40 protein-coding genes and 2 pseudogenes are annotated in these 57,671 nt (G+C 72.1%); 18 read left to right on the top strand and 24 right to left on the bottom strand.

Features of this window, described 5'->3' with window-relative positions; all coding sequences use genetic code 11:
* Positions 1–6 precede the first annotated feature (6 nt).
* Complete coding sequence (locus ABZS97_RS16870; RefSeq protein ID WP_356138366.1) at positions 7–1,161, top strand: betaine/proline/choline family ABC transporter ATP-binding protein; 1,155 nt, start codon at positions 7–9, stop codon at positions 1,159–1,161.
* 38 nt (positions 1,162–1,199) lie between these two features.
* Here the strand turns inward: ABZS97_RS16870 and ABZS97_RS16865 are convergent, their stop codons facing one another.
* Positions 1,200–1,823 (bottom strand): alpha/beta hydrolase, encoded by a 624-nt coding sequence (locus ABZS97_RS16865; protein ID WP_356138364.1) that lies wholly within the window; start codon positions 1,821–1,823, stop codon positions 1,200–1,202.
* A 51-nt stretch (positions 1,824–1,874) separates the two neighbouring features.
* Here ABZS97_RS16865 and ABZS97_RS16860 point away from each other — a divergent pair, with 51 nt between their 5' ends.
* Complete coding sequence (locus ABZS97_RS16860) at positions 1,875–2,825, top strand: LysR family transcriptional regulator (protein WP_356138362.1); 951 nt, start codon at positions 1,875–1,877, stop codon at positions 2,823–2,825.
* Here the strand turns inward: ABZS97_RS16860 and ABZS97_RS16855 are convergent.
* From ABZS97_RS16855 to ABZS97_RS16840, 4 genes and pseudogenes are all read right to left on the bottom strand, one after another.
* Positions 2,822–3,742, bottom strand: a complete 921-nt coding sequence (locus ABZS97_RS16855) for a hypothetical protein (RefSeq protein ID WP_356138360.1) — start codon at positions 3,740–3,742, stop codon at positions 2,822–2,824. The two genes, ABZS97_RS16860 and ABZS97_RS16855, sit on opposite strands and share 4 nt — an antisense overlap.
* A gap of 77 nt (positions 3,743–3,819) precedes the next feature.
* Positions 3,820–4,785 (bottom strand): annotated as a pseudogene (locus ABZS97_RS16850) (ABC transporter substrate-binding protein).
* On the bottom strand, positions 4,782–5,453 hold the full coding sequence (locus ABZS97_RS16845; protein ID WP_356138358.1) for an ABC transporter permease: 672 nt from the start codon (positions 5,451–5,453) through the stop codon (positions 4,782–4,784). Before ABZS97_RS16845 ends, ABZS97_RS16850 begins: the two are co-directional and overlap by 4 nt.
* A 28-nt stretch (positions 5,454–5,481) precedes the next feature.
* Positions 5,482–6,162, bottom strand: a complete 681-nt coding sequence (locus ABZS97_RS16840; protein ID WP_356138356.1) for an ABC transporter permease — start codon at positions 6,160–6,162, stop codon at positions 5,482–5,484.
* Between the two features lie 167 nt (positions 6,163–6,329).
* Here ABZS97_RS16840 and ABZS97_RS16835 point away from each other — a divergent pair, with 167 nt between their 5' ends.
* The 3 genes from ABZS97_RS16835 to ABZS97_RS16825 all read left to right on the top strand — a co-directional run bounded on the left by ABZS97_RS16835 (position 6,330) and on the right by ABZS97_RS16825 (position 9,092).
* Positions 6,330–7,115 carry an ABC transporter ATP-binding protein gene (locus ABZS97_RS16835; RefSeq protein ID WP_356138370.1) on the top strand — a complete coding sequence of 262 codons (786 nt, stop codon included), beginning with the start codon at positions 6,330–6,332 and terminating at the stop codon, positions 7,113–7,115.
* A 3-nt stretch (positions 7,116–7,118) separates the two neighbouring features.
* Positions 7,119–8,429 (top strand): FtsX-like permease family protein, encoded by a 1,311-nt coding sequence (locus tag ABZS97_RS16830; RefSeq protein WP_356138354.1) that lies wholly within the window; start codon positions 7,119–7,121, stop codon positions 8,427–8,429.
* 174 nt (positions 8,430–8,603) lie between these two features.
* Positions 8,604–9,092: a flavin reductase family protein gene (locus ABZS97_RS16825; RefSeq protein ID WP_356138352.1), complete on the top strand. Its 489-nt coding sequence runs from the start codon at positions 8,604–8,606 to the stop codon at positions 9,090–9,092.
* 39 nt (positions 9,093–9,131) lie between these two features.
* Here the strand turns inward: ABZS97_RS16825 and ABZS97_RS16820 are convergent, their stop codons facing one another.
* Complete coding sequence (locus ABZS97_RS16820; RefSeq protein WP_356138350.1) at positions 9,132–9,647, bottom strand: YceI family protein; 516 nt, start codon at positions 9,645–9,647, stop codon at positions 9,132–9,134.
* Positions 9,648–9,842: 195 nt separating this feature from the next.
* Here ABZS97_RS16820 and ABZS97_RS16815 point away from each other — a divergent pair, with 195 nt between their 5' ends.
* A complete protein-coding gene (locus ABZS97_RS16815; RefSeq protein ID WP_356138348.1) occupies positions 9,843–10,352 on the top strand; it encodes a MarR family transcriptional regulator in 510 nt (169 codons plus the stop codon).
* A gap of 126 nt (positions 10,353–10,478) precedes the next feature.
* Here the strand turns inward: ABZS97_RS16815 and ABZS97_RS16810 are convergent, their stop codons facing one another.
* The 3 genes from ABZS97_RS16810 to ABZS97_RS16800 form a co-directional block, all read right to left on the bottom strand.
* A complete protein-coding gene (locus ABZS97_RS16810; RefSeq protein ID WP_356138346.1) occupies positions 10,479–11,276 on the bottom strand; it encodes a maleylpyruvate isomerase family mycothiol-dependent enzyme in 798 nt (265 codons plus the stop codon).
* A gap of 98 nt (positions 11,277–11,374) precedes the next feature.
* Entirely contained in the window at positions 11,375–13,951 is a 2,577-nt protein-coding gene (locus ABZS97_RS16805) for a LuxR C-terminal-related transcriptional regulator (protein ID WP_356138344.1), read from the bottom strand.
* Positions 13,952–14,005: 54 nt separating this feature from the next.
* Positions 14,006–14,821, bottom strand: coding sequence for an intradiol ring-cleavage dioxygenase (locus ABZS97_RS16800; protein WP_356138342.1), 816 nt, complete (start codon positions 14,819–14,821; stop codon positions 14,006–14,008).
* Positions 14,822–15,198: 377 nt separating this feature from the next.
* Here ABZS97_RS16800 and ABZS97_RS16795 point away from each other — a divergent pair, with 377 nt between their 5' ends.
* Entirely contained in the window at positions 15,199–16,809 is a 1,611-nt protein-coding gene (locus tag ABZS97_RS16795; RefSeq protein ID WP_356138340.1) for an amidase, read from the top strand.
* Positions 16,810–16,862: 53 nt separating this feature from the next.
* Here the strand turns inward: ABZS97_RS16795 and ABZS97_RS16790 are convergent, their stop codons facing one another.
* Positions 16,863–17,210, bottom strand: a complete 348-nt coding sequence (locus ABZS97_RS16790; RefSeq protein WP_356138338.1) for a DUF1330 domain-containing protein — start codon at positions 17,208–17,210, stop codon at positions 16,863–16,865.
* 190 nt (positions 17,211–17,400) lie between these two features.
* Positions 17,401–18,366, bottom strand: coding sequence for a pirin family protein (locus ABZS97_RS16785; protein WP_356138336.1), 966 nt, complete (start codon positions 18,364–18,366; stop codon positions 17,401–17,403).
* Positions 18,367–18,543: 177 nt separating this feature from the next.
* On the opposite strand from ABZS97_RS16785, the gene ABZS97_RS16780 reads away from it, so the two are divergent.
* The 3 genes from ABZS97_RS16780 (at position 18,544) to ABZS97_RS16770 (ending at position 20,000) form a co-directional block, all read left to right on the top strand.
* The gene (locus ABZS97_RS16780; RefSeq protein ID WP_356138334.1) at positions 18,544–19,017 is read left to right on the top strand and encodes a MarR family transcriptional regulator; all 474 of its coding nucleotides are present in this window, start codon (positions 18,544–18,546) and stop codon (positions 19,015–19,017) included.
* An 80-nt stretch (positions 19,018–19,097) separates the two neighbouring features.
* Positions 19,098–19,556 carry a MarR family transcriptional regulator gene (locus ABZS97_RS16775; RefSeq protein ID WP_356138332.1) on the top strand — a complete coding sequence of 153 codons (459 nt, stop codon included), beginning with the start codon at positions 19,098–19,100 and terminating at the stop codon, positions 19,554–19,556.
* Positions 19,557–19,652: 96 nt separating this feature from the next.
* Positions 19,653–20,000: a tetratricopeptide repeat protein gene (locus ABZS97_RS16770; protein ID WP_356138330.1), complete on the top strand. Its 348-nt coding sequence runs from the start codon at positions 19,653–19,655 to the stop codon at positions 19,998–20,000.
* Between the two features lie 61 nt (positions 20,001–20,061).
* Here the strand turns inward: ABZS97_RS16770 and ABZS97_RS16765 are convergent, their stop codons facing one another.
* Positions 20,062–21,474 carry a PepSY-associated TM helix domain-containing protein gene (locus ABZS97_RS16765; RefSeq protein WP_356138328.1) on the bottom strand — a complete coding sequence of 471 codons (1,413 nt, stop codon included), beginning with the start codon at positions 21,472–21,474 and terminating at the stop codon, positions 20,062–20,064.
* A 187-nt stretch (positions 21,475–21,661) separates the two neighbouring features.
* Here ABZS97_RS16765 and ABZS97_RS16760 point away from each other — a divergent pair, with 187 nt between their 5' ends.
* Together ABZS97_RS16760 and ABZS97_RS16755 are read left to right on the top strand one after the other, a co-directional pair.
* A complete protein-coding gene (locus ABZS97_RS16760; RefSeq protein WP_356138326.1) occupies positions 21,662–22,318 on the top strand; it encodes a peptide deformylase in 657 nt (218 codons plus the stop codon).
* 219 nt (positions 22,319–22,537) lie between these two features.
* Positions 22,538–24,139: an ABC-F family ATP-binding cassette domain-containing protein gene (locus ABZS97_RS16755; RefSeq protein WP_356138324.1), complete on the top strand. Its 1,602-nt coding sequence runs from the start codon at positions 22,538–22,540 to the stop codon at positions 24,137–24,139.
* Between the two features lie 9 nt (positions 24,140–24,148).
* Here ABZS97_RS16755 and ABZS97_RS16750 read toward each other — a convergent pair whose 3' ends face one another.
* Entirely contained in the window at positions 24,149–25,582 is a 1,434-nt protein-coding gene (locus tag ABZS97_RS16750; protein ID WP_356138322.1) for an NAD(P)/FAD-dependent oxidoreductase, read from the bottom strand.
* 130 nt (positions 25,583–25,712) lie between these two features.
* Here ABZS97_RS16750 and trxA point away from each other — a divergent pair, with 130 nt between their 5' ends.
* Positions 25,713–26,090, top strand: a complete 378-nt coding sequence (gene trxA / locus ABZS97_RS16745; protein ID WP_356138320.1) for a thioredoxin — start codon at positions 25,713–25,715, stop codon at positions 26,088–26,090.
* Positions 26,091–26,130: 40 nt separating this feature from the next.
* On the opposite strand, the gene ABZS97_RS16740 is transcribed toward trxA, so the two are convergent.
* The 4 genes from ABZS97_RS16740 to ABZS97_RS16725 form a co-directional block, all read right to left on the bottom strand.
* Positions 26,131–27,567: an aldehyde dehydrogenase family protein gene (locus tag ABZS97_RS16740; RefSeq protein WP_356138318.1), complete on the bottom strand. Its 1,437-nt coding sequence runs from the start codon at positions 27,565–27,567 to the stop codon at positions 26,131–26,133.
* A 35-nt stretch (positions 27,568–27,602) separates the two neighbouring features.
* Complete coding sequence (locus ABZS97_RS16735; protein ID WP_356138316.1) at positions 27,603–28,781, bottom strand: 4-hydroxybenzoate 3-monooxygenase; 1,179 nt, start codon at positions 28,779–28,781, stop codon at positions 27,603–27,605.
* Between the two features lie 33 nt (positions 28,782–28,814).
* Entirely contained in the window at positions 28,815–29,849 is a 1,035-nt protein-coding gene (locus tag ABZS97_RS16730) for a LacI family DNA-binding transcriptional regulator (protein WP_356138314.1), read from the bottom strand.
* A gap of 127 nt (positions 29,850–29,976) precedes the next feature.
* A complete protein-coding gene (locus ABZS97_RS16725) occupies positions 29,977–30,639 on the bottom strand; it encodes a helix-turn-helix domain-containing protein (protein WP_356138311.1) in 663 nt (220 codons plus the stop codon).
* A gap of 116 nt (positions 30,640–30,755) precedes the next feature.
* Here ABZS97_RS16725 and ABZS97_RS16720 point away from each other — a divergent pair, with 116 nt between their 5' ends.
* Positions 30,756–31,322, top strand: a complete 567-nt coding sequence (locus ABZS97_RS16720) for an NAD(P)H-dependent oxidoreductase (RefSeq protein WP_356138309.1) — start codon at positions 30,756–30,758, stop codon at positions 31,320–31,322.
* 66 nt (positions 31,323–31,388) lie between these two features.
* Here the strand turns inward: ABZS97_RS16720 and ABZS97_RS16715 are convergent, their stop codons facing one another.
* A complete protein-coding gene (locus ABZS97_RS16715; protein ID WP_356138307.1) occupies positions 31,389–32,270 on the bottom strand; it encodes an LLM class F420-dependent oxidoreductase in 882 nt (293 codons plus the stop codon).
* Positions 32,271–32,668: 398 nt separating this feature from the next.
* Here ABZS97_RS16715 and ABZS97_RS16710 point away from each other — a divergent pair, with 398 nt between their 5' ends.
* Positions 32,669–33,643: an alpha/beta hydrolase gene (locus tag ABZS97_RS16710; RefSeq protein ID WP_356138305.1), complete on the top strand. Its 975-nt coding sequence runs from the start codon at positions 32,669–32,671 to the stop codon at positions 33,641–33,643.
* A 22-nt stretch (positions 33,644–33,665) separates the two neighbouring features.
* A pseudogene (locus ABZS97_RS16705) lies at positions 33,666–33,929 on the top strand (hypothetical protein); the annotation flags it as partial.
* A gap of 61 nt (positions 33,930–33,990) precedes the next feature.
* On the opposite strand, the gene ABZS97_RS16700 reads toward ABZS97_RS16705, so the two are convergent.
* From ABZS97_RS16700 to ABZS97_RS16675, 6 genes are all read right to left on the bottom strand, one after another.
* Positions 33,991–41,088 (bottom strand): amino acid adenylation domain-containing protein, encoded by a 7,098-nt coding sequence (locus tag ABZS97_RS16700; RefSeq protein WP_356138302.1) that lies wholly within the window; start codon positions 41,086–41,088, stop codon positions 33,991–33,993.
* Positions 41,085–52,466 (bottom strand): amino acid adenylation domain-containing protein, encoded by an 11,382-nt coding sequence (locus ABZS97_RS16695; RefSeq protein ID WP_356138300.1) that lies wholly within the window; start codon positions 52,464–52,466, stop codon positions 41,085–41,087. Before ABZS97_RS16695 ends, ABZS97_RS16700 begins: the two co-directional genes overlap by 4 nt.
* Positions 52,467–52,597: 131 nt before the next feature.
* Complete coding sequence (locus tag ABZS97_RS16690; RefSeq protein WP_356138297.1) at positions 52,598–53,866, bottom strand: glutamate synthase-related protein; 1,269 nt, start codon at positions 53,864–53,866, stop codon at positions 52,598–52,600.
* Positions 53,863–54,879 (bottom strand): asparagine synthetase A, encoded by a 1,017-nt coding sequence (locus ABZS97_RS16685; protein WP_356138295.1) that lies wholly within the window; start codon positions 54,877–54,879, stop codon positions 53,863–53,865. Before ABZS97_RS16685 ends, ABZS97_RS16690 begins: the two co-directional genes overlap by 4 nt.
* Positions 54,876–56,303 carry a methylaspartate mutase gene (locus ABZS97_RS16680; protein ID WP_356138293.1) on the bottom strand — a complete coding sequence of 476 codons (1,428 nt, stop codon included), beginning with the start codon at positions 56,301–56,303 and terminating at the stop codon, positions 54,876–54,878. The genes ABZS97_RS16685 and ABZS97_RS16680 overlap by 4 nt, the downstream gene beginning before the upstream one ends.
* Positions 56,300–56,803, bottom strand: a complete 504-nt coding sequence (locus ABZS97_RS16675; RefSeq protein ID WP_356138291.1) for a cobalamin B12-binding domain-containing protein — start codon at positions 56,801–56,803, stop codon at positions 56,300–56,302. The genes ABZS97_RS16680 and ABZS97_RS16675 overlap by 4 nt, the downstream gene beginning before the upstream one ends.
* A gap of 251 nt (positions 56,804–57,054) precedes the next feature.
* Here ABZS97_RS16675 and ABZS97_RS16670 point away from each other — a divergent pair, with 251 nt between their 5' ends.
* Together ABZS97_RS16670 and ABZS97_RS16665 are read left to right on the top strand one after the other, a co-directional pair.
* On the top strand, positions 57,055–57,354 hold the full coding sequence (locus tag ABZS97_RS16670) for a hypothetical protein (protein ID WP_356138289.1): 300 nt from the start codon (positions 57,055–57,057) through the stop codon (positions 57,352–57,354).
* A gap of 45 nt (positions 57,355–57,399) precedes the next feature.
* Entirely contained in the window at positions 57,400–57,612 is a 213-nt protein-coding gene (locus ABZS97_RS16665; RefSeq protein ID WP_356138288.1) for an MbtH family protein, read from the top strand.
* Positions 57,613–57,671: the final 59 nt, after the last annotated feature.

Here is a 57,671-nt window from a genome sequence, read left to right as displayed (position 1 = left end):
GAGGAAATGATCCGGTTCGAGCAGGTCACCAAGCGTTATCCGGACGGTACGACGGCTGTGGACGATCTCTCCTTCGAGGTCGCCGAGGGCGAACTCGTCACCCTTGTCGGCCCGTCGGGCTGCGGCAAGACGACGACCATGATGATGGTCAACCGGCTCATCGAGCCGACGTCCGGGCGGATCTTCGTGAACGGCGAGGACATCGCCGCGGTGGACCCCGTGCGACTGCGGCGGCGCATCGGCTACGTCATCCAGCAGGTCGGGCTGTTCCCGCACCGGACCGTCCTCGACAACACGGCGACCGTGCCGTCGCTCGTCGGCTGGAAGAAGGCGAGGGCGCGGGCGCGCGCGGCCGAGCTGCTCGATCTGGTGGGCCTGGACCCGAAGACGTACGGCTCGCGTTATCCGGACCAGTTGTCCGGCGGTCAGCGGCAGCGGGTCGGGGTGGCGCGGGCGCTGGCCGCCGACCCGCCGGTCCTGCTCATGGACGAGCCGTTCGGCGCGGTCGACCCGGTGGTGCGGGAGCAGTTGCAGGACGAGTTCCTGCGGATGCAGGCGGCGGTGCGCAAGACGGTGCTGCTGGTCACGCACGACATCGAGGAGGCGGTGCGGCTCGGTGACCGGATCGCGGTGTACGGGCAGGGGCGCATCGAGCAGTTCGACACGCCGGGAGCGGTGCTGGGCACGCCCGCCACGCCCTATGTCGCCGAGTTCGTGGGCGCGGACCGCGGTCTGAAGCGGCTGTCGGTGACCGAGATCCAGGCCGAGGACCTCGAACAGCCGCCGATCGCCCGCCTGGACGAGCCCGCCGAGCGAGCCGCCGCCCGGCTGCGGACGGAAGGCGCCAGATGGGCCGTGGTGCTGGACGAGGGGGGCGACCTGCACGGATGGGTCGGCGTCGACGAACTCGCCACCGGCGGCTCGGTCCGCGACCTCGCGCACCGGATGAACTCCTGGGTGCCGGTGGGCGTCCCCTTGAAGCAGGCCTTCGGAGTCATGCTCCAGCACGACGCGGGCTGGGTCGCGGTGCTGGACGGGGCACGCTTCCTCGGCGTACTCACCCCGGCGAAGCTGCACGAGGCGCTGCGGCGCTCGGTGGACGCGGACGCGCGGGGCGTGGCGCGAGGGCAGGTGCCGTTCGACTCCGTCGCCGACGCGTGAGTGCTCGCCCTAACCGTGGCGGACTTCACCGGGTCCGGTCAGGAGCTCGCTCCGCCGCCCGTCCGCCCCAAGATCCGTACGGCCGGGTCGAGGCACCAGTCGAGGACCGACGGCCAGGGTCCGTACCCCGCGTCCAGGTCGAGGTGTCCGCCACCCGGTACGACGTCGGTGTCGAGGTCGAGCGGCAGGCCGTAGTGCCGGTCCGCGCCGCCCGGGCAGTACGGGTCGTCGTCCCCGGCCACGAGTCGGGTCGTGCCCGCGGCGTCCCGCAGCTGCGCGGCGGTGACCTCGGGCCGGGCGAAGGCGGCGACCTCTTCGTACCCGGCGAGTACGTCGGCTGACGGGGGCGCGACCAGGAGCACCCGGTCGGCCCGTACTCCACCGCGGGCCACCGCGTGCAGCCACAGGAGGACGGCCAGGCTGTGGCAGACGACCACGCGCTCGCGGGAGTCCCGCTCCGCGCCGAGGAGGGCGTGCAGTACGGCGAGCCACACCTCCGGGTCCGGGTCGTCCGGGTCGGGTAGCTGCGGGTAGCTCACACGGTGGCCGCGGGCGACGAGTTCGTCGGCGAGCCCGCGCTGCCAGTGGCCCTCCGGCCGGTGGTTCTGCCAGCCGTGCAGGATCAGGAAGGAACGGGAGGCCGGAGTGGAGGTCGAGGTCATGGAGGTGATCATCGGCCTTGCCGGTTCTTCAGGTCCAGTTAATGTTTGTCGATGCAACAGGCAAGCGGAACCTTCAGTATTGATCTGCGCCGCCTCGGTGCCCTGCGGGAGCTGGACCGGCGGGGCACTCTGGCGAGGACCGCGGCGGCGATGCATCTGACTCCCTCCGCCGTCTCGCAGCAACTCGCCGCACTTTCCCGCGAGTTGGGCGTTCCGCTGATCGAGCGGAGCGGGCGGGGAGTCCGGCTCACGGGGCAGGCCCGGGTCGTGCTCCAGCACGCGGATGTCATCGCCGCCCAGCTGGAGCGGGCGCGGGCCGATCTCGCGGCCTGGGAGCTCGGCCGGCGTGGCGCCCTGACCATCGGGGCCTTCTCCAGCGCGATCTCGGGACTGCTGCCCGCCGTGCTGGCGGACCTGGCCGAGACCCGGCCCGAGCTCGACATCGCCGTCGTGGAGGCCGAGCCGCCGGATCTGTTCACCCGGCTGGACGCGGGAGACATCGATCTGGCGGTGGCCGTGGACTTCGCCGCGGCGCCGCCGTTCACCGATCGCCGGTACTCGCGGACCGATCTGCTCGTCGACCGCCTCGACGTGGCACTGCCGGCCACGCACCGTCTCGCCCACCTCGACCGGATCCCGCTGCGGGAGCTCGCCGCTGATCCCTGGGTCGTCGGGGACGGCGGCAGCTGCTGCGGCGCGGTGACCCGCTCCGTCTGTGCGGCCGGGGGGTTCACCCCGGAGATCCGGCACGCCGTGAACGACTGGCAGTCGCTCGCCGCTCTCGTCGAGGCGGGCGCGGGCGTGGCACTCGTACCGCGTCTGGTGCAGCCGCTGCACCGGCCCGGCCTGGTGATCCGCGAGCCCGAGGGGCAGCCACCCGGCCGTCATGTGTTCGCGGCGGTCCGGGCGGGCGCCGAGGCGGACCCCGTGCTGAGCGTCGTACGGGAACGGCTGGCCGCGGCGGGGGCGGCGGCCGGCCCGGCGCGCAGGGGCCCCGGTTAGGCGCGCGGTCCCGACTGTTTCGTCGTGGCCTCGTGGCCCAGCAACCCGTACACCCAGCGTTCGTTGAAGCCGGCCACGAAGCCGACGGCGCACCAGAATCCCCAGAAGGTGGTGCCGTTCCCGGCGGTGGCCGGGCCCGCGTGGGCGGGGCAGATGTCGGCGGGCGTGGCCGGGATGTCGACGACGGTGACGAAACCGGCGCTGAGCAGGAAGTAGGTGGCCACCGCGAGGAACCAGCCGACGAAGACGCGGTAGACGCCGCCGCGCCGCAGACTGCGGGAGACCTGGCCGGGGACGGCCACCTCCCTGTGCCCGTTGGCCGGTCGGCGGATCAGCTGGTCGCCGCTGTTGCGCAGCCGCACAAGAACGCTGAGCACCGCCCCGAACGCACCGACGCCGCCGCACACGAGCGCACCCGTCAGGCTCCACCGGTCGCTGCAGTTCAGCGCGATCCCCAGGGCGCCGAGCAGTTTCTCCCCGGTCAGCAGCGGCACGAGCAGCAGCACCACACCGAGGCCGAGACCGAAGTTGAGGCCCCGGCTGACGGCGAGTTCGCCGTCCTGGTTGAGGCGGACCTTGATGCGGTCGATCTCCCGGTCCAGGTAGTTGGCCAGGTGCGCGTTGGGTGGCGAGTCGCCCAGGCGCTGGTCACCGAGAACGTTGCGCAGCACGCTCTGCACGGTGATCCGCAGCGACTGCCGGGTCCGCTCCTCGAAGGCGCGTTGCGCGTCGCCGTAGAGGATCTGCAGCTCCAGCTGGTGCTGCGGAAAGGCGTCGCCGAACTGCATGTAGGCGCCGTCGAACCCGGGTTCGACCAGGTCCTTGAGTCCTTTGGGCTGCTGCTCGGTGCGCGCCCCTTCGACCGTTTCACGTAATGCCGGCCACCTTGTCCGGTGACCTCCCCCGTTGTCCTTCATGAAGATGGTTTACCGACCTGGGCCGCCTTCGGGAACCCGTCCACCGCACCAGTCAGGTCACTGTCGTCACGGACTCGTCACTTCAGCAGGTCCTTGCCCTTCAGATAGGTCCGCGCCACGTCCTCGGGCAGCCTGCGCCAGCTGTCCACCTGCTCGTTCATCGACACCAGGTCCGCCGTCGTGAGGACGTCGTCGAGTCCCCCGAGCGCCTTGGTGACGCCTTCGCCGCCCGCGCGGGAGCGGTTGACGACGGGCACGATGCAGTCGGCGTTCTGCAGGTGTTTGTCGTCGGCGAGCAGCACGAGGCCGAAGTCGCCGAGCGTGGCGTCCGTGGTGGTGGTCAGGACGAGCTGGTCCTGACCGTTCTGCACGGCCCGCTTCGCCTGGGTGGTGCCGACTCCCTTGGGATCGACGGCGGTGACGTCGATGCCGTAGGTCTTCTTCAGTCCCGGTTCGCAGTACGGCCGTTGGACGCACTCGTCGCCCGCCGCGAGCCGCACCTACAGCCCGGAAGCGCCCAGGTCGCTGAGGGTTTCGAGGTCGTGCTGCCGGGCGTACGCCTTGGACACGGCGAAGGCGTTCTGGTCCACGGCCTTTCCGGCGTCGAGGACGGTGAGGCCACGGGGCGTGGCGAGGCGCCTCAGGCCGGCCATCGTGGCGTCGAGGTCGGGCGAACCGACGGGAGGTGCGTCGGCTCCGTTCGTCTTGGCGTTCAGCCAGTCCGCGAAGGTGGCCGCGTATTCGGCGACGACGTCGATCTGGCCGGATTCCAGAGCGGGTTCGTACAGTTCGCGGTTGGCGACGGTGAGCAGGGAGGTCCGGTAGCCGGCCTCCCTCAGCAACAGCGCGTACATCTGGGCGAGCAGGTCGCTCTCGGTGAAACCGGCCGAGCCGATGGTGAGGTGCTTGCTGTCGCCGGGCGGTGCGGTGACCTCGCCGCGGTTCTCCAGGGAGGGGCCGGTGGTGCAGCCGGTGAGGAGCAGGAGGCCCGTGAGGGTGAGGCCGGCGCTCGTCCGCGTCACGGCCGAGCGGTGCCGTCTCATCGCGAGCCCCGCGTCCAGTGCGGTGCGAGCCGTTCCGCGACCTCGAAGAGCCCCTCGACGATCAGCGCGAACAGGGCGACGAGGACGGCCCCGGCGACGACCTGCGGGGTGCTCGCCAGGTTGAAGCCCGCGGTGATGATCCGTCCGAGGCCGCCGCCGCCCGCGAGCGCGGCGATGGTGGCGGTGGCGACGAGTTGCACGGCGGCGAGCCGCACCCCGTTCAGCACCATCGGGAGCGAGAGGGGCAGTTCCACCTGAAACAGCATCTGTCTCCCGGTCATCCCCATCCCGCGCGCCGCCCGGACCACATTGCGGTCGACCTCGCGCATCCCGACGTAGGCGTTGGTGAGCAGCGGTGGCACGGCGAACAGGACCAGGGCGACGACCGTGGGCCCTTGGCCGTAGTCGCCGAGCGGGGTGAGCAGCAGCAGGACCAGGACGGCGAAGGTGGGCACGGCCCGGCCGACGTTGGAGATGTTGACGGCGAGTGCGCCGCCCTTGCCGAGGTGGCCGAGGACGAGGGCGACCGGCAGCGCGATCAGACAGCTGATGACCAGGCAGACGGCGGTCAGCAGGAGATGCTGGGCGAGCCGGTGCCAGATGCCGTCGTCGCCCGACCAGTGCGCGGAGTCCGTGAGCCAGTCCCAGGCGTCGGCCAGTGTGTTCATCGGCGCACCGCTCGCGCCCGGCGCCCGGTCATCCGCGCGCCGCCCTCGTCCAGGGCGTGATCAGCCACTGCAGGCCGAGCAGCAGCAGGTCGGCGGCGATGGCGATCACCACGCAGAGCACGGACGCCGTCAGCACCTGTGCCTTGAAGTACGTGTTCATGCCCGCGTAGATGAGGTTGCCGAGCCCTCCGAAGCCGACGATCGCGCCGACCGTGGCAAGCGACACCGCGGAGACGGTGGCGATCCGCAGTCCGGCCATCGCGGCGGGCAGGGCGAGCGGCAGCTCCACGGTGAGCAGCAGCCGGATCGGGCCGTATCCCATGCCGCGTGCGGCCTGCCGGGTCTCCTCGGGGACCGCGCGCAGGCCCGCGAGGATGTTGCGCACGAGCAGGGTGAGCGAGTAGAGGACGAGCCCTGCGACGACCAGTGCGGCCGAGAGCCCGTACACCGGCAGGAGCAGCGAGAACATGGCCGGCGACGGGACGGTGTACAGCACGGTGGTCACGGCGAGGACGGGGCCGGCCGCCCACCCCCAGCGGCGGGCCAGCACCGCCGGCGGGACGGCGAGGACGAGGCCGATGAGTACCGCGATCGAGGTCAGCTGGAGGTGCTGGATCACGGCGTCGACGAGGATGTGGCGGCGGGTGCTCAGATAGGCGCCGCAGATCCACTCGTTGCGCGCGAGGCAGTCGTCCGGGGGCGCGGTCACCCGTCCATTGCATCGGGCGTACCGGGCAGTCGGCTCGTTCTGGTGACCCATGCGGGGTGTCGCTGGGTACACCCCCCGATACGGGCCCTGCGCCCAATGTGACGGACTCCTCATCTCCGTAGCGTCTTGGGCATGGCACAGGGCGTGCCGGACGGAGAGTGATGACGATGTTTCGCAACACGGCGCGGCGTACGAACGACTCGGGACCCGCCTCAGAGGCTCTGCGGCTGGTCAAGGTCAGCAAGACCTACGGAAGCGCGGAGAACGCCGTGACCGCGCTCGACGGGGTCACCCTCAGCCTGGCGCGGGGCAGCTTCACCGCGATCATGGGCCCCTCGGGGTCGGGCAAGTCGACGCTGCTGCAGTGCGCCGCCGGGCTGGACCGGCCGGACAGCGGGATCGTGCGGGTCGACGGGGCGGAGATGACGGGCAGCGGTGAGGCGCAGCTGACGAAGTTCCGGCGCAACCGGATCGGCTTCGTCTTCCAGCAGTACAACCTGCTGCCGACGCTCACCGTGGCGCAGAACACGGTCCTGCCGCTCAAGCTGGCGCGGCGGCGCGTCGACCGGGCGCGGGTGCGGGAGGTCCTGACGTCGGTCGGTCTCGGCGACCGGCTCGGTCATCTGCCCGACCAGCTCTCCGGTGGCCAGCGACAGCGTGTCGCCATCGCCCGCGCGCTGGTCACCGAGCCGAGCGTGATCTTCGCGGACGAGCCGACCGGCGCGCTGGACACCCGCAGTGCGCGGGATGTGCTGAGCCTGCTGCAGGAAGCGGTACGGCTGCACGGCAGGACCGTCGTCATGGTGACGCACGACCCGGTAGCCGCCTCGTACGCCGACTCCGTCGTCTTCCTGGCCGACGGTCGGATCGCCGGCGGCATGGCGGCCCCGACGGCCGACGCGGTGGCCGAGCGCCTGGCGCACCTCGGCGACGACGTACTCGTGGGGGTGTGAACCATGCTCGCTCTGGCCCTTCGCTCGATCCGCAAGCGCCCCGGGCGCTTCACGGCTACCCTGCTGTCCGCCTTCCTCGGCGCGGCGATCCTGATGATGTTCAACTCCCTGCACGACACGGCGGGACAGCCGGGCGTCGACTCGCGGAGCGCCGAGTCCCTGTCGACCGCGGCGAGTGTCGTGGGCGGGTACGGCAGCCTGCTGGTGTTCTTCGCCGTCGCCTCCACGCTGACGGTGAACGTGCGTCAACGCACCTCTGAGATCGAGCTGTTGCGTTGTTCGGGGGCTACCCCGGCGCAGATCAAGCGGATGGTCGTCGGCGAGTCGATGGCCGTGGCGCTGGTGGGCGCACTGCTGGCGATCGGCCCGGCGATGCTCGGTGGCCGGGCGCTGCTGGACATCTTCCAGGACAGCGGCCAGGTCAAGATGTCCGTGGAATACTCCTTCGGTTCCACGGCCCTGATGTCGGGCGTCGGTATCACGGCGCTCGCCGCGGCCGGCGCGGCCTTCCTCGCGGTGCGCCGGGCGACGCGCGGCCGTCAGCAACGGGGCGGGGCACGGAAGTTCCTCGCCTACGCGACCCTGGCCCTCGGCGGTGTGTCGGCCTCCTCGACGTTCGCCTTCTCCGCCAAGGATGCGGCGCTGATGGCGCCCGCCGCGTACGGGGCGATCCTGCTGTCCGTGGGGTTCGCACTCTTCGCTCCGCGGCTGCTCGGCGGCTTGCTCGACCTGCTGCCGCTGTCGGGGCCGAGCGGCTATCTGGCCGTTCGCAACATGCGGCGGCGGGCGGCCGAGCTGTCCGGTGTCCTGATGCCGCTGATCCTCTTCACGGGCATCGCGACGGCGACGCTCTACATGCAGGGAGTCGAGAGCGACGCCATCAAGGCCTCGGGCGTCCCGAAGTCCATCGACGCGAAGAACCTGGAGACCCTCAACCTGGTGGTCGTCGGCATCATCGTGGCCTTCTCCTGCATCATGCTGATCAACTCCCTCTACGCGGCGACGACTTACCGCGCCCGTGAGTTCGGCGGGCAGCGCCTGGCCGGGGCGACGCCGAACCAGGTGCTCGGGATGGTCGGTGTCGAGGGTCTGATCCTGACCGTCACCGGGGTCTTCCTCGGCACGGTGGCGGCAATCGCCGGGATCGTCCCGTTCACGCTCGTTCGCACGGAGTCCGTGCGGCCGGACCAGGGGCTGGGGATCTGGCTCTCCGTCGTCGCGGTCGCGGCGACGGTGACCCTGGGCACGGTCCTGGTGACGGCCCGGCGGGCGCTGCGGACACCGGCGGTGGAGGCGGTGGTGCTGGCCGCGTGAGCGCCAGGGCGCGGCATCGGGTGAGGGGCGAGCGCTTCGGTGCTCGCCCCTCACCCGCGTACGCGGGCCACGCTCCGTTCCGGCATCGACACTCCCAGGCCCTGGCGGGTTGCCGGTTGCCGGATGTGGCATGTGTGGTGAGGTGGGTGGGAGCGAAGGCGAAGGAGTGACGACGTGACGGCCATGGACGCGTTCACCGACCTGCTCGATCCCGACATGTACGTGGTGACCGCCGTAGCGGACGGAGAGCGGGCGGGGTGTCTGGTCGGGTTCGCCTCCCAGTGCTCGATCCGGCCGGTGCGGTTCGTGGTCTGGCTGTCGAAGGAGAACCACACCTTTCGCGTGGCCAGGTCCGCCGATCGGCTCGCCGTGCATCTGCTCCGGCGCGAACAGACCGAGCTGGCGGCCCTGTTCGGCGGGGAGACCGGCGACGAGGTGGACAAGTTCGCGCGGGTCGCCTGGAGGGCGGGTCCTGAGGGCACCGTCGTCCTGCGGGATGCTCCCGCCTGGTTCGTCGGCGCGGTCGAGCAGCGCGTCGACGGGGGCGACCACGTGGGATTCGTCCTGACCCCGCTGGAGAACGGCGGGGCCAGGGACGGCAAAGAGGCGGTGTTCCGGCTGACGGACGCGCAGGGCATCGACCCCGGCCATCCGGTCGACTGACGCCCTCGCCGCTGATGGTGCGCAGCGGCGGTGTGCCGGCTACGCCGTCACGCGGCTGAAGCGGAGGGTCGCGGTGACGGTGGTCAGGCCGCGCATCATGCCCAGCTGGTTCCAGCCCATGCCGAACTGGTCGCGGTCCACGGTGAACTCGGCGGTCAGCGTGACCGCGTCCGCCCCCGCGTCGGAAACCTTGGCAGTGAAGGACTGGGGCCGGCTGATGCCGCGTACGGTCAGCTGACCGGTGACCTGGACGGAGTCGTCCTGGCCGGCCTCGGCACCGCGCACGGCAAAGGTGATCTCGGGGTGGTTGTCGACGTCGAGGAAGTCGGCGGAGCGCAGGTGGGTGTCCCGCTTGGCGTGCTTGGTGTCGACGGAGGCGGCGTGCAGGGTGATGCTGCCCTGGGCGGTGCCGTCGGGCCGGACCTCGCCCTGACCGCTGACGGCCGTGAAGGCTCCCTTGACGGTGACCAGGCCCCACATCGTCTTGTGCCGGACGGCGACGGTGGTGGCCGTCTGGTCGAGCTGCCACAGGCCGGTTTCTACGGCGACGGTCATGAGCGTTCTCCTGGGGACGTAGGGGCCGGGCGCGCGCCGCGGCGGATGACGACTGAGGGCCACAGGAGGCGCCCGCACCACTGACGGGGCTCCCACAGATGCCTGTCGTCCAAATTTGAATAAGTTGACGGTAGCCTATTATCCAAATCTGAACAACCCTCTCATCCAAAAATGGACGACCGGTAGAATCAGGGCATGCCCGAACCTTCTGCCCCCGCGGACCTGCCGCCGTCCCCGTCGTCCTCACCCGAGGCGGGCGGGCTGCTGCCGCCCGAGCTGCGGGCATGGATGCTGCTGCTGGCGGCGACGGGCGCCATCGAGCAGCAGCTGCGCTCCGTCGTCAAGAACGCCTTCGGGGTCTCGCACGACGAGTTCCTGGTGCTGTGCCTGCTGGCCGACCAGCCCGGCACCGGCGGCCTGCGCATGACGCAGATCGCGGAACTCCTGGGCCGGCCCAAGACCCGGCTCACCTACCAGGTCGCCTGTCTCCAGCACGCCGGCCTGATCACCAAGCAGTCGGTGTGCGGTGACAAACGCGGTGTCGAGGTCGCTCTCACCGACAAGGCGCGACGCCTGCTGACCGAGGCCTCGGCCCCGCTGGCCAACGCCGTCACCGACGCCCTCGACCACACCATCAGCACCGCCCAGCGGGACGCGATGTGCGGCTTCCTGCCGCACCCGCCCGCCACCACGGACACCGAATAGACGGACGCCATACGGCAAAGCGCCGCCGCCCGGAGTCGGGCGACGGCGCTTCGCGACCACGAACGGCCGCCGAACAGGACCGCAGAAGGGCCGAAGGATGCTGAACGGGGCCTGAGGGCGAACGGCTCAGAACCCGGGGAAGACACCCCGCAGTTCGTCCAGGCTGAGCGAGTCGCCGTCGAGGGCCACCCCGGCCGGCGTGTGCGCGGGCGCGTGGCGACCGGTCGTGAGCCGCAGCCACCACTCTGCCGGCGCGCGCAGCACGGCGTCGGGCCCGCTCGGCACCTCCTCGGCGAGCTGGACCGTGTCGTGCACGACCAGCCCGAAGGAGCGCTCCGGCTCGTGCGTCCGCACGGCGATACGCACCGCGCGCCCGCCCAGTACGTCGGCCTTGCCGAGGAAGCCGATGAGCATGCCGGCCTGGTCCAGAAGCAGTTCGACGGCCACGGGCGCCAGGGTGGCCGCGTGGTCGAACGCGACTTCCACGTCCCAGGTGTGGTGGGTGAACTCGCCGAGTCGCAGGCCCGCGACGGTGGCCACGTCCACGGGCACCGGCAGGAAGCCGAGGTCGACCCGCAGGTCCTTCCGTGCCTGCGCGTCAAGGCCTTCGTAGCGGCTGACCAGTGCCTCGTCGGCGGTCACGAAGGCTTCGGCCCGCTCGACGGGGGACATCGCGTCCCAGCGCGCCCACACGGACTTGTTGAAGTCCGCGCCCGGCGCACCGGTTCCACCCAACGCGCCCTCCAGCGTGGCCAGGCCTATCTCGGCGCCGCTGCCCAGATGGCTGAGCACCTGCGAGACGTCCCAGTCCGCCGCCCCGGACGGTCGTCGCAGGTCAGCGGTGGCCAGGCCGTGCACCACGGCGGTGAGGTAGTCGTGCCCGCTGCGCAGGGCGTCGATGGTCAGGTCGGCACGTTCGGTCATGGTCGTCTCCAGAGAAGGGCGAGCAGGGTGTGTCGCACGATTCAACTCCCTGCGGATGCCCGCGGATTCCCCCAGCCGACCGGTGTTGCGTCGCCTCCTCACACGAAGGTCTGCCCGTCCCTCGTCCCGGCCGCGACCCACAAGGCGATCTGCGTGCGGGATCGCAGGCCGAGCTTGTCGCGGACCTTGTCGAGGTGGGTGGCGACCGTGCGGGTCGACAGGCCCAGGCGCTCCGCGATGTGGCGGTTGGTCAGGCCTTCGGCGACGAGTTCGGCCACCATGAACTCCCGTCCGGTGAGGGTGAGGAGGAGCTCGGGGGCCTTCGCTGCGCCCGGGGTCCTTCGGGGGGCGCCGTCCGCTGCCCGGAGGGCGTAGGCGACAAGCCGCTCCCCGCGCAGGCGGCGGCTGCCGCTGACCGCTGCCTCGCGCGCGGCCGGCGACAGCCGTGTCCTGGCGTGCGCCGCCGTCTGCTCCACCCGGCGCCGCCAAGGGGTCTCGGCCTCGGTGTCCAGGCCGCGACGGGCCTGCACGCTCGCCTCGTACAGTCGTAGGGCTCGCTGCATGTCACCGCTCTCGGCGGCCACCAGAGCAAGGCCCTCGACGGGGTACAGCGCGTGGAAACTTGCCTCCGGGACGATCCGCAGCACTTCGGCGAACAGTTCCTCCGCGCTGTCCAGCCGGCCCAGCGCGAGCCGTACGGCGCCCGCGGTGTGCAGGGCGGCGGCGGTCCGGCTCCATGGCGCGCACTCCCTGATCACCGGCAGGCAGCGGGACATGAGCACGTCGGCCTCCGCCTCCCCGCCCGCTTGGAGCAGCGCCCAGGCCAGGTGGTGGGTGCACCACGCGGTGTCCTGTGGTCTGCCGAGCTCGGTGACGATGTCCAGGCACGCGCGCAGGTCCGCGACGGCCGGGGCGGATTCGCCTCGGCACAGATACGCCGCAGCCCGCGCGTCCAGAGCGTTGGCGAGGCCCGCGGGGTGGTCGCGCCCGCGTTCCAGGTCCACCGCCCGGTCGCCCAGGTGCAGCGCCTGGACGGGGTCGGCCCGCTGGCAGGCCACGCGCGCGGCGAGCGCGAACGCCGCGCCGCCGGACGCCCGGCGGTCTGCGTCCCGCAGCAGTTCGGTCAGCAGCGGGCGGGCGGCCGACGGCTGCTCCTGCTGGTAGTGCACGCGCGCCAGTTCCAGCGCCAGCCGCGCTTGCGGGGTTCCCTCCGGGCCGGTGGAAGAGGCCAGGGCGGCCGCGAGATTGTCCCGCTCGGCGGCCAGCGGGCTGCCGGCCTGGTCGGCGAACACCTCGTCCTCTGCCCGGTCCGCCAGGTCGTTCAGCCAGCGAAGGGCCCGTTGCCGGGTGGCGTGCAGTTCGCCGGATGCGAGGAGGCGCTCCATGGCGTAGGCCCGGATGGCGCTCAACTGCCGGAAGCGTGCCGCCTCTTCGTCTCCGGATGCCTGTCCGGATGCGTCTGCCCGTCCGACTCCGGGCAGGCGGCTGATCAGGGACTTGGCCTCAAGCGCGCAGAGGATGCGGAGGATCTGCCGCGGCGCGACGCCGTCACCGGCGCAGACAGCCTGCGCCGCGGCCGTGTCGAACCCTCCGACGAGAACCGAGAGGCGCCGGAAGACCGCTTGTTCGGCCGGATCGAGCAGCCGGTGGCTCCAGTCGATCGCGGCGGCGAGCTCGCTGTGGCGCCGGGGGCCGGTTCTGCTTCCGTCGGCCAGGAGGGACAGCGCGGACACCGGAGGCAGGAGCGGTATTCGGGGCAGTGGGGAAAGCTGGTCGTCAAGTCCCGCCAGGATGTCGCCCAGGGGAAGGGTTCCTGCCCGGCGCGCCGCGAGTTCGATGGCGAGCGTCAGGCCGTCCAGTCGTCGGCAGATCTCGGCGACGATCCTGCCGTTGCCCCGGTGGAGACGGAATCCGGGTGCGCGGCCGGCGGCGCGGTCGACGAACAGCCGGACGGCATCGGCCCGCAGCAGGGCCACCGGGTCGTCCGAGGCATCGGCGGGCGGCAGGGGCAGTTCGCCGACCCGGACGACGACCTCACCGGGCACCCGCAGGGCTTCCCGGCTGGTGGCGAGGATCCGTAAGCGGGGGCAGTGGCTCAGCAGGGTCGCGGTCAGCCGGGCGCACGGTTCGGCCAGATGCTCGCAGTTGTCGAGGATCAACAGCCGCGGGGCGTCGCCGATCGCCCGGACCAGGGCGTCGACGCCGGACCGGCCCGCCCGTTCGGCCACGGTCAGACCGGCGGCGACGGACTGCGCGAGCAGGGCGCCGTCCTGCAGCGCGTCGAGTTCGACCAGGTGGACGCGTCCGTGACGCCGGGGCGCGTCCTTGGCGAACTCCAGAGCCAGCCGTGTCTTGCCGACGCCGCCTGCCCCGGTCAGGGTGACGAGCCGCGACGTCCGCAACAGGGCACACAGGTGCGACAGTTCCTGCCGCCGGCCCACGAAGGAGTCGAGGGCCCGCGGCAGGTCGCGCCCCTGGACGGTCGCGGGATCCGCGGCCGGCGTGACAGGTGGCGCGGTCGGCGGCGTCCTCGGAGGACCCCCGGTCGCCGCCGACCGCTGTCTGAGGGCGCGTTGCCTGCACGCGTTGGAGCAGTAGCGAGCCGGCCGACCGCCCCCGTGCAGGCGCGGGGTCAGCGCCGCGCCGCACACCTCACACGTCAGGCTCCGGGTCATCCCCGGTTCCTGGCCATGTGTGTCCGGGACGAAACCATCGCGGCCCTCTCCGTGTCAGGGCGTGGCGGCGGGCCTGATGCCGAGTACGACGGTGCCGGTCACGCCCTTGCCCAGGTCGCTGCCCGTCTGGGTGAGGGTCAGCAGGGTCGAGGATCCGCCGTTGCGGTAGATGCCGTCCCTGGCGTTGAGCGTGCGGGTCGCCGTGTTGCTCCGGTAGGGCGCCAGGGCGGCGACTTTGGTGTTGTACGTCTCGGGGAAGTACAGCTGGCCCGTGTGGGACACATGGCCGCCGTGATACGTCCCGTTGGACACCGTGCCGCCCGCATGGGTCTTCACATGGATGTGGAGGGCGCGGCCGACATACCAGCCGGGGTAGATGGTGGCGAACTCCGCGACGCCTGTGGAGTCGGTCAGTTGGACACCGCGCAGGAAGGTGGTGTCCGGGGTGGAGCCGCCGGCCACGTATCCCGAGTACACCCCCAGGGCGTCGCAGTGCCATATGTCGACCGCCGTGTTGGGCAGCGGGGAGCAGGTCGCGGTGTCGACCACCGTGACGCGGAGGGTGAGCGGCACGCCGGCCTTGCCCTCGGTGATGTTCTTGCGGACCGTCTCCAGGTCCAGGTAGTACGGCCCCTCGGTCTGCTCGGGCGTGAGGACGCAGGCGGCGGCCAGTGGGGCAGGAGGCTGGGCCGCGGTGTTCCGCTCCGCGGCGGCGGTGGCCTGCGCGGCCGTGAGACCCAGGGCCGCCACTCCGAGGGTCGCGCCGCCCAGCGTCGCGATGACGGATCTGCGGGTGGCGCCGGCCGGAGGGGCGACCGGCTCGGAACCGCGCTCCGGTTCCGCTGAATTGAGGTGGGGGGTGTCAGTCATGGGGCTGACGATGGCGCGCACGACCGCCGCCGGGATCGGTCGAACGACCGAGGAATCGGGCGCGTTACGAAACTCACCGCGCCCCGCTCACGGCACCGGCGCTGTTGCGCGTGCTGTCCCAGAAGCTCGACCTGCCGTCGATCGGCGGCGGCGACAAGCCAGGAGGTCCGCAATTTCATCCGCTCCCTGGAACTGCTCGCACATCGTTGGCTTCGGACACTGCGGTTGTCCCCCGGTGCCGCCGGGGGTGCTCCCGCTGCGGAACCGGGGGACAGCGGGAGCGAATTGACCCCGGTTGCGCGGCTAGCGTTCCGATACAGGAGCGCCCCCGCAGGCATCCTCCGGAAACGAGCGCCCGACCGAAGGAGCCGTACCCCATGGACCGGACCGATGCCACGCGCCGCAGCGTGCTCTCGCTCGGCGCCGCGGCCGCCGCCACACCGTGGCTCGGCACGGCGCGTGCCGACGCCCGGACCCCGCCCCCTGCCGACGCCGCGCCCGGCCCGCTGGACGACCTCGGCATCACCGAGCTGCGCAAGCGCATGGAGGACGGAGAGCTCGACGCCGTACGGCTCACCCGCTACTACCTGGACCGGATCGAACGGATCGACCCGCTCCTGCACGCGGTGATCGAGGTCAATCCCGACGCGCTCGGGGAGGCCCGGCGGCTGGACGCCGAACGGCATCCGCGCGGGCCGCTGCACGGCATGCCCGTCCTGATGAAGGACCTGGTGGAGACCGCGGACCGGATGCACACCACCGCCGGATCGCTCGCCCTGGAGGGTCTGCGGCCGGCAAGGGACGCCACGGTCGCGGCCCGGTTGCGTGCGGCAGGCGCTGTCATCCTCGGCAAGACCAATCTGAGCGAATGGGCCGGCGGCCTGTCGCTCACCCACCACGCCGGCTGGAGCGCCCGGGGCGGGCAGACCCGCAACCCGTACAAGCTGGACCGCTCGCCGAACGAGTCCAGCTCCGGTACGGCGGTCGCCGCGGCGGCGAGCCTGTGCGTGGGCGGAATCGGTACCGAGACGAACGGTTCCATCATCGACCCGGCCTCGGCGAACTCCGTCGTGGGGGTGAAGCCGACCGTCGGGCTCGTCGGGCGCGGTGGTGTGATCCCCGGCGTGCCGAGTCAGGACAGCGTGGGTCCGATCGCGCGCACGGTCCGCGACGCCGCGATCCTGCTCGGCACCCTCGTCGGTGTCGATGCCCGCGACCCGGCGACCGAGGCGAGCCGCGGTCACTTCCACCGTGACTACACCCGGTTCCTGCGCGCCGACGGCCTGCGCGGCGCGCGTATCGGCGTGCCCCGAGCCGTGTACTTCGGCTACAGCCACCACGCCGACGAGATCGCGGAGCGGGCGATCTCCGTGCTGCGCGCGGCCGGAGCCACCGTGGTCGACCCGGCCGACATCCCGACGGCCGAGCAGTTGGAGGACCTGCCCAGTTCCATGGTCGTCCAGGCCTACGAGTTCAAGCGGGCGCTCAACGCCTACCTGGCCGGCGTCCCTGGTGAACACCCGCGCAATCTGGCCGAGTTGATCGAGTTCAACCGTGCGCACGCCGACCGCGAACTCCGTTACGTCCGCCAGGACGGGCTGGAAGCGGTGCAGCGGCTGGACTTCTCCGAGCGCGAGTACCGCGAGGCGCTGGCCACCAACCACCGGCTGTCCCGCGCCGAGGGCATCGACGCCGTGCTGCGCCGTCACCGGCTGGACGCGCTGGTCATGCCGACCACCGGACCACCCGCCAAGATCGACCTGGTCCTCGGGGACAGCTATGGCGGCGGTGCGTCGACGCCCGCCGCCCTTGCCGGGTACCCCGCGGTCAGCGTCCCGGCCGGTTTCGCGTTCGGTCTGCCGGTCGGCGTGACGTTCATGGGTACGGCATGGAGCGAGCCGACCCTGCTCCGCCTGGCGTACGCCTACGAGCAGGCCTCCCGCGTCCGCCGCCCTCCGACGTACCGCCCGGCCGACATCGGCTTCTGACTCGGGACGGCCGTCCGCCGGCCGATCGATCGTCCGATCAGCACCACGGACTTCTACTCGGCCGGCAGGGCCTCCCGCATCAACTTCGCGGTGGACGCCGGGTCGTAGCCCTCGGGAACGCCGCCGACCAGGATGATGTCGCCCTCGATGTGCCGCGCGCGCAGCGGTGCGATCTCCTGGTAGGCGGGTGAGTCCCACCAGGCCCGCGCCTCGGCGATCCCGGGGAAGCCGATCACCACGACATGCCCGGGCCAGCCGCCCTCCTTCACCTCGTGCTGAGTGCCGTGTACGAGGAAACGGCCGCCGTACGGCTCGAAGGTGGCCGGGATGCGCTCCATGTACTCGGCGATCTCGGGGTGCGGGGCGGCCTCCTGCAGATGAGCTATGGCGTAGGCGGGCATGGTGTCCTTCCGGTTTGTCGGGTCGTCCGGCTCCGTACACCGACAACCATGCCAAGCGGTCGCGCCGGGGTCGATGACCTCGGAGGTAAGACGGCGGCCGACGCCGCGCAGGTCACCGAAGCGGTTCGCCGTCCGGAACCGGCGAGCAAGCTGATCGTCCGACGCAGCCGATGCCGTGGGCTGCCCCAGGTCAGCGCACCCTCCCGCGCGGTTTCAGCGGCACCGGCGGGAGTTCGGGTGCGGGCAGTGCGGCGCCGTCGTAGCCCTTCACCTCACCGAAGCGTGAGCCCGTCATCCAGTCCGAACGGGCCTGCGCGATGTCCTCGTTGGACCGGCCGATGAAGTTCCACCACATGACCAGTTCCTCGTCGAACGGCTCGCCGCCCAGAAGCATCAGGCCCGCGTCCGACAGGGCGCGCAGCGGGAGTTCGGTGCGGCCGCAGCCGAGGTAGAGCATGGAGCCGGGCAGCAGCGGGACGCCGTCGACATGGGCCTCGCCGGACATGGACAGCACGGCGTACTCGAAGTCGGGCTCCAGCGGCAGGCGCAGGTCGGCGCCCGCGGAGAGGGCGAGGTCGGCGCCGACGATCGGGGTGTACGTCGTACCGGGCGACGTCGCGCCGTCGACGCTGCCGAGGATGAGCGTGGCCTTGAGGCCGGGCGCCGTCACGACGGGCAGTTCGGCGTGGTGCTCGAAGTGCGGGTCGGTGTGGCGGTGACCGTCCGGGAGGGCGACCCAGAGCTGCGCGCCGTGCAGCAGGCGGGCGTGCGCCTTGGGGCTCTCCTCCGAGTGGCTGATCGCGCGGCCCGAAGTCATCAGGCCCAGTTCACGCGGGCGGATGGTCTGCAGGCTGCCGGTGGAGTCGCGGTGCAGGACCTCGCCGTCGTGCAGCCAGCTGACCGTCTGCAGCCCCATGTGCGGGTGCGGGGGAACCTGCATGCCGGGCTCGTCGGCGATGTCGTCGGGCCCGTAGTGATCGACGAAGCACCACGCACCGATCATGCGGCGGCCCAGGTTGGGCAGCAGACGGCGGACTTCGGTGGACTCGCCGAGCTTGACCCGGCGGGGACTGAGGAGTTCACGGACCGGTTCGGCCACCACGAAACCGCGGCCTCCACAGAGCGCGGGTACCGCCTCACGATCAAGATTGCTCATGGCGCACAACCTAGCCCTGCCGGGGACCCTCCGTCAGTCCGTCGATCCGCCCATTGAGGGGCACTTGGCTCGGAACCGGCGCGGGACCCGGGCCTGCGATCATCGACGCGTGCGCCCTTGGTCGCCCTCGGTCAAAAATAGTAGCCATGGACATAGTAGCCATGTATGGTTTCCGTCATGAGTTCGGTATCCGAGGGCGCGACGCCCGGTTTCCTCGTCTGGCGTCTGTCGATGAAGTGGCGCGTGGCCGTCGACCGCGCGGTCGCACCGCTCGGCCTCACCCACGCGCAGTACTCGCTGGTGGCGTCGCTGTACGGCCTGCACCGGGACGGTCGGCGGCCCAGCCAGCGGCAGCTCGCCGACCACACGGGACTTGAGGCTCTGTACGTCTCGAAGCTGGCCCGCGCCCTGGAGACGGCCGGGCTCGTCGACCGGACGAGGGATCCCGTGGACCCTCGGGCGATTCAGCTGTCACTCACCGAGGAAGGGCGCGAGGTCACACGCCGGGCCGTCCGGGTCGTCCAGGGGCTTCTGGACCAGCTCCTCGAACCCCTCGGCGGTCTCGACGGCGAGCGCACGAAGGCCCTCAGCCAGGAGCTGGTGACCCTGCTCGACGTACCACTGGACCCACAGCCCACCCCGCACGACTGAGCGAGACGCACCAGCACCGCAGGCACGACCCGAACAGGACGCACGAGACACACGACCGGGACACACAACAAGGAGCAGCCATGTCCACCACCACTCCCCCCGTCACCCCCGCCCCCTCGGTCAACGGTCAGGTCATCGGCCTCGCCCACTACGCGAGCCGGGCCCTCCTGGAGGCCGTGCTGGCCCGCACGGGAACCAGCTTCAACGAGTCGGTGGCCCTCAGGGCCGTCGCCGACAACGGCGGGACCGTCGAGCGTGCCTGGCTCGTGGCCCGTCTCACCGGAGCCCTGAAGATCGCGGAGTCGGCTGCGTCGGAGACGGTCGACGAGATGGCCGAGCGGAAGACACTGGACACGCCCGCGGCCGGGCAGGTGTCGTTGACGGACAGCGGCCGGGAGCTGTTCGAGGGCATCCGCGTCGGCGGCAACCGGATCGCGGCCCGGCTGTACGCGGGCATTCCGGCCGAGGACCTGGCGGCCGCGGGGCGCGTACTGACGCTGGTCACCGAGCGCGCCAACGCGGAACTGGCCGACGCGTAGCGCACCGAAGTCTCCACGCCGGCCCGCCGACCCTCCGCCAAGGTGGTGGAATATTCAACCAGCAGGCTCGGTTGTGGCCGTCGAAGGAGGTCAGCAGTGAACACGACGTACTACGACCACGGAACGGCCGCGGAGCGCTGGGAGCGGGCGCGGATGTTCTTCGATGCCAAGGAATACGCCACCGCCGCGCGGATTCTGGACGGGCTGGTCGAGGAGGTGCCCGAGCAGGCAGGGCCGCGGCTGCTGCTGGCGCGTTCGTACTACCACTCGGCCCAACTTCGGCGCGCGGAGACGGAGTTGCGCGTTCTCGTGGAGCGTGACCCGGTGGAGCACTACGCCCGGCTGATGCTGGGCCGCACGCTGGAGCGCCAGGGACGCCACGACGAGGCCGGGTCCCACCTGCGGATCGCCTCGGCGCTGGCGGGCGACTTCGAGCAACTGTAAATCGCAGGCACAGCAGGAGGCCGAGCCCCGGGCACAGGGGCTCGGCCTTTTGCCGTACCGGCTACGCCACCCGGCCGCCGTACGTCCGCTTCCCCCTCCGGTACGCGATCTCACCGAGGAGCACATCCACCGCGATGAACACGGCGAGCGGGATGCCGAGCAGCGGGACCAAGTAGCCGAGCACCGCGACGGCCGCCATGAGCGGGACCAGGAGCTGTGCGGGGACCTGTTGCCAGGCGCCGCGCGGGATGGGGCGGCCGAACGCGGAGGCACGGCCGCGCCGCCACCACATGAGGTAGCCCCAGACGATGAGCAGGACCAGGGACAGCGCGAGGGCCATCAGGGCGATCTGGTTGGCGAATCCGAAGAGGACGCCGGTGTGGGCGTCGATGCCCCAGCGGGTCAGCTTGGCGAGCAACGGGTAGTCGGCGAAGCGGAGTTCGTCGGTCACCTCGCCGGTCGCCGGGTCCACCGCCACCGAGTCCTGCTTCTCGGGCCAGCTGCGCTGGATCTGCCGGACGACGTAGGCGGAGGAGGCGTCGGCCGGCACGACGATCTCGACCGGGTCGCCCAGGCCCTTGGCGCGGGCGGCCGCGAGGACCTTGTCGAGGCCCACGCCGTGGTCGGTGCCGCCGGCCGCGGCGCCGGATCCATGGCCCGCGTGCTCGCCGCCTGCCGCCGCCGACACGGAGGGCGTCGCCTGGTCGAGCGAGGTCCGCAGGTCGTCGATGTTCGCACCGGCGTACGTCGACCAGGTCAGGCCGGTCGCCGAGAGGAAGAAGAATCCGGCGGCCGCCCAGACACCGACCGTGCCGTGCAGGCCGAGGGTGCGACGCCGCCCGCTGGTGCCGCGCACCTTGCGCTGGGCGCGGCGGCGGCCGAACCACAGCACGAGCCCGCCGCCCGCGATCACCCACAACCAACTGGCCGCCAGCTCGCTGTAGAGGCGCCCGTTCTCGCCGAGCTGGAGGTTCGCGTGCAGCCCGTCGATCCAGGTGCGCAGCGGGAGCGCGCCGGTGGACCCGTACTGCTCCAACGACCCGCGCACCTTGCCGGTGTACGGGTCGACGAAGACGGCGAGGGTGTGGTCCTCGTCGACGCCGGGAACGCCGGAGAGCAGCACCCTGGTCGTCGCGTCGGCCTCCGGCGAGGGACGTACGGCCGAGAGCGTGCCCTCGGGGTGCGCCTTGCGGGCTGCGGCGACCTGCTCGCCGATCGGCAGCTTGGTGTCACCGACCGGAACGGTCAGCTCATGCGCGTAGACGATCTTCTCGGCCTGGAACGAGGCGGCGTACAGGCACCCCGTCAGGGCGGCGACCAGCAGGAACGGGGCGATCAGCAGCCCGGCGTAGAAGTGCAGGCGCAGGACCAGCGGGCGCAGGACGGGCCCCAGGCCACGGGCCGACGTCGGTGTCGGAGTCGGCGAGTCGGACTGAGGGGAGTCGTCCGCCTCGGTCGAGGGAGCGGTGGTCATCGGCGGGTTCTCCGTGGGCAGGGGACGGACTCGGGCCAAGGGCAGGGGAGTTCACCTTGGCGGTCCAGTAGTCGGCCCCGTCCGTCACCGAGTTCCCGGCCTTTCGTGTGATGTGGAGCACAGGGGGTGCGTGCGGGAGACGTCGAGCCGCCTCGCACCGCGCGATTCCGCTTGGCATCCTGGCGCGATGGCATCCGAACGTGACCCCAGCACCTCCCGCCCGCTGAGCGACCGGATCGAGGAACTCCTCGCCCACGAAGGCCCGCTGCCGATCGTCGCCGCCGGGGACCCCGTGCTGCGCCGCGCCGCCGAGCCCTTCGACGGCCAGCTGGAGCCGGGCCTCCTGGCCCGTTTCATCGCGGCGATGCGCGCGACCATGCACGCGGCGCCGGGTGTCGGACTCGCCGCGCCGCAGGTCGGCGTGGCCCTGCGGCTCGCGGTCATCGAGGACCCGGCGCCGGTGTCGCAGGAGGTGCGGCTCGCGCGGGGCAGGGAGCCGCAGCCCTTCCGGGTGCTGGTCAATCCGTCGTACGAGGCGGTCGGCGCGGGCCGGGCCGCGTTCTTCGAGGGCTGCCTGAGCGTGCCGGGCTGGCAGGCGGTGGTGGCGCGCCATGCCGAGGTGCGGCTGAAGGCGCTGGACGAGCACGGCCGCACGGTCGACGAGGTGTTCACGGGCTGGCCCGCGCGCATCGTCCAGCACGAGACGGACCATCTGGACGGCATGCTCTACCTCGACCGCGCCGAGCTGCGCTCCCTGTCCGCGAACCAGGCGGTCGCGGAGCGCTGGATGCAGCCGACCCCCGAACAGGCCGCACGGGAACTGGGGTTCACGCTCCCCGACTGACGGCCGTCGTCCGGCAACCGTCCTCTGACACCCGTCTGCCGGACCGCACGGCATCGGTGAACAACACCGGTGAAAACACCGGCCAAAAAACCGAAGGCGCGCCGCACGCTCTTCCCGCTACCGTGAAGGCATGTCTACGCCCCGGCTCTCTTAGCTTCAGGACCCGCTTCCACGCCACCCGTGTGTCCTTTCGCTGATTGATCCCCCGGAGCGTTTCTCATGATCACCGTCCGCGGTGCGGACGTGCGCGTCGGCGCCCGTCTGCTGCTGTCCGACATCTCCTTCCACGTCTCCCCCGGCGACCGCATCGGCCTGGTCGGCCGCAACGGCTCGGGCAAGACGACCCTCCTGAACACCCTGGCGGGCGAGGCGCGGCCCACCGCCGGGTCCGTCTCGCGCAGCGGGGCGCTGGGTTACCTGCCGCAGGACTCCCGCGCGGCCGACCCCGCCGTGACGGTCACCGACCGGATCCTGTCGGCGCGCGGCCTCGACCGGGCCGTACACGCGCTGCGGGCCGCCGAGACGGCGATGGCCGAGGCGGCCGGACCCGGCTCGCAGGAGCGGGCGATGGACGCCTATGTGCGCGCGGAGGCCGAGTTCCAGGCGCACGGCGGGTACGCCGCCGAGGCGGAGGCCGCCCGGGTCGCCGCCGGACTGGGGCTGCCGACGCGCGTGATGGACCAGCCTGTCGGCGCCCTGTCCGGCGGGCAGCGGCGCCGCGTCGAGCTGGCCCGCATCCTGTTCGCGGGCCACGGCACACTGCTCCTCGACGAGCCGACCAACCACCTGGACGCCGACTCGATCGCCTGGCTGCGCGCCTTCCTGACGAACCATCAGGGGGGTCTCGTGCTCATCAGCCACGACACCTCACTGCTGGCCGAGACGGTCAACCGTGTCTTCCACCTCGACCCGCGGCGCGCCGCGCTCGACGTGCACAACACCGGCTGGCACGCCTACCTCGCCCAGCGGGACGCCGCCGAGCGCCGCCGTGCGCGGGAGCGGGCGAACGCCGAGCGCAAGGCGGCGACCCTGCACACGCAGGCGGACCGGATGCGCGCGAACGCGGGAACCTCGATGGCGGCGAAGAACATGGCACGCCGCGCCGACCGTCTGCTGGCCGAACTGGAGCCGGTGCGGCAGACGGACCGGGTGGCCAGGATCCGGCTGCCCGAGCCCGCCCCCTGCGGACGGATGCCGCTCGGCGCCGTCGCCCTCGCCAAGTCGTACGGCGAGCGCCAGGTGCTGAGCGGCGTGGACCTGGCCGTCGACCGGGGCAGCCGGCTGGTCGTCCTCGGCTTCAACGGGGCGGGCAAGACGACGCTGCTGCGCCTGCTGGCCGGACACGAGAGGCCGGACGGCGGGCGGGTGGTCCACGGCCACGGACTGCGCGTCGGCTACTTCGCGCAGGAGCACGACACGCTCGACCCGTCCGGCACGGTCCGCGGCCACCTGGGCGCGGCCGCGCCGCACCTCACGGACGGCGAGGTGCGGCGTGTGCTCGGCTCGTTCCTGTTCACCGGTGACGACGCCGACAAGCGCATCGGGGTCCTGTCCGGCGGCGAGAAGACCCGGCTCGCGCTGGCGGGCCTGGTCCACTCCGGTGCGAACGTGCTGCTCCTGGACGAGCCCACCAACAACCTGGACCCGGCCTCCCGCGCCGAGGTGCTGGCAGCGGTGGGCACGTACCCGGGCGCGATCGTCATGGTCACCCACGACGAGGGCGCGATCGCGGCCCTGCGCCCGGACCGGGTGCTGCTGCTCCCGGACGCGGACGAGGACCTGTGGAGCGAGGAGTACCTTGAGCTCGTCCGGCTGACCTGATGGGGCCGCCTACTTGTCCCGGTAGGCCTCCAGCAGTCGCAGCCACACCTCGCTCACCGTCGGGTACGACGGCACGGCGTGCCACAGGCGGCTGATGGGCACCTCCCCGGCGACGGCGACCGTCGCCGAGTGGATCAGCTCGCCGACGCCGGGGCCGACGAAGGTGACGCCGAGCAGGACCTCGCGTTGCACGTCGACGATCATGCGGGCGCGGCCGCGGTAGCCGTCGGCGTACAGACCCGCGCCGGCCACCGAGGAAAGGTCCACGTCGACGGCGCGGACGCGGTGGCCGGCCTGTTCGGCCTCGGCGAGGGAGAGTCCCACGGCCGCCGCCTCCGGGTCGGTGAAGACGACCTGGGGTACGGCCGCGTGGTCGGCGGTGGCGGCGTGTGCGCCCCACGGGTCCGTCTCCAGCAGGGGGGCGCCCTCGGCGCGGGCGGCGATGGCGGCACCGGCGATGCGGGCCTGGTACTTGCCCTGGTGGGTGAGGAGTGCACGGTGGTTGACGTCGCCGACGGCGTACAGCCATTCGCTGCCGAGCACGCGCAGGCTGTCGTCGACAGTCAGCCACGAGCCGGGCTCCAGGTCGACCGTGTCGAGGCCGAGGTCGTCGGTGCGCGGAGCGCGGCCGGTGGCGAAGAGGATCTCGTCGGCCTCGATGCGGTCGCCCTTGTCGGTGAGCACCACCACGGCGGAGCCCTCCCGGGTGACCGCGGACACCGAGGTGCCGGTCCGTACGTCCGCGCCCGCCTCGGCGAGGGCGTCGAGGACCAGTTCCCCGGCGAACGGTTCCATGCGGGGCAGTACGCCCTTGCCGCGGACCAGGAGGGTGACCTGCGAGCCGAGGGACTGCCAGGCGGTCGCCATCTCCACGGCGACCACACCCCCGCCCACCACGACGAGCCGGCCGGGCACGGCGGGCGCGCTGGTGGCCTCGCGGCTGGTCCAGGGCTTGACCTGGGCGAGCCCGGGCAGGTCGGGCAGGAGGGCGCGGCTGCCTGTGCACACGACGACGGCGTGCCGGGCGGTGAGCACGTGCCGCGCGCCGTCCGGCCCGTCGACGGCGACCGTGCGCGGCCCGGCCAGCCGGCCGTGTCCACGGTAGAGGTCGGCACCGATGCCGCTGAGCCAGTCGACCTGGCCGTCGTCCTTCCAGTGGGAGGTGTAGTCGTCGCGGTGTGCGAGGACCGCGGGAGCGTCGAGGGGACCCTGCACGGACTGGCGCAGTCCGGGCACGCGCCGGGCGTCGGCGCGGGCGATGGCCGCGCGCAGGAGGGCCTTGCTGGGCATGCACGCCCAGTACGAGCACTCGCCGCCGACCAGCTCGCTCTCCACGACCGCGGTGGAGAGACCGGCCGCACGGGTGCGGTCGGCGACGTTCTCCCCCACGGGTCCGGCACCGAGCACCACGACGTCGTAGGCGATGGATTCCGTTTCCGTCATGGGGCCAGTCTGGTGGGTGGTGTGCGCGCTGACCACACGGGTACGCGCGCGGAATACGCCGCGGCGGTGCGGCGTTCTCAACAGCGGCTTGGCCCCCGAGCCCCGACATTCAGGAAGAGGGATGCACGCCATGAGCAGCACCGTGGAGCTCACCAAGGAGAACTTCGACCAGACGGTCACGGAGAACGAGTTCGTCCTGATCGACTTCTGGGCGTCCTGGTGCGGGCCGTGCCGTCAGTTCGCCCCGGTCTACGAGAAGGCCGCGGAGGCCAACCCCGACCTGGTCTTCGCCAAGGTCGACACGGAGGCGCAGCCCGAGCTGGCCCAGGCCTTCGACATCCGCTCGATCCCGACGCTGATGATCGTCCGCGACCAGGTGGCGATCTTCTCCCAGCCCGGAGCGCTGCCCGCCACCGCACTCGACGATGTCATCGGGCAGGCCCGGAAGCTGGACATGGACGAGGTCCGCAAGTCCGTTGCCGCGCAGCAGGCACAGCAGGGCGAGTAGCTCTCCGTCCCGGCGTCGGATCCCGATCGGATCCCGGCGATCAGAAGGGGTACGTCGCCACGTCCCCGCGCACTGTCGTCCAGCGCACGTCGGTGAAGGCCTCCAGGTTGGCCTCGCCGCCGAAGCGGGCGCCGGTGCCGGAGGCGGCGATGCCGCCGAAGGGCGCGACGGCCTCGTCGTTGACGGTCTGGTCGTTGATGTGGGCGATGCCCGTCGGGATGCGCTCGGCGAGATCGAGGCCGCGCGCGGTGTCCCGGGTGACGATGCCCAGCGACAGGCCGTAGGGGCCCTCGGAGGCGAGGGCCGCGGCCTGTTCGGCGGTGGTGAAGGAGCGCACCGGCGCGACCGGGCCGAAGACCTCCTCGCTGTACGCGGGGGTCGCGTCGTCGACTCCGGCCAGCACCGTCGGCCGGTAGAACAGCCGCTCATGGGTGCCACCCGCCGCGAGCTTCGCGCCGCGCGCCGTGCTGGCCTCCACCAGGCCGTGGATCTTGGCGAGTTGGGCGTCGTCGATGATCGGACCGAGGTGCACCTGCTCGCGGTACGGGTCGCCGACGGCGAGCGCTTCGGCCTTCGCGGCGAGCCGTTCGACGTACTCCTCGTACAGGGAGGCGTGCACGAGATGGCGTCCGGTGGTCATGCAGATCTGGCCCTGGTGGAAGAACGAGCCCCATGCGGCCGTGGAGATCACCGCGTCGAGGTCGGCGTCCTCCAGCACGATCAGGGCGGAGTTGCCGCCCAACTCCAGGTGCACGCGCTTGAGATGACGTCCCGCCGCCTCACCGACCGCGCGTCCGGCGGCCGTTGAGCCGGTGAAGGAGACGACGGGCACCAGAGGGTCCGCCACCAGCGCCTGGCCGGTCTCGGCACCGCCCGGCAGGACGTGCAGCAGCCCCTCCGGCAGCCCGGCCGCCGCGAAGACCGCCGCGAGGACGAGGCCGCCGCAGACGGCGGTGCGCGGGTCCGGCTTCAGCACGACACCGTTGCCGAGCGCGAGCGCGGGGGCCACCGAACGGATCGAGAGGATCAGTGGCGCGTTGAAGGGCGCGATCACGCCGACGACACCGACCGGGACCCGCCGGGTGTACGACAGCCGGGGCGCCTCCGACGGCAGGATCTGGCCGGTGGGGCGGGAGACGAGCGCGGCCGCCTCGTAGCACTCCTGGGCGGCGACGTGCAGCTCGAAGTCGGCCTTGCCGGGTATCGAGCCGGACTCGCGCACGATCCAGTCGCGCAGCTCGTCGGCGTGCTCGGTGAACAGGTCGCCGGCCTTGCGCAGGGCGGCGGCACGGACGAAGTGCGGGGCCCTGGCCCAGTCGGCCTGGGCCGCGCGGGCTTCCTGCGCGGCCGTGGCGACGTCCTGGGCGGCGGCGAGCGTGACGGTGGCGAGCGTGTCGCCGGTGGCGGGCTCCGTGACGGCGTACTCACCCCCGGACAGGGTGCGGGACTGCCAGGTCTTGGGGTCGAGCAGCGGCATGACGCTCTCCGATCGATCACTGTCGCCGGTGGAATTCACAGGGCGAGAGGGAGTCCCGTGTAGTTCGCGGCCAGTTCGGCGGCCGCGGGCCGGGATGCCGTGATTCGGCGCAGCCGTGCGAGCTGCATCCGGTGTTCGAAGGCATCCCCATCTGGTTGAGCGTGCAACATCTTAGTCATGTCGTACGAGAACCGCGTCGCCTGCCAGACCCGGTCGAGACACATCTGCGAGTAGCGGTCGAGAAGTCGGGCGGATCCGGTGCGGTGCAGCTCGGCGAAACCGCGGGCCAGTACGCGGACGTCGGCCACGGCGAGGTTGAGGCCCTTTGCGCCGGTCGGCGGCACGATGTGGGCGGCGTCCCCGGCCAGGAAGAGTCGTCCGTGGCGCATCGGCTCGTGGACGCAACTGCGCATCGGGGTCACCGACTTGGTGGTGATCGGTCCGCGTTCAAGGCGCCAGTCGCCGTCGATCGCGAAGCGCGCGTCGAGCTCGTCCCAGATGCGGTCGTCGGGCCAGTCCCGCAGGTCCGCGCCGTCCGGGACCTGGAGGTAGAGGCGGGAGACGGCCGGTGAGCGCATGCTGTGCAGCGCGAATCCGCTCTCACCGCGCGCGTAGATCAACTCCTCGCAGGAGGGCGGCACTTCGGCGAGGATCCCGAGCCAGGCGTAGGGGTAGTCGTGCGCGTATGTGCGGCTCACCTCGGGCGGAAACGCGTTGCGCGCGATGCCGTGGGATCCGTCGCAGCCGACGACCCAGTCGCAGCTCAGGGTCTGCTCCCGGCCTTCGTGCACGAAGCGCACCACGGGCGAGTCACTCTCCGCCTTCTCGACGCCGAGCGCCTCGGCCTGGAACAACAGCGGTGGTCCGTCGGCGAGTTGGAGGCCGACGAGGTCCTTCACGATCTCCGTCTGGGGGTAGATGGTGACGGTACGGCCGCCGGTGAGCGCCGGGAAGTCGAGGTGGTGGCGTTCACGGTCGAAGCGCAGCTCGATGCCGTGGTGGGTGAGGCCCTCCAGGTCGAGGCGGTCGGCGGCGCCGCACTCGCGCAGCGCGTCGACCGTGCCCTGCTCCAGCATTCCGGCGCGCTGGCGCTGCTCGACGTACGCACGCGCTCTGCTCTCCAGGACGACGCAGTCGATGCCCGTCCGGTGCAGCAGTCTGGCCAGCAGCAGTCCGGCAGGGCCTCCGCCGATGATGCCCACCGTGGTCCGCATGACGCGCCTCCCATGGGATACGACAGCAGGATCTCAGCTGGAGTCGCGGTGCACGACCGTTGCGCCCAGGACCTCGTGCGCCTCGGGCGCGGCGCCCGGTTCCCGTACCGCGCGGTCGACCAGTTCCGCCAGGTCGCGCCCGGACGGCAGATCGATGTGGACCGTGCTCAGGCGTGGCCGCAGCAGTCGGCCGAGCATCAGGTCGTCGGCGCCGACGACGGCCGTCTCGTCCGGGATGCGGATGCCCTCGTCCTGGAGGGCGCGCATCAGGAGCATGGCGTACTCGTCGTTGTACGCGAAGACGGCGTCCAGGCCGAGAGAGCGCCAGCGTCCGGCGAGGCGGGCCGCGGCTTCCTCGTCGTACGCCAGTGGCAGTTCGGTCACCGTCGCGTCCATGCCGTGCAGGGCACGGCGTACGCCTTCGAGACGGGGCGCGGAGAAGACCTCCAGGCCGGGTTCCTCGGGCACCACGACACCGATGCGGCGCCGGCCGCGGGCCGCGAGATGGGCGCCGGCGCTGTGGCCGACCTTGTGGTGGTCCATGAGCAGCGCGTGCGCGCCCTCGACCCGATCGGGCCCCAGCGTGACGACGGCCCGCGCGCCGGAGCGCTTGAGGACGGCCACTCCCTGCGGACCGAGGCTGCTGCCGGGCACCAGCACGGCGACCGGCCGCAGCTCTGCCCAGGCCCGGGCGGCCTCGTCGCCGTGCAGGCCGACGCTGCCGTGCTGCACGACGGTGTAGTCGAGGCGGCTCAGCGCCCACTGGAGTTCGTTGAGGAACTGGCTGTAGAGCGGGCCCACCGGCACGGGCGGCGCGGGCATCAGGACCATTCGGCTGTGCCCGGCGCGCAGGCTGCGCGCGGCGGCGTGCGGGACGTATCCCAGTTCCTTCGCCGCTGCGTGGACGCGGCGGCGGGTGGGTTCGCTGATGCGGACGGCGCTGGTGTTGTTGAGGACGTAGGACACGGTCGCGCGCGAGACGCCTGCCAGACGGGCCACGTCGGCACTCGTCGGCACGGAGCGCTGGGCGGGCGGTTGCGGTATCTGCTGCACCATGACGTACGGCATCCTTGCAGAAGCCGGCCGCGGGCTCGGGGCCGGGTGAACTTCCGGCGCGGGAACGTGCCTCGGGGCAGGCGGCCCGCACTCCGCAGCGCGGCTCGGGCAGACCTATCCGCTGCGCCGCCCGGCGGCCTCAGCTCACCGGTTCGGTGCGGGTCACGCGCGCCACCAGGTCCAGCCAGCCGGCCTCCAGCCGTTCCAGGGGCATGCCGCACTGCTTGGTCAGGTGATGGGCCAGGACGGGGTCGAGGTACCCCATCAGCGTGTGGGCGAGGAGTTCGCAGTCGCCGTCCGGGACCGCCTGCCGCAGCAGCAGGGTGACATGACCGGCGAGAACGCGGCGGGGCGCGGCCGAGAAGCGGCGGGCCGGGTCCGGTTCGGCCGCCAGTTGCAGTTCCAGCGCGTCGACCGAGCGGCGCAGGACCGCGCAGCCGAACGCCCGCAGCCGCTCGACGGGCGGCGCCCCGGGTCCCAGCGGCGGCGGACCGCTGAGGAACGAGGCCTGGAGCTGCTTCTCGGAGTGATCCAGCAGCGCCATCAGCAGGCCGGTGCGGTCCCCGAAGCGGCGGAAGACGGTGCCCTTGCCGACCTGGGCCGCGGCGGCGACGGCTTCCATCGTCACCCCGGCCGCCCCGTGCTCCTCCACCAGCCGGGCGGCGGCCTCCAGCAGCCGGGCGCGGTTGCGGGCCGCGTCCGCGCGCAGGCAGGGCTCGTCCACGCCGGACGAAAGCTCCAGCAGGACGGGCTCGTCGGTCGATGCCTGGGGCTTCGGAAAGGGAGGCAGGGCGGCGGACATGAACACAGCGTAACGCGTCGGGAAGAAAACTGGACCGCGGTCCGTTTGGCTGGTAGTAATTAAAGCGGACCTCGGTCCGGTTCATTGCGGCCCTGTTTCAGCACCCTGGAGTCCCCATGTCTGTTCGCATCCTCGCGCTCGTCGGCAGCCTGCGTGCCGGTTCCCACAACCGCCAGCTCGCCGAGGCGGCCGTCAAGCTCGCTCCCGAGGGCGCGGAGGTCGAGCTGTTCGAGGGCCTGGCGGAGGTCCCCTTCTACAACGAGGACATCGACGTCGAAGGCGCCGTGCCTGCCGCCGCCGCGCGCCTGCGCGAGGCCGCCGGCCGCTCGGACGCCTTCCTGCTCTTCTCGCCCGAGTACAACGGCACCATCCCCGCCGTCCTGAAGAACGCCATCGACTGGCTGTCGCGCCCGTACGGCGCCGGCGCCTTCACCGGCAAGCCGGTCGCCGTGGTCGGTACCGCCTACGGCCAGTTCGGCGGCGTCTGGGCGCAGGACGAGGCCCGCAAGGCCGTGGGCATCGCCGGCGGCACCGTCCTGGAGGACGTCAAGCTCTCCATCCCCGGCTCCGTGGTCCGCTTCGCCGAGACCCACCCGGTGGACGACGCCGAGGTCGCCGGCCAGCTCACCGAGGTGATCAGCCGCCTCCACGGTCACGCGGAGACGGCCACCACCGCGGCCTGACACCGACGCCTCACCCCTCGACACCTCGGTGCCGAACGGCCCCGGCCGTACGGTGACTGACGCGGCTCAGCCGAGCTCGCTCAGCCGCCGGACGACCGGGGCCGCGATGCGTTCTATCCACGCGGCGGGCTCCTCCTCGCGCGGTCCCACGATCACGGTGTCGACCCCGAGCTTCGCGTACTCGGCCATCTCCCGCGAGAACGCGTCGACGTCACCTTCTCCCGGGGCGCCGCCCGCGGGCACGATCGTCGTGCGGATGTCGGCGTAGTCGCGCCCCACGGCATCGCAGTGCCCGCGCAGCACGTCCAGCTTGTGCGCGGTCTCCGCCGGGGACGAGGTGATCAGGTTGCACGCGTCCGCGTACCGGGCGACCAGCCGCAGCGTCTTCTTCTCCCCGGTGCCGCCGATCATGATCTCCGGATGCGGTGCGCTCACCGGCGCGGGAACACAGAGCGTCTCGGCAAGCCGGTAGTGGGTGCCCTCGAAGGGGCCGTTGGTGTCCGGGTCCCACATCTGCAGGCAGATCCGCAGCGTCTCCTCCAGCCGTTCGAAGCGCTCGGCGAGCGGCGGGAACGGAACGCCGAGCCCCTCGTGCTCACGGTCGTACCAGGCCGCGCCGATACCGAGCGTGGCCCGGCCGCCGGACAGTACGTCGAGCGTGGTGGCGACCTTGGCCAGCAGCCCGGGGTGGCGGTAGGTCACGCCGGTCACCAGCGCGCCGAGGCGGACCGTGGAGGTGTGGGCGGCGAGGTAGCCAAGAGTCGTGTAGGCCTCCAGCATGGCGTCCTCGGCGCCGCCGTTGAACTCCATCTGGAAGTAGTGGTCCATGACCGACAGCCAGCTCACGCCCGCGGCCTCGGCGGCGGCACCGGTCGCGGCCAGCTCCGGGCCGAGGCCGACCGCGCCCCGGGGGTGATTGAACCGAGTGATGTGGACGCCCAACCGCATGTCCGTCTCCCGTCGTGTCCCGTCGTGCCGAGACCTCTGCCGGATCGGTCACCGGCTCCGGTGACGCTAGTTCTTGGAGGGCTCTCGAAGTCAAGCCCTGCCGTCGAGGGACGGCCCGGTGTCAGGATGACCTGCCGTCGAGGGACGGCCCGGTGTCAGGATGACCTGCCGTCGACGGACGACCCGGGCCAGGATGACCTGCTGTCACAGCGGGCCTGTGCCATGACGGCCGGATGGCGACAGCGATACTGAGCCACGACGTTCGGGGGCCGCGGCGACGGCCACCCGCCGGATGGCGGGACACTTCCGCCGTACGGCGGCGTCCGCGCCCGGGGCGGGGCGCCGACGATGACCGTACGAGCCGCCGGAACGGCACCCGACCCGTTCGAGGAGTAACCATGCCCCTGGTCCCGCCCCCGTTCGACCCCGAACTCGCCGCCGCCCTGGAGCTGGTCGGCGAGCTGGTCCCTCCCGCCATCACGCTGGACCATCTCCCGGTCGCGAGGGAAGGCGTCGGCGCCCTGCTGCCGCCCGACGAGACGCTCACCGGGGGCGGCGCCTTCGAGGTCGAGGACCGGACGGTGCCTGGCCCTGCGGGCGCGCCCGACATCTCGCTGCTGATCTGCCGTCCGGCCGCGCCGGCGCACGACGACCCGCGTCCCGTCGTCTACCACGTCCACGGCGGCGGCATGATCCTCGGCACGAACCGGTTCGGCATGGACGTGGTCCTGGAGTGGGCGAAGGAGCTGGACGCCGTCGTCGTGTCGGTGGAGTACCGGCTGGCGCCGGAGAACCCCTACCCGGCCGCCGTGGAGGACGTCTACGCCGGACTGCTGTGGACGGCCGAGCATGCCAAGGAGGTCGGCGGCGACGCCGAGCGGATCGTGATCGCCGGCTCCAGCGCCGGCGGCGGCCTGACCGCCGCGCTGGCCCTTCTCGCCCGCGACCGCGGGGGCCCGCGGCCGCTCGGCCAGGTCCTGATGTGCCCGATGCTGGACGACCGCAACGACAGCCCGTCCGTGCGGCAGATGGAGGGCATCGGCATATGGGACCGTACGTCCAACGAGACAGGCTGGACCGCACTCCTCGGCGAGCGGCGCGGCGGCCCGGACGTACCCGCGTACGCCGCACCGGCCCGGGCCGAGGATCTGACGGGGCTGCCGGCGACCTTCCTCGACGTCGGCTCCGCGGAGACGTTCCGGGACGAGGTCGTCGCGTACGCCTCGCGCCTCTGGCAGGCCGGCGGGCGCGCAGAGCTGCATGTGTGGCCCGGCGGTTTCCACGGCTTCGACGCCTTCGCCCCGCAGGCCGCGCTGTCGCAGACGGCCCGGGCGGCCCGGATTCAGTGGCTACGGCGGCTGCTCGGAGAGTGACCCGGTAGCGCACCATGGACGTATGAGAGAGCTGGCAGGGCGCCTGACCGCGCTGGATCCGGACGCCGGTGCAGCCGTTCGGGTCATCGCCTACTTCGACCGGCTGTCCGAGGCCCGGGCCGGCCTGGAGGCACTGGTCCGCGGCGCCGCCGTACTGGCCGGCTGCCCCGCCCGCCTCGCGGACCCCGACCGACGCGTCCACGTCCGCGTCGAACCCGACGGCATACGCCGCGACACCGACGCTCCACCGGATCCGACCTGGCCGTCCGCGGCACTGAGACCGGACACGCGAAAGCGCCCGGTCCGCCGGAGTGGCAGGGCCGGGCGTTCTCGCGTGGTGGGAGTGATCAGTGGTGGGCGCCGCGGAGTTGTTCGGCGAGGATTTTGCCGATCTCGCGCAGGGGCTCGGTGGTGGTGAGGTCCCAGTGTTCGGAGTCGATGTCGTGTTCCTCGACGCGGCCGAGGATGTAGGGGGCCCAGGAGTCGGCGCCGGTGTGGGCGGCGGGTGTGCGGAGGGCGTTGAAGAAGACGGCGTTGCCGGTGAAGCGGCGGTCGGGGGTGTAGCGGTAGCGCATGGCGAGGTGGGCCGCGGTGGCGTCGACGACGGCGGTGGCCTGGGGCGTGTCCAGGGCGCCGAGGATCGGGTCCTCGCGGCGCAGGACGGCCGCCAGTTCGAGGGGGTCGGGGGCCGAGTCGGCGCAGGCGGGGTTCAGTTCGGCGGCGCGGGTGCCGAGGAACGCCGTGAGCACCTCTCGGCCCGTGATGGCGGGGGCGGTGAAGCCCTCGGGGAGGGGATAGGCGTCCAACAGGCCGAGCAGGGCCACTTCTTCGCCCTGTTCCTCCAGACGCGCCGCCACCGCGTGGGCGACCAGGCCGCCGAACGACCAGCCCAGGAGGTGGTACGGGCCGTGCGGCTGGACGGAGCGGATCTCGCTGACGTACGTGTCCGCCATCTCCGCCATGTCGGCCGGTCGCAGCGCCGGGTCCGTCAACTCCCGTGCCTGCAGGCCGATCAGGGGGCGGTCGCCCAGGTGCCGCATCAGGCCGGCGTAGCACCAGCTCATCCCGGAGATCGGGTGGACGCAGAACAGCGGGGGCTGGGAGGAGTCGGGGCCGGACGTGGCCGCGGCCTTGATGGGGAGCAGGGTCTCCAGCGGGTTGCCGCCCGCCTGTGTCGCGATGTGCTCCGCCAGCAGCGCCGGTGTCGGGCACTGGAACAGGTCCCGGATGGTGACCGGGGTGTCCCAGATCCCGCGGATGCGGCCGATCAGACGGGTGGCGAGGAGGGAGTGGCCGCCCAGGTGGAAGAAATGGTCGTCGATGGTGACCGAGCCGACTCCGAGTGTGGCCGCGAACAGGCCGCACAGGATCTCCTCCGCCGGGGTGCGCGGGGACCGGCCGCCGGTCGCCTCGGCCTGTGGCGGCTCGGGCAGGGCGCGGCGGTCCAGCTTGCCGTTCACCGTCAGGGGCAGGGCGTCCAGGGGGACGATCGCCGCCGGGACCATGTACTCGGGCAGCGCTGCGGCCGCGTGCCGGCGCAGTTCGGTCAGGTCCAGCCCGGTTGAACCGTCGGTGGGCACCACGTACGCCACCAGGCGTTTGTCGCCCGGCCTGTCCTCGCGGATCACCGCGGCGGACTGGATGACGCAGGGGTGGCGGAGCAGCGCTGACTCGATCTCGCCCGGCTCGATGCGGAAGCCGCGCAGTTTGATCTGCTGGTCTGCCCGGCCGAGGTATTCGAGGGAGCCGTCGCGGGACCAGCGGGCCAGGTCGCCGGTGCGGTACATCCGCGTGCCCGGTGTGCCGTGCGGGTTGGCGACGAAGCGTTCGGCGCTCAGGACCGGCTGGCCGATGTATCCGTTCGCCAGTCCGTGACCGGCGACGTACAGCTCGCCGGGGAGGCCCGGCGGCAGCAGGCGCAGGTTCTCGTCGAGGACGTAGGCGTGCTTGCCCGCGATGGGACCGCCGATCGGGATGGCGGGTGCCGCCTCCGTGATCGTGTACGCCGTGGTGAAGCCCATGCTCTCGGCGGGCCCGTAGCCGTTGACCAGGTGCAGGTGGGGGTGGTCCGCGAGCGCCTTGGCGGTGTGCGCGGGTGATGCCGCCTCGCCCGCGGTCATGGCTTCCCGGACGAGGGAGAAGACCGCCGGGTGCTCGTCCAGCATGTGGTTGAACAGGCTCGCCGACATCTGCAGCGTGGTGATCTCGTGGCGTTCCACCAGCTCCGCGATCTGGTGCGGGTCCGTGTGCTGGCCGGGCTGCAGGACGCAGACCCCGCCGTGCAGCAGCGGGCCGAAGACCTCCAGGGCGAAGGCGTCCCAGGAGACCGGGGAGCTCTGCAGGTAGGTCTGTTCCGGGCCGAAGTGGAGGTAGTCGGGGCCGATGAACGTCGCCGCCAGCGCGCGGTGCGAGGCCGCCACGCCCTTGGGTACGCCGGTGGAGCCGGAGGTGAACATGACGCACGCGGTGGACTCCGGGTGCCCGGCGGTCTCCACCGGCGTCCCGGCAAGCGTGCTGATCGCGGGGGTGTCGATCGTCAGGTCGACCAGTGTCGCCTCGGTGGGCAGCGCCACCAGGTGGCTCTGGGTGACCAGGGCGGAGGGAGTGGTCTGGTTGAGGACGGTGGTGAGGCGGTCGGCGGGGAACTGCGGGTCCAGCAGCGTGTAGCCGGCGCCCGCCTTCAGCACCGCGAGCAGCGAGGCGATCAGGTGCGGCGAGCGCTCCAGGTGGATGGCGACGATGCTGCCGGGGGTGACCCCGTGGGCGGTCAGGTGCCGGGCCAGCCGGTTGGACCAGATGTCCAGTTCGGCGTACGTCAGCTGCTGGTCCTCGAAGACCAGCGCCAGGGAGTCCGGGGTCCGCGCGGCCTGCCCAGCGAACAGTCCGTCCAGGCCCAGCCCGGGCGCCGGTGACGGGACACCGCTCCACTCCAGGACCCGGTCCCGCTCGTCGGCGGCGAGCAACTCCAGCTCGGCGACCGGCAGATCGGGCGTCGCGACGGCCTCGCCGAGGAGGCGTACGAGGCGGTCGGCCGTCGCCTCGATCGTGCTCGCCTCGTAGAGGTCCGTGGCGTACTCGACGGTGATGTCCAGGCCGCCCGGCGCCCCGTCCGCGCCGCGGTGCTCGCCGAACGCGAAGGTCAGGTCGAACTTCGCGACCGAGGTCTCCGGGAACGCGAACTCGCCGGTCAGATCGCCCAGTCCGGGGGCTTCGGCGGAGGTCTCGGCCAGCGTCAGCATGACCTGGAAGAGGGGGTGACGGGCGGTCGTGCGCTCGGGGTTGAGGATCTCGACCAGGCGGTCGAAGGGGAGGTCCTGGTTGTTCCAGGCGGCGAGATCCGTCTCGCGGACCCGGGTGAGGAGGTCGCGGAAGGTGGGGTTGCCGGTCAGGTCGGTTCGCAGGACCAGGGTGTTGACGAAGAAGCCGATCAGGTCGTCGAGCTTCTGGTCGGTGCGGCCGGCGACCGGGGAGCCGAGCGGGATGTCCTGTCCGGCGCCGGAGCGCGACAGCAGGGCTGACACGGCGGCCTGGGCGACCATGAAGAGCGTGGTGCCGGTGTCCTGCGCGAGGGAGGCGAGCGCCGTGTGCAGCCGTGCGTCGCAGTGGACGGTGTGGGTGGTGCCCTGGTTGGAGGCGGTGGCCGGGCGGGGGCGGTCCGTCGGGAGTGTGGCCTCCTCCGGGAGGTCCGCCAACGCCTGCTGCCAGTGCGTGAGTTGGCGGTCCTCGTCCTCGCGCAGCAGGCGCTCCTGCCACAGCGTGTAGTCGGCGTACTGGACCGGCAGCGGCTGCCAGTCGGGTGCCTGGCCCTGCGTCCGTGCCTCGTAGGCCGCCGACAGGTCGCGGAAGAGCGGGGCGTTGGACCAGCCGTCGGAGGCGATGTGGTGGATGACGAGGGAGAGGACGTGGTCCTGCTCGCCGAGCCTGAACAGGCCGCCACGGAAGGGGAGTTCGGATGCCAGGTCGAAGGTGCGGGCCGCCTCCGCGCCCAGCAGCGCGGGCAGCGTGTCCGTCGTGGCCGCGGTGAGCGGGAGTTCCACCGGCTGGGGCGGCCGGACGTGCTGGTAAGGCTTGCTCTCGTGGGTCGGGTAGAGGGTGCGCAGGCTCTCGTGGCGGCCGGCCAGGTCGCTCAGCGCGAGCCGCAGCGCCTCCCGGTCGAGCCGGCCGTGCAGCCGTAGCGCCATCGGGATGTTGTACGTCGCCGACGGGCCCTCCAACTGATCCAGGAACCACAGGCGTTGCTGGGCCGAGGAGAGGGGGACGCGCTCCGGGCGGTCCTCGGGGACGAGGGCCGGGCGCCGCGCGTCGCCGCTCGCCGCCGTGAGCCGCTCGGCGAGCTGGGCGACCGTCGGGTACTGGAACAGGTCCCGGATGGTGATCTCCGCGTCCCACACGGCACGGATGCGGCTGATGAGCCGGGTGGCGAGGAGGGAGTGGCCGCCGCGGTGGAAGAAGTGGTCGTCGATGGAGGCCGACGGCAGGCCCAGTACGGCGGCGAACAGGCCGCACAGCACTTCCTCGGCCGGGGTGCGGGGTGCCCGGCCGCCGGTGTCCAGGGACTGCTGGGGCGCGGGCAGCGCACGCCGGTCGATCTTGCCGTTGGTGGTGAGCGGGATCGCGTCGAGCAGGACGAAGGCGGACGGGACCATGTACTCGGGCAGCAGCGCGGCCGTGCGCCGCTTCACGTCCTCGACGTCGAGGCCGTCGCCGTCCGGGGCCGGCACCAGGTAGGCGACCAGACGCTTGTCCCCGGGGCGGTCCTCACGGACGGTCACGGTGGCCTGGGCGACGTCCGCGTGGGCGGTCAACGCGCTCTCGATCTCGCCGGGTTCGATGCGGAAGCCGCGCAGCTTGACCTGCTGGTCCGCCCGGCCGAGGTATTCGAGCGAGCCCTCATGGTTCCAGCGGACCAGGTCGCCGGTGCGGTACATGCGTGTGCCGGGCGTTCCGTACGGGTCGGACACGAAGCGTTCGGCGGTCAGGCCGGGGCGGTTCAGGTAGCCCTGCGCGAGACCGGCGCCCGCGATGTACAGCTCGCCCGGGGTGCCGGGCGGCAGCAGCCGGAGGCCGGGGTCGAGGACGTAGAGGCGGTGGTTGTCGAGGGCCTCGCCGATGGGGATCGTGCCCGCGCAGTCGTCGTCCCGGCGGACGCGGTGGGTGGCGGCGAAGGTGGTGGTCTCCGTCGGGCCGTAGCCGTTGACGACCGTGGTGTCCGGGCAGTGGTCGTGGATCCGTCGGACGGCCTCGGGCGGTACGACGTCGCCGCCGGCCCAGACCTCGCGGACACCGGCGAAGGCGTCGGGTGCCTCCTCGGCCATGAGCCGGAACAGGCCCGCGGTCAGCCACAGGCTGGTGATCCCGTGGTCGTCGATCAGCCGCCGGTAGCCCGCCGGGTCGAGGTGGCCGGGCGGTGCGACGACGAGGGTGCCGCCGTTGAGCCACGGGACCCATATCTCGTAGGTCGACGCGTCGAACGCGGCCGGGGAGTGGAACAGCACCCGCCGGTGGTTGCCGCCCGCGTACCGGCTCTGCGCGGCCAGGTCGGCGACATTGCGGTGGGTGACCGTGACGCCCTTGGGCAGGCCCGTCGAGCCCGAGGTGAACATGGCGTACACCGGCTGGTCGGGGTGGATGGCGGGCACCGGGGCGGTGGCGGGCAGGGTGTCGAGGGCGAGGGCTCCGTCGAGGACGACGACCTGTGCGGTGGCCTGGGCGACCACCGGGTGGTCGGACATCGCCTCGTCGGTGAGCAGCACCGGCGCTCCGGTGTCGCCGAGGATCTGGACGAGCCGGGTGTCCGGGTCGGTGGTGTTCAGCGGCGCGTACACGGCGCCCGTCTTGACCACCGCGAGCAGCGCCGTCAGCAGGTCGGCCGAGCGTTCCATCAGGACGGCCACCACATCGCCCTGGCGGACGCCGAGGTCGATCAGGTGGTGGGCGAGCCGGTTGGTGAGCTCGTCCAGCTCGCCGTAGGAGAAGTCCTGGTACTCGTCCACCAGGGCCACGGCGTCCGGGGTGCGGGCGGTCTGCGCGGCGAACAGCTCGGCGAGGCTTGCCTCGGGGCCGCCGGTGACGGGGCCCGCCCACTCCTCCAGGAGCTGCCGGCGCTCGTGCTCGCCGAGCAGGTCGAGGACGGACAGCGGGGTGTCGGGCGAGGTGAGCACCGCTTCCAGCAGACGGCGGAGCCGGGCCATCAGCGCGTCGATCGTGCGCGCCTCGTACAGGTCGGTGGCGTACTCGATGGTGATGTCCAGGCCGCCCGGCCGCCCGTCGCGGGTGCGGTGCTCGCCGAAGCCGAACGTCAGGTCGAACTTGGCGATCTGCAGCTCGTTGTACTCGGTGCGGGCGTCCAGACCGGGGAAGCCGACCGCGTCCGAACCGGCCTCGCCGAGGGTCAGCATCACCTGGAACAGGGGGTGCCGGGAGGCGGACCGCTCGGGGTTGAGGACCTCGACGAGGCGGTCGAAGGGCAGGTCCTGGTGGTTCCAGGCGGCCAGGTCCGTCTTGCGCACCCGGCCGAGCAGGTCGCGGAAGCTGGGGTCGCCGGTCAGGTCCGTACGCAGGATGAGGGTGTTGACGAAGAAGCCGACCAGACCGTCGAGCGCCTCGTCGATGCGCCCGGACACCGGGGAGCCGACCGGGATGTCGAGTCCGGCGCCCGAGCGGGACAGCACGGTGGCGACCGCCGCCTGCACCGCCATGAACAGGGTCGCCCCCGACTCCCGTGCCAGATGGGTGAGTCCGGCGTGTGCGTCGGCAGGCAGGTGCGTGGTGCACTGCGCACCCCGGTAGGAGGCGGCGGCCGGCCGCGGCCGGTCCGTGGGAAGCGTGGCCTCCTCCGGAAGCTCCGCCAACGTGTCCTGCCAGAAGGCGAGTTGGAGGGCACCGGCGCTCTCCGCGTCGTCCGCCTCACCGAGCAGCTCCTGCTGCCACAGCGTGTAGTCGGCGTACTGCACGGGCAGCGGCTCCCACCCGGGCGCCTGCCCCTGGACGCGCGCCCCGTACGCGGTGGCCAGGTCGCCGAGGAGCGGCGCGGTCGAGCCGCCGTCGGTGACGATGTGGTGCATGATCACGAGCAGCACGTGCTCCTGCTCGCCGAGCGCGATCAGCCGGGCCCGCACCGGCAGGTCCACCGCCAGGTGGAAGACCTGGGCGGACTCCTCGGCGAGGACGGTGGAGAGGGTCTCGGCGGTGGCCGCGACCACCGGCAGGTCGAGCTCCACCTCCTCCTCGGCCAGGATGTGCTGGTACGGCGTGCCGTCCTGGTCCGGGAAGACCGTGCGCAGTGCCTCGTGCCGGCCGATCACGTCCATCAGCGCCGACTGCAGGGCGCCGCAGTCGAGTTCGCCGGTCAGCCGGACGCCGAGCGGGATGTTGTACGTCGTTGAGGGGCCCTCCATCTGCGCGATGAACCACAGACGCTGCTGGGCGAAGGACAAGGGGATCACTTGGTCGCTCCCATCCGGCGCATCGGCCGCAATGTGGGCCTTGCGGCCTTGGCGCCGTCGAGCTTCTCGACGAGCGTTGCCACGATCGGGTTTTCGAAGAGGGTCGCCACGGACACCTCGACCGCCAGCACGGTGCGGATGCGTCCCACGAGCCGGGTGGCGAGGAGGGAGTGGCCGCCCAGGTGGAAGAAGTGGTCGTCGATGGTGACGGACGGCAGGCCGAGGATCTCGGCGAACAGCCCGCAGAGCACTTCTTCCCTGGGGGTGCGGGGCGCGCGTCCGCCGGCGGCGTCGTTGCCGGACTGCGGTGCGGGCAGGGCTTTGCGGTCCACCTTGCCGTTGCTGGTCAGCGGGATCGCGTCGAGCAGGACGAAGGCGGACGGGACCATGTACTCGGGCAGCACCCCGGCCGTGCGCCGCTTCACGTCCTCGACGTCGAGGCCGTCGCCGTCCGGCGCCGGAACCAGGTAGGCGACGAGGCGCTTGTCGCCGGGCCGGTCCTCGCGGACGGTGACGACGGCCTGGGCGACCGAGCCGTGACCGGCGAGCACGCTCTCGATCTCGCCGGGCTCGATGCGGAAGCCGCGCAGCTTGACCTGCTGGTCGGCCCGCCCGAGGTACTCCAGCGAACCCCGGTCGTTCCACCGCACCAGGTCGCCGGTGCGGTACATCCGCCCGCCCGCCGGACCGTAGGGGTCGGCCACGAACCGCTCGGCGGTCCCCGAGGGCCGGTCCAGGTAGCCCTGCGCGAGACCGGCGCCCGCGATGTACAGCTCGCCCGGGGTGCCCGGCGGAACCAGCCGGAGATGTGGATCGAGCACGTACAGACGGTGGTTGTCGAGGGCCTCGCCGATGGGGACCGCGCCCGCGCTGCCGAGGGGGCGCGGGATGTGGTGGGTGGCGGCGAAGGTGGTGGTCTCGGTGGGGCCGTAGCCGTTGACGACGGTGGTGTCCGGGCAGTGCTCGTGGATACGGCGGACGGCCTCGGGCGGTACGACGTCGCCGCCGGCCCAGACCTCACGCACCCCGGCGAGGGCTGCCGGGGCTTCTTCGGCGATGAGCCGGAAGAGTCCTGCCGTCAACCAGAGGGCGGTGATGGCGTGTTCGGCGATGAGCTGCTGGTAGGCGGCGGGGTCGAGGTGTCCGGCGGGGGCGACTACCAGTGCGCCGCCGGTGAGCCACGGGACCCACATCTCGTAGGTGGAGGCGTCGAAGGCCATCGGGGAGTGGAACAGGACCCGTTGGTGGTTGCCGTTCGCGTACATCTTCTGGTGGGCGAGGTCGGCGACGTTGCGGTGGGTGACCGCGACACCCTTGGGGACACCGGTCGAGCCGGAGGTGAACATCGCGTACACCGGCTGATCGGCATGGACCCGCACCCGCGGATCACTTGCGTCGCCCTGGTCCGGCTGCCCGGCGGGGATCAGCCTGGCGCCCGCGGGCAGTCGGACCGCGCCGGGTTCGCGGTCGGTGACGAAGAAGGAGACGTCCGACTGCTCGACGATGAGCTGGACGCGCTCCATCGGGTAGCGGGTGTCGAGCGGCACGTACACCGCCCCGGCCTTGACCACGGCGAGCGTCGTGACCACCGCGTCCACGGACCGCTCCTGGAAGAGGGCGACCCGGCTGCCGGGCCGCACGCCCTCCGCGATCAGCCGGTGCGCCATCCGGTTCGCCCGGTCGTTCAGCTCGGTGTACGTCAGCTCCTCGCCGCCGTGGACGACGGCCACCGCGTCCGGGGTCCGGGCGGCCTGGGCGGCGAACAGCTCGCCGAGACCGGCGTCCACGGTCTCGGTGACCGGGCCCGCCAACTCCTCAAGGAGAAGAGTGCGCTCGCCCTCGGACAGCAACTCCAGCTCGGCGACCGGCAGATCGGGCGTCGCGACGGCTTCGCCGAGGAGGCGTACGAGGCGCTCGGCCGTTGCCTTGATGGTGCTCGCGTCGTAGAGGTCGGTCGCGTACTCGACGGTGATGTCCAGACCGCCCGGCTCGCCCTCCGCACCCCGGTGCTCCGCGAAGCCGAAGGTGAGGTCGAACTTGGCGACCTCCACCTTCGAGAACTCGTACGCCGTTTCCAGGGCGGGGAGTTCGGGCGCGTCGGCCGAGGTGTCGCCCAGCGTCAGCATGACCTGGAAGAGGGGGTGACGGGCGGTCGTGCGCTCGGGGTTGAGGATCTCGACCAGGCGGTCGAAGGGGAGGTCCTGGTGGTTCCAGGCGGCGAGGTCGCTCTCGCGGACCCGGGTGAGCAGGTCGCGGAAGGTGGGGTTGCCGGTCAGGTCGGTTCGCAGGATGAGGGTGTTGACGAAGAAGCCGATCAGGTCGTCGAGCTTCTGGTCGGTGCGGCCGGCGACCGGGGAGCCGAGCGGGATGTCCTGTCCGGCGCCGGAGCGGGAGAGCAGGGTCGACACGGCGGCCTGGGCGACCATGAAGAAGGTCGTGCCGGTGTCCTGGGCCAGGGCGGCGAGGGCCTGGTGCAGGGGGGCGTCGCAGTGGACGGTGTGCGTGGTGCCGCGGTAGGAGGCTGTGGCCGGGCGGGGGCGGTCGGTCGGGAGCGTGGCCTCGTCGGGCAGGTCGGCCAACGCCGTGCGCCAGAAGTCGAGTTGGCGTTCCTCGTCGCCCTCCAGCAGTTGCTGCTGCCACAGCGTGTAGTCGGCGTACTGCACCGGCAGCTCCTCCCATGCGGGGCTCTGGTCCCGGACACGGGCCTCGTAGGCGGCGGCCAGGTCGCGGAAGAGCGGCGCGTTGGACCAGCCGTCGGAGGCGATGTGGTGGATGACCAGGAGCAGGATGTGCTCCTGGTCGCCGAGGGCCAGCAGGTGGGCGCGGAGCGGGATGTCCCTGGACAGGTCGAAGGTGGCGGCCGAGAGGCCGGCCAGCCGTCCGGCGAGCGCGTCCTCCGTGACCGCGACGACGGGCAGGTCGACCGGGGAGGCCTCCCGCACCGACTGGTACGCCTTGCCCTCATGGGTCGGGTAGACGGTCCGCAGGCTCTCGTGGCGGGCGACCACGTCGCTCACCGCGAGCCGCAGGCCCTCGGTGTCGAGGTCGCCCTTCAGCCGCAGCGCCATCGGGATGTTGTACGTCGCCGACGGGCCCTCCATCTGGTCCAGGAACCACAGGCGTTGCTGGGCCGAGGACAGCGGCACTCGCTCCGGGCGCTCCTGTGCGCGGGTCAGCGCGGCCCGCGGAAGTTCACCGCTGCCCTCCGTCACCCGCTCGGACAGCGCGACCACGGTCGGGTACCGGAACAGGTCCTTGACGCCGAGCTGGACGCCGAAGGCCTGGCGGATACGGCTGATGAGCCGGGTGGCGAGCAGGGAGTGGCCGCCCAGGTGGAAGAAGTGGTCGTCGATGGTGGCCGACGGGAGCCCGAGGACCGCCGCGAACAGACCGCACAGGACCTCTTCCTGAGGGGTGCGCGGGGCGCGTCCGGTGACGTCGTGGGTGACCTGCGGGGTGGGCAGCGCGCGCCGGTCGATCTTGCCGTTGGCGGTCAGCGGGATCGCGTCGAGGAGCACGAAGGCCGACGGGACCATGTACTCGGGGACTGCCGAAGTGACGTGCCGGCGCAGGTCGTTCAGGTCGACGCCGCCCTCGCCGGCCACGAGGTAGGCGACGAGCCGCTTGTCCCCGGGCCGGTCCTCGCGGACGATCACCGTGGCCTGCACGATGCTTTCATGGCCCGTCAACGCGGTCTCGATCTCGCCGAGTTCGATGCGGAAGCCGCGCAGCTTGACCTGCTGGTCGACCCGGCCGAGGTACTCCAGCGAGCCCTCGTGGTTCCACCGCACCAGGTCCCCGGTGCGGTACATCCGGGCGCCCGGCTCGCCGTACGGGTCGGCGACGAACCGCTCGGCGGTGAGCGACGGGCGGCCCACATAGCCGCGCGCCAGACCGGCCCCGGCGATGTACAGCTCACCGGGAGCACCGGCCGGAACGAGCCGGAGCGCGGAGTCGAGGACGTAGAGGCGGTGGTTGTCGAGGGCCTCGCCGATCGGGACCGTGCCCTGGTGGTCGAAGGGGCGGCGGATGCGGTGGGTGGCGGCGAAGGTGGTGGTCTCGGTCGGCCCGTAGCCGTTGACGACGGTCGTGTCCGGGCAGTGCTCGTGGATCCGTCGGACGGCCTCGGGCGGTACGACGTCCCCGCCGGCCCACACCTCCCGGAGCCCCGCGAACGCCTCCGGGGCCTCCTCGGCCATCACCCGGAACAGCCCCGCCGTCAGCCACAGACTCGTGATCGAGTACCCCGTGATCAGCTCGCTCAGCGTGCCGGTCTCCAGGTGGCCCCGGGGCGCCACGACGACCGTGCCGCCGGTCAGCCACGGCACCCAGATCTCGTAGGTGGAGGCGTCGAAGGTGTGCGGGGAGTGGAAGAGGACCCGTTGGTGCGCGCCGCCCGCGTACATCCGCTGGCGGGCCAGGTCGGCCACGTTGCGGTGGGTGACGGCGACGCCCTTCGGGACGCCGGTCGAGCCCGAGGTGAACATGACGTACAGCCACTGGTCGGGGTGGGTGGGGCCGCTGGGCCTGGTCGCGGGGCGGCCGTCGAGGTCCTTGGCCTCGACGACCAGGTCCCGGGCCTGCGCCCGGTGAACCAGCGGGTGGTCGGCCAGCGCCCGGTCGGTGATCAGGACCGGCGCGTCGAGCTCGTCGAGGATCTGGACGTGCCGGGTGTCCGGGTCGGCCGGGTTGAGGGGCGCGTAGGCGCCGCCCGCCTTCACGACCGCGAGCATGGCGACCAGGAGGTCGGGTGAGCGCTCCATCATCAGGGCGACGACGGATTCGGGGCCGACCCCGAGGCCGATGATCCGGTCCGCGAACCGGTCGGACTCGGCGTCGAGTTCGGCGTAGGTGAAGGTGCGCTCCTCGCACGCCACCGCGACCGCGTCCGGCGTACGGGCCACCTGCGCGGCGAACAGCTCCGCGAGGCCCGCGTCCGGCAGAGCGCCGTCGGTGACCGGGCCGGCGCCCAGCTCCAGCAGCCGCTCCCGCTCCTCGGGCCCGGTGAACTCCAGCTGTCCGACGGGCAGTTCCGGGTCGGAGACGGCCGCTTCGAGCAGTCGCAGAAGACGGTCCGCGAGCCCCTCGACGGTCCGGGCGTCATACAGGTCCGTCGCGTACTCGATGGCCAGGTCCATGCCGCCCGGCCGGCCGTCGGGCGCCCGGTGCTCGTGGAAGGAGAAGGTCAGGTCGAACTTGGCGATCTCCAGCGGGGTGAAGCCCGACTCGGTGTGCACGCCGGGGAGTTCGAGGACCGGCTTGGCCGCGTCCTGAAGGGTGAGGGCCACCTGGAAGAGCGGGTGGCGGGCGGTGCTGCGCTCGGGGTTGAGGATCTCGACGAGCCGGTCGAACGGCAGGTCCTGGTGGGCCCAGGCCGCCAGGTCGGTCTCCCGGACCCGGTCGAGCAGCTCACGGAAGGACGGGTCCCCCTCGACGTCGGTGCGCAGCACCAGGCTGTTGACGAAGAAGCCCACCAGGTCGTCGAGGCGCTGGTCGGTGCGGCCCGCGATGGGCGCCCCGATCGGGATGTCCGTGCCGGCGCCGGAGCGGGCCAGCGCGGTCGCCACCGCGGCCTGCGCCACCATGAACAGGGTCGTCCCGGTCTCCCGGGCCAGCCGGGTCAGCGCCTCGTGCAGCGCGGGCGGGCACTGCACGCCGTGCGTACGGCCCCGGAAGCTCGCGGTCGCCGGACGCGGCCGGTCGGCCGGGAGGGTCGCCTCCTCGGGCAGCTCGCCCAGCGTCTGCCGCCAGAACTCGGCCTGCCGTTCACCGTCCGTCGCGAGCAGTTCCTCCTGCCAGAGGGTGTAGTCGGCGTACTGGACCGGGAGCCGCTGCCACTCGGGTGCCCGGCCCGCGACCCGGGCGGTGTAGGCGGTCGCCACATCGCGAAGGAAGGGGGCGGTGGACCAGCCGTCGGAGACGATGTGGTGCATGACCACGAGCAGCACGTGTTCCTGCGGTCCTGTGCCGAACAGGGAGGCCCGTACGGGGAGGTCGGCGGCGAGGTCGAAGGTGCGGGCCGCCTCCGCGCCGAGCAGCGCGTCCAGGGTGTGTTCGTCGGCGGGGGTGACCGGGAGGTCCAGGCGGATCTCCCCGGCGGGCAGCACCAGCTGCCCGGCCTCTCCGTCCTCCGCCACCGAGAACAGCGTCCGCAGACTCTCGTGGCGTACGACGGTGTCGGTGAGCGCGAGCCGCAGCGCCTCGGTGTCCACGGCTCCGGTGAGCCGCAGGGCGAGCGGGATGTTGTACGTCGCCGACGGCCCCTCCAGCTGGTCCAGGAACCACAGCCTGCGCTGCCCGAACGACATCGGCACCCGCTCCGGCCGTGCCACCTCCTTCAGCACCGGCCGCCGTACGTCCTCCCCGCTGCGTAGCTCCACAAGTTCCGCGAGCGCGGCCGGGGTCGGTCCCTGGAAGAGGTCCTTGACGGTGATCCCCACGCTGAAGGCCTGCCGGATACGGCTGATGAGCCGGGTGGCGAGGAGGGAGTGTCCGCCCAGGTGGAAGAAGTGGTCGTCGATGGTGACGGACGGCAGGCCGAGGATCTCGGCGAACAGCCCGCACAGCACCTCCTCGACCGGAGTGCGGGGTGCGCGCCCGGCGGCGGTGTCGTTGCCGAGCTGCGGTGCGGGCAGGGCCTTGCGGTCCACCTTGCCGTTGCTGGTCAGCGGGATCTTGTCCAGCACCACGAAGGCGGCCGGGACCATGTACTCGGGCAGCGCGTCGGCGGTGTGCCGGCGCAGTACCGCCGTGTCGACGCCGTTCTCCCCGGCGGCCACCGCATAGGCGACGAGGCGCTTGTCGCCGGGCCGGTCCTCGCGGACGGTGACGACGGCCTGCGCGACCGAGCCGTGACCGGCGAGCACGCTCTCGATCTCGCCGGGCTCGATGCGGAAGCCGCGCAGCTTGACCTGCTGGTCGGCCCGCCCGAGGTACTCAAGGGAGCCCCGCTCGTTCCAGCGCACCAGGTCACCGGCGCGGTACATACGGGCACCGGAGGGGCCGAACGGGTCGGCCACGAACCGCTCGGCGGTCAGGGAGGGCCGGTCCAGGTAGCCCTGGGCGAGACCGGCGCCCGCGATGTACAGCTCGCCCGGGGTGCCCGGGGCGACGAGCCGCAGGTGCTCGTCGAGGACGTAGAGGCGGTGGTTGTCGAGGGCCTCGCCGATGGGGACGGGGCCGGTGTAGTCGAAGGGGCGGCGGATGTGGTGCGTGGCCGCGAAGGTGGTCGTCTCCGTGGGCCCGTAGCCGTTGACGACGGTGATCCGAGGATTGTGGTCCATCACCCGGCGGACGGCCTCGGGCGGTACGACGTCGCCGCCGGCCCAGACCTCGCGGACACCGGCGAGGGCCGCTGGGGCTTCTTCGGCGATGAGCCGGAAGAGTCCTGCCGTCAACCAGAGGGCGGTGATGGTGTGTTCGGCGATGAGCTGCTGGTAGGCGGCGGGGTCGAGGTGTCCGGCGGGGGCGACGACCAGTGCGCCGCCGGTGAGCCACGGGACCCACATCTCGTAGGTGGAGGCGTCGAAGGCCATCGGGGAGTGGAACAGGACCCGTTGGTGGTTGCCGTTCGCGTACATCTTCTGGTGGGCGAGGTCGGCGACGTTGCGGTGGGTGACCGCGACGCCCTTGGGGACACCGGTCGAGCCGGAGGTGAACATCGCGTACACCGGCTGATCGGCATGGACCCGCACCGCCGGATCGCTCGCGTCCGTGCCGTCGAGCAGCTCGGTGACACGGAACAGGCGGGCGTCGGCCGGGAGCTGGAGGTCCGGGAGGTCGGTGTCGGTGAGGAAGTAACCGATGCTCGACTGGGCGACGATCAGCTGGATGCGCTCGACGGGGTAGCGGGTGTCGAGCGGGACGTACACCGCCCCGGCCTTGACCACGGCGAGCGTGCTGACGACCGAGTGCACGGACCGCTCCTGGAAGAGGGCGACCCGGCTGCCGGGCCGCACGCCCTCCGCGATCAGCCGGTGCGCCGTACGGTTCGCCCGGTCGTTCAGCTCGGTGTACGTCAGCTCCTCGCCGCCGTGGACGACGGCCACCGCGTCCGGGGTCCGGGCGGCCTGGGCGGCGAACAGGTCGCCGAGCCCCGCTGCCGCCGCCGTGTCGGTGACCGGGCCCGCCAGCTCCTCAAGAAGCAGCTTCCGCTCGACCGGGGACAGCAACTCCAGCTCGGCGACCGGCAGATCGGGCGCCTCGGCCGCCGCGACCAGCAGCCGTACGAGCCGCTCGGCGGTGGCCTCGACCGTGCGGGCGTCGTACAGGTCGGTGGCGTACTCGACCGTGATGTCCAGGCCGCCGGCCTCGCCGTCCGCCGTCCGGTGCTCGGCGAAGGAGAAGGTGAGGTCGAACTTGGCGGCCTGCAGCCAGGTGAACTCGGCGTGCGTGTCCAGGCCGTCCGAGACGAGGGTCGGCGTGGCCGCGTCCGTCAGCGTCAGCATGACCTGGAAGAGGGGGTGGCGGGCCGCCGACCGGTCCGGGTTGACGGCCTCGACCAGCCGGTCGAAGGGCAGGTCCTGGTGGGCCCAGGCGGCGAGGTCGGTCTCGCGCACCCGGGTCAGCAGCTCGCGGAAGCTCGGGGCGCCGCTCAGATCGGTGCGCAGCACCAGGGTGTTGACGAAGAAGCCGACCAGGTCGTCGAGCTGCTGGTCCGTGCGGCCCGCTATCGGCGAGCCGAGCGGGATGTCCTGGCCGGCCCCGGAGCGCGAGAGCAGCGTCGACACGGCGGCCTGGGCGACCATGAACACCGAGGCGCCGGACTCGCGGGCCAGCCGCGCCAGCGCCGCGTGCACCTGGGGCGGGCAGTGCACGGTGTGGGTGGCGCCGCGGTAGGAGGCGACCGCCGGGCGCGGCCGGACCGCCGGCAGCGTGGCCTCCTCCGGGAGCTCTGCCAACGCCTGCTTCCAGTAGGCGAGTTGACGGGCGGCGACGCTCTGTTCATCGGCCGCGTCGCCGAGCAGGTCGTGGTGCCACAGGGCGTAGTCGGCGTACTGGACCGGCAGCGGCTCCCAGGCCGGGCGCTGCCCGCGCGAGCGGGTGACGTAGGCGGTGCTCAGGTCGCGCATCAGCGGCTGGTAGGACCAGCCGTCGGAGACGATGTGGTGCATGACGACGAGCAGCACGTGGTCCTGCTCGTCGAGCTCGAACAGCCGGGCCCGCAGCGGGAGTTCGCCCGCCAGGTCGAAGGTCCGGGCGGCCTCGGCGGCGAGCAGGTCCGCCAGGGTCGCGTCGGTCGCGGGGGTGAGCGGCAGCTCGACGCGGACCGCGTCGGCGGGCAGCACCCGCTGGTAGGTCTGGCCCTCGGCCGTGCCGAAGACGGTGCGCAGGCTCTCGTGGCGGCCGGCCACATCGGTGAACGCGGTCGCCAGGGCGCCGGTGTCGAGGGAGCCGCGCACGCGCACGGCCAGCGGGATGTTGTACGTCGCCGACGGGCCCTCCAGCTGGTCCAGGAACCACAGCCGCTGCTGGGCCGCCGACAGCGGAAGCAGCCGCGGGCGCTCCTCGGTCGCCGTCAGCTCGGGGCGAGCCGACTCGCCGCCGTCCGCGGCGATGTACTCGGCGAGCAGGGCCGCGGTCGGGTACTTGAAGAACTCCCGCAGCGAGAGCTGGGCCTTCAGTGCGGTGCGGACGCGGCTGACCAGGCGGGTGGCGAGCAGCGAGTGGCCGCCGAGGGCGAAGAAGTCGTCGTCGATGCCGACCGAGGGCAGGCCGAGCGCGTGCGCGAACAGGCCGCACAGCACTTCCTCGACGCCGTTGCGCGGTGCCCGGCCGTTCGCCGTGGCGCCGGCCCGGGGGGCGGGCAGTGCGCGCCGGTCCAGCTTGCCGTTCGGGGTCAGCGGCAGGGTGCCCAGCGGGACGAGCGCCGAGGGGACCATGTACTCGACGAGCTCCTGGCCGGCGTACCGCAGCAGTTCGGCGGCGTCGATGACACCCTCGACGGCCGGGACGACATAGGCGACCAGGCGCTTGTCGCCGGGGCGGTCCTCGCGGACGATCACGGCGGCCTGGGCGACCGAGGGGTGGGAGGTGAGGACCGACTCGATCTCGCCGGGCTCGATGCGGTTGCCGCGCAGCTTGATCTGCTGGTCGGCGCGGCCCCCGAAGACGATCTCGCCGTGCTCGTTCCAGGCGGCCAGGTCGCCGGTGCGGTACATGCGGCTGCCGGCCGGGCCGTACGGGTCGGCGGTGAAGCGCTCGGCGGTCAGGTCGGGGCGTTGGCTGTAGCCCTGCGCCAAGTGCCGTCCGGCGACGTAGAGTTCACCGGTTTCGCCGGGGGCGGTGTGGCGCAGCTCGCCGTCGAGGACGTACATCGCGGTGTTGGCCATCGGGATGCCCAGGTGCAGCCGCTCCAGGGTGCGCACCTCGGGGGTGAAGGCCTGGTAGCTGCAGAAGACGGTGGCCTCGGTGGGGCCGTAGACGTGCATGACCGTGGTGTCCGGGCACCGGTCGAGGACGTTCTGCAGGGCGGTCGCGGAGAGCACGTCGCCGCCGGTCCAGATCTCCCGCAGCCGGGCGAGGCCCTCGATGGCCTCGCTGGCCATGGCGTCGAAGAGGGCGGTGGTGAAGTACGCGGCGGTGATGTCGTGCCGGGCGATCGCCTCGCCCAGCTCACCGATGTCGATCTTCGGGGAGGACAGTACGACGGCGAGGCCGCCGCGCAGCAGCGGCACCCAGAGCTCGTACGTCGAGGAGTCGAAGGCCAGCGGCGAGTAGGCGAGGACGCGCTCGTGGGCGGCGGTGCCGAAGCCGGGGTCGAGGGCCAGTTCGACGACGTTGCGGTGGGTGTTGACGACGCCCTTGGGGGTGCCGGTGGAGCCGGAGGTGAACATCACGTACAGCGCCTGGTCGGGGTGGACCGTGACGCCGGGCGCGTCGGCCGGGCCGTAGGCCGTGACGCTCTCGTCGTTCAGGCGGAGCGCGGGAAGGTGGGCCGCGAACTCCGTCTCGTCGGCCGGGCGGTCGGTGACCAGCAGTACGGCGGAGGTGTTGTCGAGGATCCAGGACTGGCGCTCGGCACGCTGGCGCGGGTCCAGCGGCACGTACACGCCGCCGCTCTTGAGGACCGCGAGGACCGTGACGACGTAGGCGAGCGACCGGTCGAAGAGCAGCCCGACCGCGTCGCCGGGGCCGACGCCCGCGGCGATCAGCTCCCTCGCGAGGGCGTTGGCCGCGCCGTCGAGCTCCCGGTAGGTCAGCTCGCGCTCCCCGCGGACCAGGGCGATCGCGTCGGGGGTGCGGGCGGCCTGGGCGGCGAACAGCTCGTGCAGCGGGCCGACGGGAAGGTCCACCGCCGTGTCGTTGTACGCGGTGACGCGGGCCGGCACGCCGTCGGCGCCGGGGGGCAGAGCGGGGCCGGCTTGCTGCTGGGACATCTCGACACCTTCTTGGAAGCTCGGTTGGCTGGTCTCGCGGCGTGCCGGGAGACCGACGGAGCCACGACGGGGAATGTGCGGGGTCTTGCCAAGTCGTAGGGAGCGACCGGGAGTTCACCCGGCCTGGGCGGTCACCCGGCCCGCGCGGGCGGCGCCGCCTCCGGGGGGAGCAGCACGTCCTCGGCGTCCAGCGCGTCGACGCGGTACTTGCCGACGGCGCTGATCAGCAGCCGCAGCTCCAGGGCGATGCTCTCGACGAGTCGGACGAGCCCGTCCTCGGCGTCCTCGTCGACGGCCAGCAGGGCGGCCCGGCCGAGCCCGACCGCATGGGCACCCAGCGCGAGCGCCTTGACGGCCCGGGTCCCCTCCCAGATCCGCCCGCTGGCCAGCAGGCAGTTCCCGGTGCGGCCGATCCGGGTCAGGCACTCGCCGAGCGGCAGCCCGACCTGGCCGAGGAACCCGCTGGGCGCCCAGGCGGTGCCGCCCTCGGCGCCGTCGACCGTCACGGAGTCCGCGCCGGCCGCCCAGGCGGTGGCCGCCGCGAGGGCCACGTCCCGCCCGGGGTGGAGCTTCACCCACACCTTCACGCGCGGGAAGTTGTTGCGCATCAGCCGGATCTGCTGGCGCAGGATCTCCTCGGTGAACGTGCCGGGGCTGCTGATCCGCAGGACGCGGTCGCTGCCGGCGCCGAACACCGGGTCGGTGGCGTACTGTTCGGCGACCCGCGCGGCGGCGTCGCGGCCCAGCACGGTCAGTCCGCCGAGGCCCGGCTTGGCGCCCTGGCCGACCTTCAGCTCGAAGGCGAGGCGGCCGGAGGCCAGCAGCGGTTCGCAGACGGGGTCGCTGTAGAGGAGGTTCCACACCTCGGCGTCCGCGTCCTCGGTGGACTGCTGGACGACGACACCGCCGTACGCGTCCTTCGATGCCTGCGCGTACGCGGCGATCCGGCCCAGCAGTGGGGAGACACCGCCGTCGGAAGCGGCGCGGTAGCCGTTGACCGGCACCACGTTCTCGCCGATCACCATCGGGATGCCGAGCCGTCCCGCCTGCCGCCCGGCGGCCTCGCCGAGGTCGCGGCTGGCGACCTGGGTGGAGCCGAACGCCGACACGTACAGCGGCAGCCGGGAGGCGAACCCGCCCACCACGGTGTCGAGTTCGACGTCCGTGTAGAGCGGCTCGCGAGCCAGGTCGATGAGCTTCTTCAGCCGCTCCGGCATGAACACCGGCGGCACGATCCGGGCCCGCTCCAGCAGGTCGCCGGGGTCCGATCCGGCGGGCTCGGCGCCCAGCAGGCCGCTGCCGTAGGCGTCCAGGGCGGGGAACGCGCCCGCCGCCCCGTGCCGCGCCCGGTGCCGCACCTGTTCCTCGGGGAACCCGGCGGCGCTCAGTACGGTGCTCACGCGGACACCACTCCCGGAAGCTTCGGGTAGGCGCTGGCCTCCCAGACGGCGGTGCGGCCGGTGACGTAGCGGGTGAGGCGCTCCAGGCCGATGCCGAAGCCGGAGCTGGCGGGGATGCCGCGGCGGGCCAGGTCCAGGTACCAGCCGTACTTGGCGGGGTTCTCGCCGGTCTCCCGCATCCGCGTCACGAGCGCCGCGTAGTCGTGCTCGCGCTCGCTGCCGCTGGCGAGTTCGCCGTAGCCCTCCGGGGCGATCAGGTCGAAGTTGCGCAGTACACCAGGCTGCTCGGGGTCCTCGCGGTCGTAGAAGCCGCGCGAGCCCTTCGGGTAGTCGGTGACGAAGAACGGGCGGCTGGTCTTGGCGGAGATGATCTCCTCGCCCTGCCAGTCGATCTCGGCGCCGGGGTCCTGCGGATGGCCGAGCGCGATCAGGTCGGCGGTGGCCTCCTTGTGGGTGGTGCGGGCGAACGCGCCCACCACCACCTCGCGGAAGGCGTCGCGGTCCCGGCCGAGCAGCTCCAGCTCGCCCGGCAGCTCCCGGACCACCTCGTCGACGACATACGCCACCAGCCGCTCGGCGACCTCCATCGCGTCCTCGCGGCGGGCGTCGCGTATCTCCACGTCGATCTGGTGGAACTCGGCGAGATGGCGGTGCGTGACGGCCGTCTCCAGGGGCTCCAGACGGACGTTCGGGGCTATGTAGAAGATTTTGTCGAAGGCCAGCAGGGACGCTTGCTTGTAGAGGATCGCGCTGGTCATCAGCTTGTACTTGTGGCCGTAGAAGTCGACGTCGACCTGCTTGGAGCCGCGGATGCCCGGGTCGGTGACCGGCCCGATGACCGGCGGCAGCAGTTCCTGGAAGCCCTGTCCGGTCAAAAACGCGCGGGTGGCGGCCAGCATCCGGCTCTGCACGCGCAGCGTGGCGCGCGTGCTCTCGTTGAGCAGGTGCTGGTCGGGGGAGGACGGGAACGAGGGCGGCGTGCGGCCGTCGAGTCCGGCGGACGTGCTGGTCATGGTGCTACCTCCTGGGTGTGCTGCCGTGAGTCCGACGGGCGCCGGGACGCCGCGGGAAGAGTGCTCCGGATGGGGGTCGAGGCGAGGGTGCGGTCGTGGCGGCGCTGCACGAACGACAGCGCGTCGTACAGACCCGCCGCGGTCAGCCGACCCCCGCGCCGCGAGACATGGCCGATGGGCATCGCCCCGATCTCCGACCAGACGAGCCGGCCGGAGCGGTCGATACGGCTGCGGGTGCGGCCCGCGTTGTCGGGGTGAAGGCAGTAGGGGACATCGAGCAGACCGCGCGCGAACGCCTTCAAGAGCGCCTGTCCGATGTCCGCGTCGAGGGCGAGTACGGCCTCGACGAGCGCGCGGGCCTCGGCGTAGACGGGGTTGTCGGACACGTCGGCGAGCGCGGCGAGGCGGTCCGGTCCGGCGATCGGACGGGGGGCCGTGCCGCGTCGGACGAGCTGTGCCCGGTGCAGGGCCGCCGCCCGGGAGGCGGTGCGCAGGGCCTCGACGTTCTCCGCGACCGTCGGGATACGGTGCGACTCGGCGGTCGTCTTGACGATCAGCCGGGCCGCGCCGGTGTCCACGGCCAGCTCGGCGGAGCGTTCGAGGAGGTCCAGGGCGCCTTCGCGGGTCCGCGGGTACAGGCCCATGTAGGTGTAGAGGACGATGTGCCAGTCGGTGTCGGGGAGCAGGTCGCCGGCCAGCCGTCGCAGCGCGTGCACGGCCTCGCGGTCCTGCTCGGCGCTGGTCTGCTGCGCGTAGCTGAGCGAGATGCTGCGCAGGCCCGCCCGGTGGAAGAACAGTGCTTCCAGCGCGCTGATCGCCACCAGCAGCCCCGGCGGGCACAGCTGGCCGAGCATGCAGCCGCCGAACGTCTCCAGGTGCGGTTCCGTGCCGTGGGCGCGCAGTGCGGCCAGTGCCTCGCAGCTCTCCTGCCAGTTGCGCACGGAGTCCAGCAGCGGGGTACGCCCGTAGGGCAGGCAGTACGAGACGGGGCCGCCCTCGGTGGCGTCGAGGCCGAGCTGCGCCAGTGCGGCGACGATGCCCTGGGGGCGCGCCGAGCCGTGCCGCACCTGTACCGGGAACCCTGCGTCGCGGACCCCGTCGAGGACCCAGCTCGCGGTGTGCGGGCTGTAGGAGGTGATCGGGAACCCGTTCAGCGGGACGCCCTCGTGCAGTGCCAGCACGGCTGACGGTTCGTCACCGACCCTGGTGTAGCTGTCGATCGTGACGGTGCCGACGACCGGGTCCGCCGCGTTCTTGGTGGCGACCAGGCCCGCCCGCATCAGCGAGGGGTCGGAGAATCCCATCCGCGGCTGCACCACGAGCGCCCCGCGTGCCTGCGCCTCGGCGACGAACCTGCCGAAGGACAGCGGGCGTCGGTGCACGGCGGTGCGCTCCGCGGGGCGGGGCTGGACCGGGGCGGTCATCGGGCCACCTCCTCGGCCAGGGCGCGGGCCCGGGGCAGCGGGGTCCGGTCCCCGGAGGTCCGCGGCAGCGAGCCGACGAAGGACTCGAAGGCGGCGAAGTCGACGCCCTCCTGGAAGACGGCGTCGAAGCCGGCCCGCATGAGCTCCGCGGCCTGCTCCTGCCTGCCACCGCCCGACACCCCGAGCTTGCCGCCGATGACGGCGGGCAGGCCCGCCAGCTCCCAGCGCGACCGGACGGCCTCGATGAGCGGTCCCGCGTCGTTGAAGCCGTGCCCGTTGACACTGCTGACGACCAGCAGGTCGGGCTGGAACTTGCAGCAGGACTCGACGATTTCGTCCCGGGGAATGCACGGCCCCAGGTTGACGACGGTGTGCCCGAGGTCTTCGAGCAGCAACTGGATGAATACGAGGTTCCAGGTGTGCGCATCGGACGGCAGTCCGGTAACGACGACGTCCAGCGGCCCGGATCGAGGGCGAGCCGCCCATTCCACAGGCTTCATTGTTCGCTTCGTCCACATCATCGGATGACAGGGGAGAAGGAGTTTCCGGTGGGTCCGGAACTTCCTTTCGGACATCACCGTAGATTCGCGCCGTGGCCGTTTCCGGCGTCCCCGGCGGCAACCGGCAGGCAGGTAGGCAGCAGTTGTGCGCCGGCTGCCGCCGGGCCGCTCTTCGGCCGCGAATAGTGGGGTGCAGGAACCCATCGGTGGGGTGCAGAACCCACCGGTACGACCGACCGAGGAGTCACGCCATGGCGGACACGGACACCCTGGAGTACGTGCTGGACCGGGCACGCGAGCGCATCGACCGCAACGAAGCGCTCGGCGAGGCTCAAGTAGCCGTCTTCGAAGCCGCGTTGACTCTCATACGGGCAGGCCGGCCGGGGCTCTCCGAGCTGCCTCAGGAGCGCACCGAGCTGCTGCGCGACGCGCTCGCGGCGGTCCGTGCGGCCACGGTGGCCACCGGGATCGCGGTCACCAGCGCCCATCGCGGCGGGGTTGCCGCCCAACTGCCTGGCTCGCTGCCCGGCGCGGCGGCCGTGCGGATCTAGCGTCTTCTCCACAACCCGACTTCGCACTTCGCAGAGGTGGACATCATGGCGACGAACCCGTTCGAGGACTCCAACGGCAGCTATGTCGTTCTGGTCAACGACGAGGGTCAGTACTCCCTTTGGCCGGCGCGGATCGAGCAGCCGGCGGGCTGGGAGACGGCCAAGGAGGAGAGCGGAAAGCAGGAGTGCATGGAATTCATCGAGGCGAACTGGACGGACATGCGCCCGCGTTCGGTGGTCGCCGCGCTGGCGGGCTGAATCAGCGCATTCACAAACGCCTGACGGGCTGGAGGAATCCAGCCAGTCAGGCGTTTGTG

Origin of the sequence: Streptomyces sp. NPDC005485 (assembly GCF_040606085.1) — a bacterium.
GTDB lineage: Bacteria > Actinomycetota > Actinomycetes > Streptomycetales > Streptomycetaceae > Streptomyces.
This window is presented reverse-complemented; position numbering and strand designations above follow the sequence as displayed.

Excerpts from the sequence above, each read along its gene's own strand:
- ABZS97_RS16870 (WP_356138366.1), top strand. The coding sequence starts at position 7 with ATGATCCGGTTCGAGCAGGTCACCAAGCGTTATCCGGACGGTACGACG.
- ABZS97_RS16865 (WP_356138364.1), bottom strand. The coding sequence starts at position 1,823 with ATGACCTCGACCTCCACTCCGGCCTCCCGTTCCTTCCTGATCCTGCAC.
- ABZS97_RS16860 (WP_356138362.1), top strand. The coding sequence starts at position 1,875 with ATGCAACAGGCAAGCGGAACCTTCAGTATTGATCTGCGCCGCCTCGGT.
- ABZS97_RS16855 (WP_356138360.1), bottom strand. The coding sequence starts at position 3,742 with ATGAAGGACAACGGGGGAGGTCACCGGACAAGGTGGCCGGCATTACGT.
- ABZS97_RS16845 (WP_356138358.1), bottom strand. The coding sequence starts at position 5,453 with ATGAACACACTGGCCGACGCCTGGGACTGGCTCACGGACTCCGCGCAC.
- ABZS97_RS16835 (WP_356138370.1), top strand. The coding sequence starts at position 6,330 with ATGTTTCGCAACACGGCGCGGCGTACGAACGACTCGGGACCCGCCTCA.
- ABZS97_RS16830 (WP_356138354.1), top strand. The coding sequence starts at position 7,119 with ATGCTCGCTCTGGCCCTTCGCTCGATCCGCAAGCGCCCCGGGCGCTTC.
- ABZS97_RS16820 (WP_356138350.1), bottom strand. The coding sequence starts at position 9,647 with ATGACCGTCGCCGTAGAAACCGGCCTGTGGCAGCTCGACCAGACGGCC.
- ABZS97_RS16815 (WP_356138348.1), top strand. The coding sequence starts at position 9,843 with ATGCCCGAACCTTCTGCCCCCGCGGACCTGCCGCCGTCCCCGTCGTCC.
- ABZS97_RS16810 (WP_356138346.1), bottom strand. The coding sequence starts at position 11,276 with ATGACCGAACGTGCCGACCTGACCATCGACGCCCTGCGCAGCGGGCAC.
- ABZS97_RS16805 (WP_356138344.1), bottom strand. The coding sequence starts at position 13,951 with ATGACCCGGAGCCTGACGTGTGAGGTGTGCGGCGCGGCGCTGACCCCG.
- ABZS97_RS16800 (WP_356138342.1), bottom strand. The coding sequence starts at position 14,821 with ATGACTGACACCCCCCACCTCAATTCAGCGGAACCGGAGCGCGGTTCC.
- ABZS97_RS16795 (WP_356138340.1), top strand. The coding sequence starts at position 15,199 with ATGGACCGGACCGATGCCACGCGCCGCAGCGTGCTCTCGCTCGGCGCC.
- ABZS97_RS16790 (WP_356138338.1), bottom strand. The coding sequence starts at position 17,210 with ATGCCCGCCTACGCCATAGCTCATCTGCAGGAGGCCGCCCCGCACCCC.
- ABZS97_RS16785 (WP_356138336.1), bottom strand. The coding sequence starts at position 18,366 with ATGAGCAATCTTGATCGTGAGGCGGTACCCGCGCTCTGTGGAGGCCGC.
- ABZS97_RS16780 (WP_356138334.1), top strand. The coding sequence starts at position 18,544 with ATGAGTTCGGTATCCGAGGGCGCGACGCCCGGTTTCCTCGTCTGGCGT.
- ABZS97_RS16775 (WP_356138332.1), top strand. The coding sequence starts at position 19,098 with ATGTCCACCACCACTCCCCCCGTCACCCCCGCCCCCTCGGTCAACGGT.
- ABZS97_RS16765 (WP_356138328.1), bottom strand. The coding sequence starts at position 21,474 with ATGACCACCGCTCCCTCGACCGAGGCGGACGACTCCCCTCAGTCCGAC.
- ABZS97_RS16760 (WP_356138326.1), top strand. The coding sequence starts at position 21,662 with ATGGCATCCGAACGTGACCCCAGCACCTCCCGCCCGCTGAGCGACCGG.
- ABZS97_RS16755 (WP_356138324.1), top strand. The coding sequence starts at position 22,538 with ATGATCACCGTCCGCGGTGCGGACGTGCGCGTCGGCGCCCGTCTGCTG.
- ABZS97_RS16750 (WP_356138322.1), bottom strand. The coding sequence starts at position 25,582 with ATGACGGAAACGGAATCCATCGCCTACGACGTCGTGGTGCTCGGTGCC.
- trxA (WP_356138320.1), top strand. The coding sequence starts at position 25,713 with ATGAGCAGCACCGTGGAGCTCACCAAGGAGAACTTCGACCAGACGGTC.
- ABZS97_RS16740 (WP_356138318.1), bottom strand. The coding sequence starts at position 27,567 with ATGCCGCTGCTCGACCCCAAGACCTGGCAGTCCCGCACCCTGTCCGGG.
- ABZS97_RS16735 (WP_356138316.1), bottom strand. The coding sequence starts at position 28,781 with ATGCGGACCACGGTGGGCATCATCGGCGGAGGCCCTGCCGGACTGCTG.
- ABZS97_RS16730 (WP_356138314.1), bottom strand. The coding sequence starts at position 29,849 with ATGCCGTACGTCATGGTGCAGCAGATACCGCAACCGCCCGCCCAGCGC.
- ABZS97_RS16725 (WP_356138311.1), bottom strand. The coding sequence starts at position 30,639 with ATGTCCGCCGCCCTGCCTCCCTTTCCGAAGCCCCAGGCATCGACCGAC.
- ABZS97_RS16720 (WP_356138309.1), top strand. The coding sequence starts at position 30,756 with ATGTCTGTTCGCATCCTCGCGCTCGTCGGCAGCCTGCGTGCCGGTTCC.
- ABZS97_RS16715 (WP_356138307.1), bottom strand. The coding sequence starts at position 32,270 with ATGCGGTTGGGCGTCCACATCACTCGGTTCAATCACCCCCGGGGCGCG.
- ABZS97_RS16710 (WP_356138305.1), top strand. The coding sequence starts at position 32,669 with ATGCCCCTGGTCCCGCCCCCGTTCGACCCCGAACTCGCCGCCGCCCTG.
- ABZS97_RS16695 (WP_356138300.1), bottom strand. The coding sequence starts at position 52,466 with ATGTCCCAGCAGCAAGCCGGCCCCGCTCTGCCCCCCGGCGCCGACGGC.
- ABZS97_RS16685 (WP_356138295.1), bottom strand. The coding sequence starts at position 54,879 with ATGACCAGCACGTCCGCCGGACTCGACGGCCGCACGCCGCCCTCGTTC.
- ABZS97_RS16680 (WP_356138293.1), bottom strand. The coding sequence starts at position 56,303 with ATGACCGCCCCGGTCCAGCCCCGCCCCGCGGAGCGCACCGCCGTGCAC.
- ABZS97_RS16675 (WP_356138291.1), bottom strand. The coding sequence starts at position 56,803 with ATGAAGCCTGTGGAATGGGCGGCTCGCCCTCGATCCGGGCCGCTGGAC.
- ABZS97_RS16670 (WP_356138289.1), top strand. The coding sequence starts at position 57,055 with ATGGCGGACACGGACACCCTGGAGTACGTGCTGGACCGGGCACGCGAG.
- ABZS97_RS16665 (WP_356138288.1), top strand. The coding sequence starts at position 57,400 with ATGGCGACGAACCCGTTCGAGGACTCCAACGGCAGCTATGTCGTTCTG.